The organism is Cryobacterium sp. TMT2-15-1 (assembly GCF_004402345.1).
Taxonomy (GTDB): Bacteria; Actinomycetota; Actinomycetes; order Actinomycetales; family Microbacteriaceae; genus Cryobacterium; species Cryobacterium sandaracinum.
The window spans coordinates 1-55181 of record NZ_SOGD01000059.1 but is presented as its reverse complement, the minus strand read 5'-3'; the positions used below and the strand labels follow the sequence as shown (position 1 = coordinate 55181).

At 64.1% G+C, this 55181-nt stretch carries 59 protein-coding genes (1 of these 59 running past the window's edge); 33 read left to right on the top strand and 26 right to left on the bottom strand.

What is annotated here, in order from left to right; translation table 11 throughout:
- Positions 1 to 216, top strand: the 3' portion of a protein-coding gene (locus E3O62_RS15615; protein WP_134399127.1) for a globin. It extends 243 nt beyond the left edge of the window; the window shows 216 of its 459 coding nt (coding positions 244-459); its start codon lies beyond the left edge, outside the window; it ends in the stop codon at positions 214 to 216.
- A gap of 26 nt (positions 217 to 242) precedes the next feature.
- Here E3O62_RS15615 and E3O62_RS15610 read toward each other — a convergent pair whose 3' ends face one another.
- From E3O62_RS15610 to gabT, 3 genes are all read right to left on the bottom strand, one after another.
- Positions 243 to 1613 carry an NAD(P)/FAD-dependent oxidoreductase gene (locus E3O62_RS15610; RefSeq protein WP_134399125.1) on the bottom strand — a complete coding sequence of 457 codons (1371 nt, stop codon included), beginning with the start codon at positions 1611 to 1613 and terminating at the stop codon, positions 243 to 245.
- A 47-nt stretch (positions 1614 to 1660) separates the two neighbouring features.
- Positions 1661 to 3124 carry an NAD-dependent succinate-semialdehyde dehydrogenase gene (locus tag E3O62_RS15605; protein WP_134393938.1) on the bottom strand — a complete coding sequence of 488 codons (1464 nt, stop codon included), beginning with the start codon at positions 3122 to 3124 and terminating at the stop codon, positions 1661 to 1663.
- A gap of 164 nt (positions 3125 to 3288) precedes the next feature.
- A complete protein-coding gene (gabT, locus tag E3O62_RS15600; protein ID WP_134399123.1) occupies positions 3289 to 4650 on the bottom strand; it encodes a 4-aminobutyrate--2-oxoglutarate transaminase in 1362 nt (453 codons plus the stop codon).
- A 144-nt stretch (positions 4651 to 4794) separates the two neighbouring features.
- On the opposite strand from gabT, the gene E3O62_RS15595 reads away from it, so the two are divergent.
- Both E3O62_RS15595 and E3O62_RS15590 read left to right on the top strand, forming a co-directional pair.
- A complete protein-coding gene (locus tag E3O62_RS15595; protein ID WP_134399121.1) occupies positions 4795 to 6360 on the top strand; it encodes a PucR family transcriptional regulator in 1566 nt (521 codons plus the stop codon).
- Between the two features lie 70 nt (positions 6361 to 6430).
- Positions 6431 to 7510, top strand: coding sequence for a nitronate monooxygenase family protein (locus E3O62_RS15590; RefSeq protein ID WP_134399120.1), 1080 nt, complete (start codon positions 6431 to 6433; stop codon positions 7508 to 7510).
- 85 nt (positions 7511 to 7595) lie between these two features.
- Here E3O62_RS15590 and E3O62_RS15585 read toward each other — a convergent pair whose 3' ends face one another.
- Positions 7596 to 8273 (bottom strand): hypothetical protein, encoded by a 678-nt coding sequence (locus E3O62_RS15585; protein ID WP_134399119.1) that lies wholly within the window; start codon positions 8271 to 8273, stop codon positions 7596 to 7598.
- Positions 8274 to 8351: 78 nt separating this feature from the next.
- Between E3O62_RS15585 and E3O62_RS15580 the strand changes: the two genes are divergently transcribed.
- A complete protein-coding gene (locus E3O62_RS15580) occupies positions 8352 to 9227 on the top strand; it encodes an acyl-CoA thioesterase II (protein ID WP_241973545.1) in 876 nt (291 codons plus the stop codon).
- Between the two features lie 104 nt (positions 9228 to 9331).
- Positions 9332 to 9745, top strand: coding sequence for a ubiquinol-cytochrome c reductase iron-sulfur subunit (locus E3O62_RS15575; protein WP_134393943.1), 414 nt, complete (start codon positions 9332 to 9334; stop codon positions 9743 to 9745).
- Between the two features lie 22 nt (positions 9746 to 9767).
- Here E3O62_RS15575 and E3O62_RS15570 read toward each other — a convergent pair whose 3' ends face one another.
- The 5 genes from E3O62_RS15570 to msrA all read right to left on the bottom strand — a co-directional run bounded on the left by E3O62_RS15570 (position 9768) and on the right by msrA (position 14001).
- Positions 9768 to 10262, bottom strand: a complete 495-nt coding sequence (locus E3O62_RS15570) for a thioesterase family protein (protein WP_104103299.1) — start codon at positions 10260 to 10262, stop codon at positions 9768 to 9770.
- 8 nt (positions 10263 to 10270) lie between these two features.
- Entirely contained in the window at positions 10271 to 11953 is a 1683-nt protein-coding gene (gene ettA / locus E3O62_RS15565; RefSeq protein ID WP_134393944.1) for an energy-dependent translational throttle protein EttA, read from the bottom strand.
- Between the two features lie 5 nt (positions 11954 to 11958).
- On the bottom strand, positions 11959 to 12492 hold the full coding sequence (locus E3O62_RS15560) for a hypothetical protein (RefSeq protein ID WP_241973544.1): 534 nt from the start codon (positions 12490 to 12492) through the stop codon (positions 11959 to 11961).
- A gap of 110 nt (positions 12493 to 12602) precedes the next feature.
- Positions 12603 to 13085 (bottom strand): single-stranded DNA-binding protein, encoded by a 483-nt coding sequence (locus E3O62_RS15555; RefSeq protein WP_134399118.1) that lies wholly within the window; start codon positions 13083 to 13085, stop codon positions 12603 to 12605.
- 394 nt (positions 13086 to 13479) lie between these two features.
- Positions 13480 to 14001, bottom strand: coding sequence for a peptide-methionine (S)-S-oxide reductase MsrA (gene msrA, locus E3O62_RS15550; RefSeq protein WP_134399117.1), 522 nt, complete (start codon positions 13999 to 14001; stop codon positions 13480 to 13482).
- A 17-nt stretch (positions 14002 to 14018) separates the two neighbouring features.
- Here msrA and mgrA point away from each other — a divergent pair, with 17 nt between their 5' ends.
- The 4 genes from mgrA (at position 14019) to E3O62_RS15530 (ending at position 17076) form a co-directional block, all read left to right on the top strand.
- Positions 14019 to 15026 carry an L-glyceraldehyde 3-phosphate reductase gene (mgrA, locus tag E3O62_RS15545; protein WP_134399116.1) on the top strand — a complete coding sequence of 336 codons (1008 nt, stop codon included), beginning with the start codon at positions 14019 to 14021 and terminating at the stop codon, positions 15024 to 15026.
- A 5-nt stretch (positions 15027 to 15031) separates the two neighbouring features.
- Positions 15032 to 15988, top strand: coding sequence for a DMT family transporter (locus E3O62_RS15540; protein WP_166786518.1), 957 nt, complete (start codon positions 15032 to 15034; stop codon positions 15986 to 15988).
- A 76-nt stretch (positions 15989 to 16064) separates the two neighbouring features.
- On the top strand, positions 16065 to 16304 hold the full coding sequence (locus E3O62_RS15535; RefSeq protein ID WP_134393949.1) for a hypothetical protein: 240 nt from the start codon (positions 16065 to 16067) through the stop codon (positions 16302 to 16304).
- A gap of 73 nt (positions 16305 to 16377) precedes the next feature.
- Positions 16378 to 17076 (top strand): hypothetical protein, encoded by a 699-nt coding sequence (locus tag E3O62_RS15530; protein ID WP_134399114.1) that lies wholly within the window; start codon positions 16378 to 16380, stop codon positions 17074 to 17076.
- Positions 17077 to 17140: 64 nt separating this feature from the next.
- Here the strand turns inward: E3O62_RS15530 and nadE are convergent, their stop codons facing one another.
- Positions 17141 to 17962 carry an ammonia-dependent NAD(+) synthetase gene (nadE, locus tag E3O62_RS15525; protein WP_134399113.1) on the bottom strand — a complete coding sequence of 274 codons (822 nt, stop codon included), beginning with the start codon at positions 17960 to 17962 and terminating at the stop codon, positions 17141 to 17143.
- Between the two features lie 596 nt (positions 17963 to 18558).
- Between nadE and E3O62_RS15520 the strand changes: the two genes are divergently transcribed.
- Together E3O62_RS15520 and E3O62_RS15515 are read left to right on the top strand one after the other, a co-directional pair.
- Positions 18559 to 18906 carry a hypothetical protein gene (locus E3O62_RS15520; RefSeq protein WP_134399112.1) on the top strand — a complete coding sequence of 116 codons (348 nt, stop codon included), beginning with the start codon at positions 18559 to 18561 and terminating at the stop codon, positions 18904 to 18906.
- A gap of 17 nt (positions 18907 to 18923) precedes the next feature.
- Positions 18924 to 19232: a helix-turn-helix domain-containing protein gene (locus tag E3O62_RS15515; protein ID WP_134399111.1), complete on the top strand. Its 309-nt coding sequence runs from the start codon at positions 18924 to 18926 to the stop codon at positions 19230 to 19232.
- A gap of 431 nt (positions 19233 to 19663) precedes the next feature.
- On the opposite strand, the gene E3O62_RS15510 is transcribed toward E3O62_RS15515, so the two are convergent.
- A complete protein-coding gene (locus E3O62_RS15510; RefSeq protein ID WP_134399110.1) occupies positions 19664 to 21604 on the bottom strand; it encodes a HEAT repeat domain-containing protein in 1941 nt (646 codons plus the stop codon).
- Positions 21605 to 21698: 94 nt separating this feature from the next.
- Between E3O62_RS15510 and E3O62_RS17270 the strand changes: the two genes are divergently transcribed.
- The 3 genes from E3O62_RS17270 to E3O62_RS15495 all read left to right on the top strand — a co-directional run bounded on the left by E3O62_RS17270 (position 21699) and on the right by E3O62_RS15495 (position 23995).
- Positions 21699 to 21932: a TetR family transcriptional regulator C-terminal domain-containing protein gene (locus E3O62_RS17270; protein ID WP_241973543.1), complete on the top strand. Its 234-nt coding sequence runs from the start codon at positions 21699 to 21701 to the stop codon at positions 21930 to 21932.
- A gap of 235 nt (positions 21933 to 22167) precedes the next feature.
- On the top strand, positions 22168 to 23541 hold the full coding sequence (locus E3O62_RS15500) for a glutamine synthetase (protein WP_134399108.1): 1374 nt from the start codon (positions 22168 to 22170) through the stop codon (positions 23539 to 23541).
- 121 nt (positions 23542 to 23662) lie between these two features.
- A complete protein-coding gene (locus tag E3O62_RS15495) occupies positions 23663 to 23995 on the top strand; it encodes a cupin domain-containing protein (protein ID WP_134399107.1) in 333 nt (110 codons plus the stop codon).
- 62 nt (positions 23996 to 24057) lie between these two features.
- On the opposite strand, the gene fdxA is transcribed toward E3O62_RS15495, so the two are convergent.
- The 3 genes from fdxA to E3O62_RS15480 all read right to left on the bottom strand — a co-directional run bounded on the left by fdxA (position 24058) and on the right by E3O62_RS15480 (position 27402).
- Positions 24058 to 24381: a ferredoxin gene (fdxA, locus tag E3O62_RS15490; RefSeq protein ID WP_134399106.1), complete on the bottom strand. Its 324-nt coding sequence runs from the start codon at positions 24379 to 24381 to the stop codon at positions 24058 to 24060.
- A 111-nt stretch (positions 24382 to 24492) separates the two neighbouring features.
- On the bottom strand, positions 24493 to 26472 hold the full coding sequence (locus E3O62_RS15485; RefSeq protein ID WP_134399105.1) for an aconitate hydratase: 1980 nt from the start codon (positions 26470 to 26472) through the stop codon (positions 24493 to 24495).
- 501 nt (positions 26473 to 26973) lie between these two features.
- Positions 26974 to 27402, bottom strand: a complete 429-nt coding sequence (locus tag E3O62_RS15480; protein WP_134399104.1) for a GNAT family N-acetyltransferase — start codon at positions 27400 to 27402, stop codon at positions 26974 to 26976.
- Positions 27403 to 27541: 139 nt separating this feature from the next.
- On the opposite strand from E3O62_RS15480, the gene E3O62_RS15475 reads away from it, so the two are divergent.
- Together E3O62_RS15475 and katG are read left to right on the top strand one after the other, a co-directional pair.
- Positions 27542 to 28183 (top strand): hypothetical protein, encoded by a 642-nt coding sequence (locus E3O62_RS15475; RefSeq protein ID WP_166786517.1) that lies wholly within the window; start codon positions 27542 to 27544, stop codon positions 28181 to 28183.
- A 461-nt stretch (positions 28184 to 28644) separates the two neighbouring features.
- Positions 28645 to 30918, top strand: coding sequence for a catalase/peroxidase HPI (katG, locus tag E3O62_RS15470; protein WP_198413813.1), 2274 nt, complete (start codon positions 28645 to 28647; stop codon positions 30916 to 30918).
- A 526-nt stretch (positions 30919 to 31444) separates the two neighbouring features.
- On the opposite strand, the gene E3O62_RS15465 is transcribed toward katG, so the two are convergent.
- Complete coding sequence (locus tag E3O62_RS15465) at positions 31445 to 31759, bottom strand: helix-turn-helix transcriptional regulator (RefSeq protein WP_134399101.1); 315 nt, start codon at positions 31757 to 31759, stop codon at positions 31445 to 31447.
- Positions 31760 to 31855: 96 nt separating this feature from the next.
- On the opposite strand from E3O62_RS15465, the gene E3O62_RS15460 reads away from it, so the two are divergent.
- The gene (locus tag E3O62_RS15460) at positions 31856 to 32908 is read left to right on the top strand and encodes an SDR family oxidoreductase (protein ID WP_134399100.1); all 1053 of its coding nucleotides are present in this window, start codon (positions 31856 to 31858) and stop codon (positions 32906 to 32908) included.
- Between the two features lie 242 nt (positions 32909 to 33150).
- Here the strand turns inward: E3O62_RS15460 and E3O62_RS15455 are convergent, their stop codons facing one another.
- The gene (locus E3O62_RS15455; RefSeq protein ID WP_134399099.1) at positions 33151 to 33603 is read right to left on the bottom strand and encodes a YafY family protein; all 453 of its coding nucleotides are present in this window, start codon (positions 33601 to 33603) and stop codon (positions 33151 to 33153) included.
- Here E3O62_RS15455 and E3O62_RS15450 point away from each other — a divergent pair.
- A complete protein-coding gene (locus E3O62_RS15450) occupies positions 33578 to 34249 on the top strand; it encodes an alpha/beta fold hydrolase (RefSeq protein WP_166786516.1) in 672 nt (223 codons plus the stop codon). The genes E3O62_RS15455 and E3O62_RS15450 overlap by 26 nt on opposite strands.
- Before the next feature lie 558 nt (positions 34250 to 34807).
- On the opposite strand, the gene E3O62_RS17370 is transcribed toward E3O62_RS15450, so the two are convergent.
- On the bottom strand, positions 34808 to 34939 hold the full coding sequence (locus E3O62_RS17370; RefSeq protein WP_255573898.1) for a hypothetical protein: 132 nt from the start codon (positions 34937 to 34939) through the stop codon (positions 34808 to 34810).
- A gap of 181 nt (positions 34940 to 35120) precedes the next feature.
- Between E3O62_RS17370 and E3O62_RS15445 the strand changes: the two genes are divergently transcribed.
- Positions 35121 to 36029, top strand: coding sequence for a hypothetical protein (locus E3O62_RS15445; RefSeq protein ID WP_166786515.1), 909 nt, complete (start codon positions 35121 to 35123; stop codon positions 36027 to 36029).
- A 270-nt stretch (positions 36030 to 36299) separates the two neighbouring features.
- On the opposite strand, the gene E3O62_RS15440 is transcribed toward E3O62_RS15445, so the two are convergent.
- Positions 36300 to 36770, bottom strand: coding sequence for a hypothetical protein (locus tag E3O62_RS15440; RefSeq protein WP_134399096.1), 471 nt, complete (start codon positions 36768 to 36770; stop codon positions 36300 to 36302).
- Positions 36771 to 36845: 75 nt separating this feature from the next.
- Complete coding sequence (locus E3O62_RS15435; protein ID WP_134365052.1) at positions 36846 to 37223, bottom strand: hypothetical protein; 378 nt, start codon at positions 37221 to 37223, stop codon at positions 36846 to 36848.
- A 284-nt stretch (positions 37224 to 37507) separates the two neighbouring features.
- On the opposite strand from E3O62_RS15435, the gene E3O62_RS15430 reads away from it, so the two are divergent.
- The gene (locus tag E3O62_RS15430) at positions 37508 to 38041 is read left to right on the top strand and encodes a hypothetical protein (protein ID WP_134399095.1); all 534 of its coding nucleotides are present in this window, start codon (positions 37508 to 37510) and stop codon (positions 38039 to 38041) included.
- A 110-nt stretch (positions 38042 to 38151) separates the two neighbouring features.
- Here the strand turns inward: E3O62_RS15430 and E3O62_RS16710 are convergent, their stop codons facing one another.
- Complete coding sequence (locus tag E3O62_RS16710; RefSeq protein WP_166786512.1) at positions 38152 to 38703, bottom strand: hypothetical protein; 552 nt, start codon at positions 38701 to 38703, stop codon at positions 38152 to 38154.
- On the opposite strand from E3O62_RS16710, the gene E3O62_RS17620 reads away from it, so the two are divergent.
- Positions 38620 to 39048 (top strand): GNAT family N-acetyltransferase, encoded by a 429-nt coding sequence (locus tag E3O62_RS17620; protein ID WP_134399093.1) that lies wholly within the window; start codon positions 38620 to 38622, stop codon positions 39046 to 39048. The genes E3O62_RS16710 and E3O62_RS17620 overlap by 84 nt on opposite strands.
- On the opposite strand, the gene E3O62_RS15415 is transcribed toward E3O62_RS17620, so the two are convergent.
- Both E3O62_RS15415 and E3O62_RS15410 read right to left on the bottom strand, forming a co-directional pair.
- Positions 39008 to 39469 carry an RNA polymerase sigma factor gene (locus E3O62_RS15415; RefSeq protein WP_241973542.1) on the bottom strand — a complete coding sequence of 154 codons (462 nt, stop codon included), beginning with the start codon at positions 39467 to 39469 and terminating at the stop codon, positions 39008 to 39010. The two genes, E3O62_RS17620 and E3O62_RS15415, sit on opposite strands and share 41 nt — an antisense overlap.
- A 77-nt stretch (positions 39470 to 39546) precedes the next feature.
- Positions 39547 to 40245 carry a hypothetical protein gene (locus E3O62_RS15410; protein WP_134399091.1) on the bottom strand — a complete coding sequence of 233 codons (699 nt, stop codon included), beginning with the start codon at positions 40243 to 40245 and terminating at the stop codon, positions 39547 to 39549.
- 552 nt (positions 40246 to 40797) lie between these two features.
- Here E3O62_RS15410 and E3O62_RS15405 point away from each other — a divergent pair.
- Positions 40798 to 42207, top strand: a complete 1410-nt coding sequence (locus E3O62_RS15405) for a CoA transferase (RefSeq protein WP_134399090.1) — start codon at positions 40798 to 40800, stop codon at positions 42205 to 42207.
- Positions 42208 to 42330: 123 nt separating this feature from the next.
- Entirely contained in the window at positions 42331 to 42897 is a 567-nt protein-coding gene (locus tag E3O62_RS15400; RefSeq protein ID WP_134399089.1) for a GrpB family protein, read from the top strand.
- 131 nt (positions 42898 to 43028) lie between these two features.
- Here the strand turns inward: E3O62_RS15400 and E3O62_RS15395 are convergent, their stop codons facing one another.
- Positions 43029 to 43442, bottom strand: a complete 414-nt coding sequence (locus tag E3O62_RS15395; protein ID WP_134399088.1) for a GNAT family acetyltransferase — start codon at positions 43440 to 43442, stop codon at positions 43029 to 43031.
- 167 nt (positions 43443 to 43609) lie between these two features.
- On the opposite strand from E3O62_RS15395, the gene E3O62_RS15390 reads away from it, so the two are divergent.
- From E3O62_RS15390 to E3O62_RS15360, 7 genes are all read left to right on the top strand, one after another.
- On the top strand, positions 43610 to 44647 hold the full coding sequence (locus E3O62_RS15390) for a hypothetical protein (protein ID WP_134399087.1): 1038 nt from the start codon (positions 43610 to 43612) through the stop codon (positions 44645 to 44647).
- The gene (locus E3O62_RS15385) at positions 44644 to 45006 is read left to right on the top strand and encodes a GntR family transcriptional regulator (protein ID WP_134399086.1); all 363 of its coding nucleotides are present in this window, start codon (positions 44644 to 44646) and stop codon (positions 45004 to 45006) included. Before E3O62_RS15390 ends, E3O62_RS15385 begins: the two co-directional genes overlap by 4 nt.
- A 33-nt stretch (positions 45007 to 45039) precedes the next feature.
- Positions 45040 to 45897 (top strand): alpha/beta fold hydrolase, encoded by an 858-nt coding sequence (locus tag E3O62_RS15380; RefSeq protein ID WP_134399085.1) that lies wholly within the window; start codon positions 45040 to 45042, stop codon positions 45895 to 45897.
- Between the two features lie 98 nt (positions 45898 to 45995).
- A complete protein-coding gene (locus tag E3O62_RS15375) occupies positions 45996 to 46529 on the top strand; it encodes a zeta toxin family protein (protein ID WP_166786514.1) in 534 nt (177 codons plus the stop codon).
- 53 nt (positions 46530 to 46582) lie between these two features.
- Entirely contained in the window at positions 46583 to 47482 is a 900-nt protein-coding gene (locus E3O62_RS15370; RefSeq protein ID WP_134399083.1) for a phosphotransferase, read from the top strand.
- An 851-nt stretch (positions 47483 to 48333) separates the two neighbouring features.
- Positions 48334 to 48528 (top strand): helix-turn-helix transcriptional regulator, encoded by a 195-nt coding sequence (locus tag E3O62_RS15365; RefSeq protein ID WP_134399082.1) that lies wholly within the window; start codon positions 48334 to 48336, stop codon positions 48526 to 48528.
- Positions 48515 to 48925, top strand: coding sequence for a hypothetical protein (locus E3O62_RS15360; protein ID WP_134399081.1), 411 nt, complete (start codon positions 48515 to 48517; stop codon positions 48923 to 48925). Before E3O62_RS15365 ends, E3O62_RS15360 begins: the two co-directional genes overlap by 14 nt.
- Before the next feature lie 62 nt (positions 48926 to 48987).
- Here the strand turns inward: E3O62_RS15360 and E3O62_RS15355 are convergent, their stop codons facing one another.
- From E3O62_RS15355 to E3O62_RS15345, 3 genes are read right to left on the bottom strand one after another with little or no spacing between them, the layout of a single operon-like run.
- On the bottom strand, positions 48988 to 51162 hold the full coding sequence (locus E3O62_RS15355; protein WP_134399080.1) for an FtsX-like permease family protein: 2175 nt from the start codon (positions 51160 to 51162) through the stop codon (positions 48988 to 48990).
- Entirely contained in the window at positions 51159 to 51872 is a 714-nt protein-coding gene (locus E3O62_RS15350) for an ABC transporter ATP-binding protein (protein WP_134399079.1), read from the bottom strand. The genes E3O62_RS15355 and E3O62_RS15350 overlap by 4 nt, the downstream gene beginning before the upstream one ends.
- On the bottom strand, positions 51869 to 52396 hold the full coding sequence (locus tag E3O62_RS15345; protein ID WP_134399078.1) for a PadR family transcriptional regulator: 528 nt from the start codon (positions 52394 to 52396) through the stop codon (positions 51869 to 51871). The genes E3O62_RS15350 and E3O62_RS15345 overlap by 4 nt, the downstream gene beginning before the upstream one ends.
- A 307-nt stretch (positions 52397 to 52703) precedes the next feature.
- Between E3O62_RS15345 and E3O62_RS15340 the strand changes: the two genes are divergently transcribed.
- From E3O62_RS15340 to E3O62_RS15330, 3 genes are all read left to right on the top strand, one after another.
- Entirely contained in the window at positions 52704 to 53297 is a 594-nt protein-coding gene (locus tag E3O62_RS15340) for an RNA polymerase sigma factor (protein ID WP_134399077.1), read from the top strand.
- The gene (locus E3O62_RS15335; RefSeq protein ID WP_134399076.1) at positions 53263 to 54219 is read left to right on the top strand and encodes a hypothetical protein; all 957 of its coding nucleotides are present in this window, start codon (positions 53263 to 53265) and stop codon (positions 54217 to 54219) included. The genes E3O62_RS15340 and E3O62_RS15335 overlap by 35 nt, the downstream gene beginning before the upstream one ends.
- Positions 54220 to 54806: 587 nt before the next feature.
- Positions 54807 to 55085, top strand: a complete 279-nt coding sequence (locus E3O62_RS15330; protein ID WP_134399075.1) for a hypothetical protein — start codon at positions 54807 to 54809, stop codon at positions 55083 to 55085.
- The last annotated feature ends 96 nt before the right edge of the window (positions 55086 to 55181 follow it).

Sequence of the window (55181 nt, the reverse complement as noted above, 5' to 3'; positions counted from 1 at the left end):
TGGGGTGGCCCGACCACCTACAGCGAGCAGCGCGGCCACCCGCGGCTGCGCCAACGGCACCAGCCCTTCAAGGTGAACCCGGATTCCCGCGACCGCTGGCTGAACCACATGCGCGCCGCCGTCGACAAGGCCGCTTTACCACCGCTGCAGCGCGACCAGCTCTGGGACTACCTCGAGCGCGCGGCCTTCGCGATGCTCAACACCTTCGACGAGTAGCAGCGCACCCGCTCTCGGCGCCTGCTTTACGAGTCGAGCTCGGCGACGATCTCTGCGGCCGCTGCGCGTCCCATCCGAATTGCGCCGTCGACGTGCTGGTAGCCCTTTCCGGCGAGGTCGCTGCAGGAGAACAGGATCGGGCCGACCGGTGTGCGCAGGTCCGCGCCGAAGCGAGCCAGCCCGCCCAGGTCGAAGCTCGCCGCGTAGGCGCCGCGGGTCCACTCTTCCGTGCCCCAGTCGCTCTCGTAGTAGACGACGGGGGTCAGTGCCTTCTCGCCGAAGTAGTGCGAGAGCGAGGTGAGGATGCGCTGCTTGCGCTCCTCCGCCGAGACGGTGAACACGCCGTCGGCGGCCTCGTCGGAGACGAAGCCGACCAGGGTGCCGCGCGGGTCGTTGAAATTGGTATTGTCGTAGGCCTCGTGGGAGAGCTCGTAGGGGCTGAAGGCCGTGCCGGAGAGGCCGTCCTCCCGCCAGAACGGGGTCTCGTAGACCGCGTGCACCTTGATCACGAAGCCCATCGAGAGGTGCTGGTGCATCATCTGCTGGCGGCGCGGCAGCGGCGGATCGAAGGAGATCCGGGTGTAGAGCACGGGAGGAACGGCAACGACCACGCGACGCGCACGCACCTCGAGGTCGTCGGTGAGCACACTCACGCCGGCGTCGCCCCAGCGCACTGTGCGGGCGGCCTGCCCGAGGAAGACGTCGTCACCGAGGTTCTCGGCCAGCAGGATCGGCACCCGCTGCAGCCCGCCCACGACCCGTTCGTCGAGGATGAAGTCGGCGTCGACGAGGTTGCTGAAACTGCCGGCGCTGGCCGCCATCAGGAGGGCCTGCAGCGTGGAAAAAGCGTGCGCCGGCTTGGTCAGCATGGCCCCGGCGATGAAAAGGCTGATGTTGTCGCGGGCCTCCTGGTCGTCGGTCTCCTGCTCCAGCCAGCGCCGGAAGGAGATCTGGTCGAGCTCCACCGCACGCGGGTGTGCCCAGGGACGGTCGGGGTCCATCTGGTCCACGAACTCGTCGAGAGTGGCGATCAGGGCCACCATCTCGCGCTCGGTGTCGGCCGAGACCGGGAAGATCTCGCCCTCGAACCGGGTTCGCTCCCCCGCGGCGTTGATGTAGACGCTTTCGCCCTCGCGGTACCGCGCGAAGGTCTCGAGGCCCAGCTCGGCGATGGTCTCCTTGAGTGCGTCCTGATCGGGCGAAACCCACTGGCCGCCGATCTCGAGCATGGCACCGTCGATGTCGTCGGTGTGGAGGCGGCCGCCGACGCGGTCGCGCGCTTCGAGCACGGCCACGGTCAGGCCGGCCTTCCGCAGCTCGGTCGCCGCGGTCAGGCCGGATGCCCCGGCGCCGATGATGACGATGTCACGTTCGATGATGCTCACGGAGTGCTCCATTGCGTTCTGGTGGTGGGGAAGCAGGTGAAAAATAGGTACGTCGCCGGTCAGGAGACCGGGATGAGGGTGTACTTGGTGGACAGGTACTCCTGGATGCCCTCGAGCCCGCCTTCACGGCCCAGACCGGATTGCTTGACACCGCCGAACGGTGCCGCCGCGTTGGAGACCAGGCCCGTGTTCAGACCCATCATTCCGGTTTCAAGCTTGGCGATCATCCGCTGCCCGCGGGCGAGGTCCTGGGTGTAGACGTAGCTGATCAAGCCGTACTCGGTGGAGTTGGCCAGGCGCACGCCCTCCGCCTCGTCGGCGAAGGTGACGATGCCGACGACCGGGCCGAAGATCTCCTCGGTCAGGAGCGCGCTGGCCGGGGCCACGTCCGTCAGCACGGTGGGCTCGTAGAAGGAGCCGGCGCCTTCGGGGCGCTTGCCGCCGGCGAGCAGGGTGGCTCCGTGGGCCAGCGCGTCCTGCACGAGGGCGTCGGTGCCGGCGACGGCAGCCTCGCTGACGAGCGGGCCGATGGTGACGCCGGCTTCGGTGCCGCGGCCGATCTTCAGCGCGCCGACTCGCTCGGTCAGGCGGCGGGCGAACTCGGCGGCGACGGACTCGTGCACGATGAAACGGTTGGCCGCGGTGCAGGCCTGCCCGATGTTGCGGAACTTGGCGAGCATCGCGCCCTCGACGGCCTTGTCCAGGTCGGCGTCTTCGAAGACGACGAACGGGGCGTTGCCGCCGAGCTCCATCGAGGTGCGCAGCACACCCTGGGCCGCCTGCTGAATGAGCTTGCGGCCCACGGGGGTCGACCCGGTGAAGCTGAGTTTCCTCAGCCGGGGGTCGGCGATGATCGGCCCGGCAACGGCGGACGAGGTCGACGTGGTGATCACATTGACGACGCCGGCCGGTACTCCGGCGTCTTCGAGCAGCTGTACGAAGAAGAGGGTAGTCAGTGGGGTCAGCTCGGCGGGCTTCACGACGACCGTGCAGCCGGCGGCGAGTGCGGGGGCGATCTTGCGTGTGGCCATGGCCAGCGGGAAGTTCCACGGAGTGATCAGCAGGCACGGTCCGACCGGATATTGCGAGACAACCATCGTGCCGGTTCCCTCCGGGTTCAGCCCGAAGCGACCGCTGATGCGCACGGCCTCCTCGCTGAACCAGCGCAGGAACTCACCGCCGTAGGTGACCTCTCCGTTGGCCTCGGCGAGAGGTTTGCCCATCTCCAAGGTCATCAGCAGCGCAAAGTCATCGCGGCGCTCCTGCAGCAGGTCGAAGGCACGGCGCAGGATCTCGGCCCGCGCACGCGGCGCGGTGGCCGCCCACGACTCGGCCGCCTCGACGGCCGCATCGAGGGCACGGATGCCGTCGGCGGCATCCGCGTTCGCGATCCGTTTGAGCACAGCACCGGTCGCCGGGTCGGTGACCTCGATGGCCTTACCGCCGCCCTGCTGCCAGGTGCCGTTGATGTAGAGGCCGTCCGGGACGCGGGCGAGCAGTTCGGTTTCACGAGTGGACACGATGAGTCTCTTTCCGATGCGATACGGGAGATGCGAATGAGATTTTTATCAGGGGTGAAGGCCGTGCAGAAAGGGCGTTTCCGCCACCCTCCCCGCAGCGTTCCCCCAGTATGACTGATCGCCCTGTGCCCCCGTCGGGTTCGGGCAGGAGACCGCGGAGCCAGGGCTCAGGCGGCGGCGAGCACACTCGCCAGCACCTGCAGGCCCTCGACGAGGAGGTCGTCGGAGATGCTCAGAGGCGGCAGGAAGCGGATCACGTTGCCGTAGGTGCCGCAGGTGAGCAGCACGACGCCCCTGACGTGGGCGGCGGCCACGACGCGGCCGGTGAGGGCGGCATCCGGGACTCCGGTCACCGGGTCGACCAGTTCGATGGCGATCATGGCGCCTCGCCCGCGCACATCGCCCACACGCTTGTCGACGGCACGGATGGCGTTCAGCCGTCCGGTCAGGATGGCGCCGATTTCACGGGCGCGCTGGGCCAGGTTCTCGGTCTCATAGCTGCGCATGGTGGCCAGGGCCGCGGCGCAGGCGAGCGGGTTGCCGCCGTAGGTGCCGCCGATGCCGCCGACCTGCGGCGCGTCCATGATCTCGGCGCGGCCGGTGACGGCGGAGAGCGGCAGGCCGCCGGCGATGCCCTTGGCCATCACCATCAGGTCGGGCACGATGCCCTCGTGGTTGCTGGCGAAGAGGTCGCCGGTGCGGGCGAAGCCGGTCTGCACCTCGTCGGCAATGAAGACGACCTCGTTGGTGCGGCACCAGTCCACCAGGGTGGGAAGGAAGCCCGGTGCGGGCACGATGAAGCCGCCCTCACCCTGGATCGGCTCGATGATCAGGGCGGCCAGGTTGTCGGCGCCGACCTGCTTTTCTATCTGGGAAATGGCGCGCCGGGCGGCCCCGACCCCGTCGAGTCCGGCGTCACGGTAGGGGTACGACGTGGGTGCCCGGTAGATCTCCGCGGCGAAGGGGCCGAAGCCGTTCTTGTACGGCTGGTTCTTCGCGGTGAGGCCCATGGTCAGGGTGGTGCGGCCGTGGTACGCGTGGTCGAAGGCGACGACGGCCTGCTTGCCGGTGTAGTGCCGGGCGATCTTGACGGCGTTCTCCACGGCTTCGGCGCCGGAGTTGAACAGGGCACTGCGCTTGGCGTGGTCGCCCGGGGTGAGCCGGTTGAGCGTCTCAGCCACCTCGATGTACGAGTCGTAGGGCGTCACGGTGAAGCACGTGTGCGTGAACTGGGCCAGTTGGGCTGCCACGGCTGCCACGACCTCGGGGGCGCTGTTGCCGATGCCGGTCACGGCGATGCCGCTGCCGAGGTCGATCAGGAAGTTGCCGTCGACGTCGACAAGCACACCGCCGCCGGCCGCGACGATATAGGCAGGCAGGGTCACGCCCACCCCGGCGGAGACGGATTCGACCTTGCGACGTCCGAGCTCTTGAGACTTCGGCCCGGGGATGGCGGTGACCAGGCGGCGTTCCTGGGGAAGGGACGGTCCACCGACCGGGATCACAGAAAGGGCGTCTACGAGGGTCATTGCTGCTCCAGTTCGCTGGCTGTTGCATCGGCGCGGGGCCGGCGACGATACCGATTCCAGAAGGCTACGCAGGGCGGCCACCCGCGACATCCGGCACCGTGTACAACGCCCGGGTGAACTTTCGCCACGTTGTACACTCGTCGCATGGCTCCGAACCTGGCCCCGCCGCTCCTGCCCACCGTGCGCCGCCTGCTGGCCCAGCCCGGCCTCCAGCTGCGCCTGCTCACGGCCGAGCCGCAGCTGCCGGCACACGCGCTCGACCAGCCCGTGGAGTGGGTTCACGGCTCCGACCTGGCCGACCCGACGCCGTTTCTCTCCGCCAGCCAGGTGCTCCTCACCACCGGCACCCAGTTCGCCGACCCGATGACGGATGCCTACTACCGCGACTACGTGCGCCGGCTCACGGCCCGCGGCATCGCCTGTCTCGGCTTCGGCACGGAGGTCGTGCGCGCCGGCACGCCGGAGGCCCTCGTTGCGGCCTGCCTTGCCGAGGGGCTGCCCCTGATCGAGGTGCCCTATGACACTCCGTTCATCGCGGTGGCGCGTGCGGCCGGCGACCTGGTCGCCGAGTTGCGCTACGCCCGCAACACCTGGGCGCTGGACGCCCAGCGGGCCATCTCGCACGCGGCCCTCCGACCCGACGGCCTGAGCAACATTCTCAGCGAGCTGTCCCGGCAGCTGGGCCACTGGGTCGCGCTCTTCGACGCGAGCGGCGCGCTCGACCGGGTCTTCCCCCGCGACGCGTTCTCCGGTTCCACCTCCTCCCCCGCGCTGCCGCAGGTGCAGGCGGAGGCCGGCCGGCTGCTCCGCCGCGGGCAGCGGGCCGGCACCACCCTCGACGAGGGCGGCGAGACCCTGACCCTGCAGACCCTGGGGCGGCAGGGCCAGCTGCGCGGGGTGCTGGCCCTCGGCGGCGTCACCCTGCTCGACCAGGCCAGCCAGCAGGTGGTGACCAGCGTCATCGCCCTCGCCGGGCTCGCACTCGAACAGAACAGCGCTCAGGGTCGCGCCCGCGGCCACCTGCGGTCCGGGCTGCTGCAGGCGCTGCTCGGCGGCGACCTGCCGCTGGTGCAGAGCATCTCCCGGGAGCTTTGGGGTGCCCTCCCGGCCGAGCCGGTACGGGTCGCCGTCGTCTCCCCACCGCCCGAACGCTGGGACGCTCTGGCCGAGCTGCTCGAACTGCGGGTCGAGGAGCGCCCCGGGCACCTGTTCTTCGCCCGCGAGGGCGGCCAGGTGCTGCTCGTCGTCGATCTCGCCGCCGATCCGGTGCTCGCCGAGCTGGTGGGCCTCGGCCTGCACGTGGGCGTCTCCGACCGGAGCGCCTACCGCGCCCTGCCGCACGCGGCGGCCCAGGCCCGACAGGCGCTCGAGCGCGCCCACGAAGGCGCAGCTGGCATCGTCGAATTCGAGGTGATCTCACGGCAGGGCGTGCTCGCGTTCCTGGCCCGAACGGATGCCTCGGAGGTCGGCCGCGCCACCCTCCGGCCGCTCTCCGACCACGATGCTGCCCACGGCACGGCGCTGCTCCCCACCCTGCGGGTGTGGCTCGAGCACAACGGCCAGTTCGGCCCGGCCGCGTCGGAGCTCGGCGTGCACCGACACACCGTGCGCGGCCGGATCAGCCACGCCGAGCAGTTGCTCGGGCGGGACCTCGGCGCGTTCCACGCCCGCGCCGACCTCTGGGCGGCGCTGCTGGCGTCGGCGGGATAGGCCCGAAACACCGCACGCACGAGGCGCCTCGCACACTGTGACGTACGCACCCACACACCGGAAAGAGACAATGTTCAGCCTGAAGGACCTTCGCATTCCGATCATCGCGGCACCCATGGCTGGTGGCGCGTCCACCCCGGCCCTGGTGCGCAGCCTCAGCGCGGGCGGCGGCCTCGGGTTCCTGGCCGCTGGGTACAAGACCCCGGATGCGCTGGCCCGGCAGATCGCCGACGTGCATCAGGGCTCGCGAACGCCGTACGGCGTGAACGTGTTCGTTCCCGGGCCGCCACTGACCGACCGGGCCGGAGTCGATGCCTACCGCCGGAGCCTGACAGCGACCGCGCTGGAACACGGCGTGGAATTGCCCCCGACACTAACCGCGGACGATGACTGGTTCTCCGCCAAGGTGGCCCTTCTCATCGGGCACCGAGTCCCCGTGGTGTCGTTCACCTTCGGGTTGCCGCCGGCCGAGGCCGTGGACGGTTTGCACGCCGTCGACGCGTGCGTGATCGCCACGGTCACCTCGGTTCGGGAGGCGGTACTCGCGGAGGAACGCGGAGTCGATCTGCTCTGCGTTCAGGGCCCGGAAGCAGGCGGACACCGGGCGACCTTCACGACGGCCGAAGAACCGGAGACCACCCCCCTGATCGAACTGGTCCGCGCCATTTCGGACCTGGCGGTTCTGCCGCTCATCGCGGCCGGGGGCATCCACTCCGGTGCTGGGATCGCGACGCTCCTGGCAGCCGGCGCGGACGCCGTGCAACTCGGTACGGCGTTCCTCCGCACCGCGGAGTCCGGCGCCCATCAGGCGCACAAGGACGCGCTCGTCGACCCGAACTTTGATCGCACCGTGGTCACGCGCGCGTTCTCCGGGCGTCCGGCACGGGGTCTGCGCAACGCGTTCATCATCGAGCACGACGCCACCGCGCCCCGGGCTTATCCGCAGGTGAACCATCTCACCAGTGGCCTCAGGGCGGATGCGGGTCGACGCGGCGACGCCGACGGGCTCGCCCTCTGGGCGGGCACCGGTTTCCGCTTTGCCCGCGAGGAACCGGCGGCCGACGTGCTCACCCGGCTGTGGCAGGACGCCCGCGTGTCGCCGAGTCAACGACCGGTGTCGAACCAGTTCGACGGAGATTTTGATGTTTGAGCCGATTCTCGGCCAGTTTAAGGCCGATCCGGGCAAAATCTCCGTCGAATTCGTTCGGGGCAGGGTGCGAACACCCAGCGAATAGTCAGCGGCTCAGCGACCAGGGCTTGCGACGCACGAGGATGTGGCCGCGGCTCGTGCTCAGCCGGGTCCACAGGCCCGTCTCAAACAGGCGCACGGGCTCGTTTTTCGGCAGGAAGCCGAGGCTGACGGCCGCGAAGGCGGCGCCGGCCGGCACGATTTCCAGGCCGGGGATCGGGCGGCTCCAGACTTCGGAGCGCACCCGCTGCACGATCTGCCCGCCGGTTCCCGCCGGGATGACGGCGGCGACTTCCTCAATGCCGGCCTGCGCCGCACCGTCGAGCAGGGCGGCATCCGTTTCACCGAGCAGGGTCCAGCCGCCTTGGGGCGGCGAGATACCGGCCCAGGTCACGGTGGTCACTTCCAGCGGCACGGTTACGGTCACTGTCGCCTCGTCCTCCCGCACGGCCGCGGTGAGGCGGGCGAGGCGGTCCAGCAGGGAGCGCACGGGAACGACCGCGTCGAGCTCGACCGGGGCGGTGAGCGCGAAGGTGCGCAGGCCCAGCACGGTCGGGCTGGAGTCGAGGAGACCGCGCGGATAGAGGATCGCGGTGTAGACGGCGAGCACCCCCGCGGCCTGAATGAGGCGCACGGAACCGTCCTCCACCCGGCTGGCGCGGGACAGGTAGACCTGGAGGTCGCGAAGGGACAGGGACTCTGGGAGAGAAAATGACTTACTCATCTGCTCCTAAACTACCAAGGTACGTCGCGCGTCACACCGGCGCGCGCGTCTGCACCGCCACGCGCCTGAGGAGGCCACATGGACTTACCGATGGAGGGCCTTCTAGCCGCCCTGGACCTCACCGACACGGGCGCCCGCACCAGCGAGGACATCTTCACCGGGCCGTCGCAGTGGATGCCGCTCGGCCGCGTTTTCGGCGGGCAGGTGCTCGCCCAGTCATTGGTCGCCGCGATGCGCACGGTTCCCGACGACCGCCATGTGCACTCGATGCATGGCTATTTCCTACGCCCCGGCGACGTGGGCCAACCGATCACCTTCTCCGTCGATCGCATCCACGACGGCCGCTCCTTCTCCACCCGCCGCACGCAGGCCTATCAGGACGGGCACCCGATCCTGTCGATGATCGCCTCGTTCCAAGACGATGATGAAGGCCTCGAGCACCAGATCGAGATGCCGACCGATATGCCCGACCCGGAGTCCTTGCCGACGGCGGCGGATGCCCTGGCCCAGGTCGACCACTCCATCGCCCGCTACTGGGCGAACGAGCGTCCGTTCGACATGCGGCACCTGCCGTCACCGATCTACCTCAAGGTGGACGGCGAGCACACCTCTCGCCAGGCCGTGTGGATGAAGACCATGGGCCCGTTGCCCGACGACCCTGACCTGCACCGCGCCGCGCTGGCATACGCCAGCGACTACTCGATCATGGAGCCTGTCATGCGCCGCCACGGCGTGGCCTGGGCCACCCCCGGGCTCAAGGTTGCGAGCCTGGACCACGCCATGTGGTTCCATCGCTTCGGCAGGGTCGACGAGTGGATGCTCTACGTACAGGATTCCCCGACCGCCCAGGGTGGACGCGGGCTCTCCACCGGCAGCATCTACAGCCGGGCGGGCCTGCTTCTCGCCACGGTCGCCCAAGAGGGCATGCTGCGCGTACCCACGAACGCGGAGTAGCCTCCTTCACATGGTCTGAGCGTCTACTGAGCAACTCCGAACGTGTTCGAACGTGTCTGAACGTGTATGAACATCCCTGAACGCCCGCCCGATCGAGGAGAACCATGACGAACGCCACCGACATCTCCCGCCGCACCGCGCTTCTGCTCGGCACCGCCGGCACCGCCGTCGCGCTGGTCGGCTGCAGCACCGACGGCGCCGAGGACTCCGGCACCGGCAACATTGGCCCGGTGGAGGTAGCCAAGCTCGCCGACATCCCCGTGGGCGGTTCGATCGAGGCCTCCCTCGATGGCAAGCCCATCCTGATCAGCCAGCCCACGGCCGGCACCGTGGTGGCGTTCAGCGCGATCTGCACCCACCAGGGCTGCGTGGTCAAATCGGCGAAGGACGAGTTCGGTTGCCCATGCCACGGCTCGAAGTTCGACCGTGCCACCGGCGAGGCCCTTGCCGGACCGGCGACCGAACCGCTGGCGCCGGTGAAGGTCACCGTCACCGGCGACGCCGTCACCGCAGGCTGAGGCGGACTGCGTCCGGGCCGGCCTACTCCGCCGGCAGGGACGCGCGCCGGGTGAATCGGATGGGTTCGTCGACGTATGGAGCCCACGCGGCGCGCTCAACCTCGTTGATCTTGCGTGGCCGCTCGGTCGCGGCGTCCACCAGCACGATTGTGGTGCTCGCCTGCGCGAAGAGAACCGCCGGCTCCAGGCCGATCGGAGTCCAGACCTCGTAGCAGACCTCGAGGCTGGCGCCGCCGAGCTTGCCGAGCCAGAGACGGATGTCCAGAGGCTGCCTCAGATACGGAATCGGCGCCAGATACTCGGCCTCCATTCGCGCGATCAGGGTCAGCGTCGCCGCGCCCGGGCGCCCGTCCAGCACGGCGGTGCCGGCGAACGCCCCGGGGCCGTCGCCGTCTTCATCCGGCCAGAACGCCTGGATGCGCGCGTCCTCGAGCACACGCAATAACTCGGCGTTGTTGACGTGGCCGTAGGCGTCCAGGTCCGACCAGCGCAACTTCACCGGAACGCGCAGCTTCATCGCGGGCCCTAGTCGCGGGTCAGCTTGCGGTACGCGGACCGGTGCGGTTTCGCGGCATCCGGGCCAAGGCGTTCGATCTTGTTCTGCTCGTACGACTCGAAGTTGCCCTCGAACCAGTACCAGTTCGCCGGGTCTTCGTCGGTGCCCTCATAGGAGAGGATGTGCGTGGCGATTCGGTCGAGGAACCACCGGTCGTGGGTGATGACCACGGCGCAGCCGGGGAATTCAAGGAGCGCGTTCTCGAGCGAGCCGAGGGTTTCGACGTCCAGGTCGTTGGTGGGCTCGTCGAGCAGAAGCAGGTTGCCGCCCTGCTTGAGGGTGAGCGCCAGGTTGAGGCGGTTGCGCTCACCACCGGAGAGCACGCCGGCCTTCTTCTGCTGGTCGGGACCCTTGAACCCGAATGTGGACACGTAGGCCCGCGACGGGATCTCGGTCTTGCCGACCTGGATGTAGTCCTGGCCGTCGGAGACGACCTCCCAGAGCGACTTGTTCGGGTCGATGCCCGCGCGGCTCTGGTCGACGTAGGAAATGTCGACCGTCTCGCCGATCTTCAGCTCACCCTGGTCCAGCGGCTCGAGTCCGACAATCGTCTTGAACAGCGTGGTCTTGCCCACGCCGTTGGGACCGATGATACCGACGATGCCGTTGCGCGGGAGGGTGAAGGAGAGATCGTCGATGAGGACCCGGTCGCCGAAGCCCTTCTTGACCTTCTTGGCGTCGATGACCTGGGCGCCGAGGCGCGGGCCGACGGGAATCTGGATCTCTTCGAAGTCGAGCTTGCGGGTGCTCTCGGCCGCTGCCGCCATCTCTTCGTAGCGGGCGAGACGCGCCTTCGACTTAGCCTGACGGCCCTTCGCATTCGAGCGCACCCATTCGAGCTCGTCCGCGAGGCGCTTGGCCATCTTCGCGTCCTTCTTGCCCGCGATGAGCAGTCGTTCCTGCTTCTTCTCGAGGTAGGTCGAGTAGTTGCCCTCGTAGGGGTACAGGTGGCCGCGGTCGACTTCGGCGATCCACTCGGCCACGTGGTCGAGGAAATACCGGTCGTGGGTGACGGCGAGAACGGCGCCGGGGTACTGGGCCAGGTGCTGCTCGAGCCACAGCACGCTTTCGGCGTCGAGGTGGTTGGTGGGCTCGTCGAGGAGGAGCAGGTCGGGCTTCTGCAGCAGCAGCTTGGTCAGCGCCACGCGGCGCTTCTCACCGCCGGAGAGCTCGGCGACGGAGTAATCGCCCGGCGGGGTGCGGAGGGCGTCCATAGCCTGCTCCAGCTGGGAATCGAGGTCCCAGGCGTCGGCGGCGTCGATGGCCTCCTGCAGCGTGCCCATTTCGGCCAGCAGTGCGTCGAAGTCCGCGTCGGGTTCGCCGAGTGCGAGGCTGATCTCGTTGAACCGGTCGACCTTGGCCTTGATCGGGCCGACGCCCTCCTGGACATTCTCGAGGACCGTCTTGGTCTCGTCGAGTTCGGGCTCCTGCATCAGGATGCCGACCGAGTAGCCGGGCGAGAGCTTCGCCTCGCCGTTGCTGGGGGTGTCCAGCCCGGCCATGATCTTCAAGATCGTGGATTTTCCGGCGCCGTTCGGCCCCACGATACCGATTTTGGCGCCGGGGAAGAACGACATGGTGACGTCGTCGAGGATCAGTTTGTCGCCGACCGCCTTGCGAGCGCGGACCATCGTGTAGATAAATTCAGCCATAGTACTTACCAGTCTATTTGCCGAGTGGCCCCGACCAGACACGTTCCGGATGCGAGGATCGCCGTGACCGCGCTGTGGTACCCGCCCGTGGCCGGTCCGTTCTGCCCGATCAGGCATTCGCCGTTGAACCGAACGGAGAACTGGATCGAGTCCGCTGCGAGGTCGATGTTCGTCTCGTCGAAGGTGACCTCCATTTGTGCCCGGTCGAAGCCGGAGGCCCCCAGCGCGTCCACGAACGCCCGCCCGCCGGCATTCTCGTCGGCGGTGACGACCGCCGTGGCGACGCTGTCGAAGTAGGCCAGGTTCGCCGCGGCATCCTTCTCCGGCTGTAGCTGCGGCGCGAGTATGGGCGCCGCGCTCGCAGTCGGACGAGCCGAGGCCGACGCCGTGGCCGAGCTTGAGGGAGTCGCCGCCGGTGCCGCCGAGCAGGCTGCGAGGCTCACCGTGACGGCCAGCCCGAGCAGCGACGCGCTTCCGGTGCGTGGCGAACGGATGCCGGTTGGACGTCTCCGGGTTTCCCGATCTGATCGTGCCGGCACGTGGTCCTTCCGCGACCGCGGTGCGGTCAGACCTCTGAGTCTGCCAGATGCCCCGTGTCCCCGAACGTTATTCCGGTGACTGTGCTGATGATCGTGCCGAGTTGCCGCCGTCAGGAGTCGACCCCGACTAGCGCCGCGGACTCAGCCTCATCGCGCATCGGGGGTGCATCGCGAGTATCGGCAGGTAGGAAGCCGCCCGTGGGCTCGGTCGGGTGTGGCGCCGACGCTGCGCCGGGCGACGGCGAGCGCGTGTAGACGGTGCTGCACCAGGCCAGGTCGTGCCCGACGGTCTCTGCCTCGACCTCGACCGAGGTACCGTTGCGGTCGGCATTTTCCCACGGCCGGATGCGCAACCGCCCCGCCACGACCACGTGCTCACCCTTGCGCACCGAGCGCTCCACGTTATGGGCGAGCTGCCGGAAGGAGGACACCGTGTACCAGTTGGTCTCGGCGTCAACCCAGGTCTGTTTCACACGGTCGAAGCGACGCTGGCTCGACGCCAACCGAAACGACGTGATGGCCAGCCCCGAACTGGTCACGAGGTGACGGGGCGTGGTGGCCACGATTCCGGTCACGGTGATGCTGTCGCTCATTACGGTCTCCCTCATCCGGTGAGCCCCGGACGACTGCCCGGAACACGCGACCTGAAGCGACGGCTCGTGCCTGGCTCCGCCGCCCCAGATCGCGTACTCCGAGTGTGCGGCGGCACAACGACGCTCGGCCGCGGCATCCGGAACCTGTGCCGAATGACCGCCCCCCACATCTGGGGAGGGCTGGCGCGCTTCTGACGGAGAGGGTCCGGGTGCGCGCCGCGGTCGGTGTCACCCCACAGCTTCTAATGCCGCTTCGGGCACAATCTCCGTCGAATTCGTTCGGGCCCGGGTTTCCCCACGGCGGTCTCGGCAGCGCTGGCACGGCAGCTGGACAACCCGTTCATGTCGCCGCGCCGAGCGACACTCGGTGCCGACGAGTACACGACCCGCGCCGTTACAGAAGGTATTCGGCGTAGGACTTGCGGATCTTGTTCACCTTGGGCAGCGCGACGGCCATGCAGTAGCCCTGACCCGGGTTTTTGGCGAAGAAGTCCTGGTGGTGATCCTCGGCCACGAAATACTCGCCCAGCGGCTCGATCGTGGTGACGATGCCGCCGCCCCACCATTCGGAGGCGCGAGTGCGAGCGGTTTCGAAGAGCCGCTTCTGCTCGTCGTCGGTATAGAACATCGCCGACCGGTACTGGGTGCCCACGTCGGCGCCCTGGCGGTTCAGCTGGGTCGGGTCATGCAGCGTGAAGAACACGTCGAGGATGACGCTGGCCGGGATGACCTCCGGGTCGAACGTCACGGCGATGGCCTCGGCATGGCCGGTACGGCCCGTGCACACCGATTCATACGTGGGCCGTGGAGCCCCTCCCCCGGTGTACCCGGAAATCACCTCGCTCACGCCACGCAACACCCGATACACGGCATCGAGACACCAGAAACATCCACCTGCGACCACAAAAGTTTGCACACCCCTAGAGTAACGGCATGACCTTCGTTCCAGCTCCGAACCGCTATGCCGACATGACTTACCGACGCGTCGGACGGAGCGGCCTCAAACTGCCGGCGCTGTCTCTTGGCCTCTGGCACAACTTCGGCCACGAGCGCCCGATCGAGACCCAACGCGCCATCCTGCGCCGTGCCTTCGACCTGGGGGTCACCCACTTCGACCTGGCCAACAACTACGGTCCTCCTCCCGGAGCCGCCGAGACCAACTTCGGCCGCATCTTCGCCGAAGATTTCCGCGCTTACCGCGACGAGATGATCATTTCCAGCAAGGCCGGCTACGACATGTGGCCGGGCCCCTACGGCGATTTCGGTTCCCGTAAGTACCTGCTCTCCTCCCTCGACGCGAGCCTGGGCCGGCTCGGCGTCGACTACGTCGACATCTTCTACTCCCACAGGCCTGACCCGGAGACTCCCATCGAGGAGACCATGGGCGCGCTGGCGTCGGCCGTGCAGCAGGGCAAGGCCCTCTATGTCGGCATCTCCAGCTACAGCCCCGAGCAGACGCGGGCGGCGGCGGCGGCGCTGGCCGAGCACAAGATCCCCCTCCTGATCCACCAGCCGCGCTACTCGATGTTCGACCGCCACGTCGAAGACGGGCTCTTCCCCGTGCTCGACGAGCTCGGCATGGGCAGCATCGTCTTCTCGCCGCTCGCACAGGGACTTCTCACCGACCGCTATCTGGACGGCACCGTTCCGGCAGGCTCGCGGGTCGCGACGAGCGATTTCCTATCGGAGCACGTTCTCACCGACACCTACCAGGGCCGAGCCCGCGCCCTCAACGAGTGTGCCGCCGAGCGCGGCCAAACGCTGGCCCAGCTGGCGGTCACCTGGATCCTGCGCCAGCCGTCGGTGACCAGTGTGCTGGTCGGCGCGAGCAGCGTGAACCAGCTCGAGCAGACCGTGGCGGCACTGGATGCCCCGCCCCTCACCCAGGTCGAAATCGACGAGATCGAACCGTACGCCGTGCACGGCACCGGTCTGGGCTGAGCGAAGTGGGCTACCTCTACGCTCTCCTCGCGTCGCTGCTCTTCGGCCTCAACGGCAGCACCACCAAGGTGATCGTGGAGGCGGGCCTGTCCCCGGCCCAGCTGACCTTCTTCCGGGTCACGGTCGTGGCCCTCCTGGCCGGCGGTCTGTTGCTCGTGACCAACCGGCGGGCGTTCCGCATCAGCCTGCGCCAGCTCGCGGTGATGGCCGTGCTGGGGGTGGCTGGGGTCGCCCTGATCCAGTGGTTCTACGCAGTGGCGATCAGTTTGCTGCCGGTGGGCATCGCGCTCATGCTCGAGTACACCGGGGTGCTGATCGTCGCCTTGGTCGCCCGGTTCGTCTTCAAGGAGCGGGTCAAATCCCGCATCTGGCTGGCCATCGGCTGCGTTCTGATCGGCATGGCTGTCGTCGCCCAGATCTGGGCCAGCACCCTTTCCGGCCTGGGTGTGCTGGCGGGAATCCTCGCCGCAATCTGCCTGGCCGTGTACTTCCTGGTCGGGGAGCGGCAGGTCGCCGCGACCTCGCCACTGGCCGTGTCGTTCTGGTCCATGCTTTTCGCCAGCGCGTTCTGGCTCGTGTTCAGCGCCTGGTGGCGAATCGAGCCGCAGACCCTGGTTCAGGATGTCGCGTTGACGGGCAACCTCGGGGCGGTGTCTCTCCCGCTGTGGCTGTTGACGCTGTGGAACGGCGTGTTCGGCTCCTTCGCCCCGTATCTGTTCTCGTACATGGCGCTCGGCCGATTGACTGCCACGGCGGCCGGCATCGTGTCTGCCTCGGAGGTGATCTTCGCCTTCGCGTTCGCGTTCCTCTGGCTCGGCGAGTCCCTCGACGGGCTGCAGATGGCAGGGGTGGTCCTTGTGCTCGCGGGCATCGTCGTCGCCCAGACCGCGCGTCCGAACCGGGTTGTGGACCTCGACCTGGCCAGCCAGGACATGGTTCTGCTGAACGGACCTCTGCGGTAGCGCCGAATCCGCTGTCGGTGGCTCTCCGTAGCCTGAGGGGACCCTCACCCGCATACGGTCGATCTCGGAGAATTCCATGTCCACACCAGCGTCCCCAGCACCCCGACTGCCGGTCATCCGCGGTCTGCAGTTCGTTCCCGTGAAAGACGGCCTCTGGCGGGTCTCGAACCGGTCCGGCATGGTGCTCGGACACATCGAGCGCCGCACCGAGGCCGACGGCGACCACTTCGCCGCGCGGCGCCTGCTCGCCGCCACCCGCACAATGAACGTCGGTTCGTTCTGGCGCATCGACGACGCAGCCGACTGCTTCCGCTGACGGCGCGCACCTCTCCGCAGGGCACGCCGCGCCGCTCCCGGAGATCGGGCCGAGACGCCGGTAAAGTGCGCTCATGCAGTGGTGGAATAGTTTTGTATCCTGGCTCACGGCAGCCAGCAATCAGTCCATGGTTTTCAGCGCCGTGGTGCTCATCGTCTCGATCGTCGTCGCCAGCCTTCTGGCGGCGGTGATCTCCCGCGGGGCGATCAAACGTCTCCTGGCTCAGAACGACCGGGCTCTCAAGGCGGCCGTGATCGGCACCCTCGTGGATGCCGCGACCGAGGCATCCGTCTGGAACTCGCTCACGCCACAGGAGCAGGTCATGGCCGACCGCGCGGTGGGCCAGGCAGACGTGCAGCTGCGCCTCCTGCCGATCAAGGGTTCGGGCGTCGCCGCGAACTGGGCCGCGCATCAGCTCGCTGAGCTCAAGCGCACCTCGGCCACGTTCGGGTACCAGCTCGAGCCCGCGCTGCTCGAATTCCGCGACCGCCTGGTCGAATGGCAGGACAAGCCGGGCCGCACCCGCAAGATCTTCCAGAGCGACCTCGACCGGTGGAAGGTCTCTCAGAACAGCACCGAGAAGAACCTCCTCGCCGAGCAGGATGCCTGGACCGCCCAGCAGCACCACGACCAATTCACCGCCGCGCCGGCCGCGCCCGTGCCTGCCCCGCTCCAGTACGACTCTGGAACGGCCTCGGCGTCGACGGAGACCCAGCGCCTCCTCGACGACGTGCAGGCACTGGAAGTGCGCCCCACCCCGCTCCAGAGCTAGACGTCCGTGAGCCGCCGCCGCGCTCCCGAGCGAGGCGGCGGCGGCGGCTCACATCTCTCACGAGTCAGCGCCACCACTCGTCGAACATCGATGCCGGGACCTGGCGCTTGTGCTCGGTGCCGAGGTAGCGGTTCTCGATCGTCTCGGCGACGAGATCGTCGACGGGAAGCCCCTCCAGGAAGTCATCGATCTGCTCGTACCGCAACCCCAGGTTGGCCTCGTCGGTCTGGCCGGGGTTGTCGTCGAGAAGGTCGGCAGTCGGCGCCTTGAGGAATAACCGGTCCGGCGCCCCCAGCTCGACCAGAAGCGCTCGCCCCTGACGCTTGGTCAATCCGGTCAGCGGCAGGATGTCCGTGCCGCCGTCGCCGTACTTGGTGAAGAAACCCGTGAGCGCCTCGGCGGCGTGGTCGGTGCCCACGACCAGCAGGCCGGCCGAGCCGGCGAGGGCATACTGGGCGACCATGCGCATCCGGGCCTTGACGTTTCCCTTGTCGAAGTCAGGCAGCGGGCGGCCCGTGGCATCGGCGAATTCCGCTTCGATGCCGTCGACTGCGCGCAGGATGTCGAAGGTGACGGTCGATGCCGGACGAATGAATTCCAGGGCGAGCTGCGCGTCCTCCTCGTCCCGCTGCACCCGGTACGGCAGGCGCACGGCCTGGAAGATGGCCGAATGTCCCGCCTCGGCGAGCTGCTCCACGGCCAGCTGGCACAGACGGCCGGCCAGGCTGGAATCCTGACCCCCGCTGATGCCGAGCACGAGGCCCTGTGCCCCCGTTCGGACCAGGTAGTCCGCGAGGAACTGCACTCTGCGGCGAACCTCGGAGGATGCATCGATATGGGGGGACACGTTCAGCTCCGCGATGATTCGCGCCTGTAGTTCTCGCATTTCCCGAATCTACCAAACCGAGGGTAGAGCAACAGGATTCACGGGTGTTGCATGGTGCCCCCGGTAGGAATCGAACCTACGACAAGCGGATTGCGGTGGGCCCTTTTGGGCCGAGGGACTCTCGTTTCGAAACCTAGACCTATCTCGTCTGATCTCGATCTGATCAGGAGTTCCCTGCGATATTTGCCACAATTCTATCGCAACCCCTCGGCCCGCCTCGGCCGGTCTCGACGCAATAAACGTTGAATAAACGTGCGCGAATCAAGTCCCAGTCTTCTGCCCTAACCACACCCGTTTGACATACGATACCCAGCGCGAGCCGGACTCCTGGTCTCGGGCTGCACACCTGATGTGGTGACCGGATTTAACTAGCCCAGAGCTTCCGTACCGCGCTCACGACGGCGCTTGACCGATCTGGGCAGGCGTCCAAGAAGATCGCGAATCCGCCCATCATGCTGGCCACGCACGCGAAGGAAGCTACGACGGTGACCAGTTGGGACATCGAGTAAGAAGGCGATTCTTTCGGTCGCTTCTACTCTTCACTCGGCGAGTAAAGGCAGGCAGTCCTGACTGCTGCAATCGAACATGTCCTCGCCGTGCACGGCATCGATATCTGCAGCGGAGAATGGGGCAAGCCCCTCTCTGGCGGACTCTACGAGCTCCGGGTTCGCAAGTCACTGCAGGCGATCTTTTCTGAGGCGAATGTCGACCTGCCGTCCGATCTTGCCATCGTTGACCGGAAGGTGCTCATCCGCGTGTTCTGCGCCTTTCACGGAGAAAAGATCGTTCTGCTCTACAGCGGCTACGACAAGAAGAAGGACCCGTCCGACAGGCGCCAACAGCTCGAAATCGCCAGGGCGCGCAAGATTCACGAACAGTGGAAGCGCACCCACCGTGATCGCCACAAGAAGACTTCACCATTTATGTGTTGGAGCACATACTGAAGTTCGGAGGCGGCATCATGTCAAGGAACTTCAAGGACCTCGCAGACCGTGCGAAGGCGGGATGGTCCGAGGATACGCGCGCCGTGTACGAGGCGGCCGGCACGACATTTGACGCGGAGATCGCTAGTAGCGTTGAACTGGGCGCAATGCTTGCCGCAGCACGCAAGGCCCGCGAGCTCACCCAACCTGCCCTGTCCAGCGCTACCGGGATTCAGCAGGCAGAAATCAGCCGGATAGAACGAGGTCTCGGCAACCCGACAGCAGCCACGCTCAGTCGTCTCGCTGCCGCCCTCGGCCAGAAGATTACTCTGACGCGAGTTCCATAACTCCCGCACAACCCTGGGTTCGGCCGCCGGCGTGCTCATATCGCTGCGACTCTCGGGACATCGAGACGAGGCTTGTGAGGCGGCAATAGCCACCAGCTTGGAGCAGCCCGCGGGAGTTTGTGCGTAGATGCAGACCCTTGGCTTCCGCAGAAACTCTGGGGCTAGCGCTGGGGACTCGAACCAAGAACAACTGAAAGTCGTCTCGGTCGGTCCACTGACCCTCTACTGGGGCTGAATCCCGCGGATTTCCGCGGTTCTCATGGTTTTACTCTACGCGCTGGCACGGAGGAGTACGGGCTGATTCTGGTCACGCCGAGGGGTTTTCGGTGCGTTTCTGGTCACATCTTTCGAGCTGGCCGCTATCAAAGATGGCATTACCTTTCAGCCGCTCACGTGCCTACGGCGCCAGGCGACTCCAAAGGAAGATCGCCTTAGTGGCCTTCCTCCGCCGCCCAGTGACGGCGAATCACACTGACGTGTTTTCTAACGACAGCCGATTGATGTTCTTCGAGGAGATCCATCAGATATTCCGTTCCCCTTGACCTTTGTTGCCGGCCGACAGATCTTGTTACCCGAGCCGCGAGGCGGACGCCTGGCTCATCAAGAAGCGCCTTCAGGAGCTCTCGCGACTCGGTGCCGCCGATCCCGAGCGATACCCAATCCGCCAGAGCTTGGACCGCAGCGGCTCTGATTTCTACGTCCGCGTTAGTTGCCAGGACGGCGAGTAACGGCAATGCGGATTCGTTCTGACGGTTCGCAACAATCTGTACTGCGCCAACCACCTGTTCCGAAGTTCCGCGGAGTAGATCCAGCAAGTAGCCAGCCGGCATCTCGTCTGAAAACAATGAGGCGACAAGTAGGGATGCATCTCCCCGTACGTCTGCGCTTCCAAAGAGCGAGCCCGGAGATCGCTCATCCGGCGCCGTGGTAGAAAGGCGCTGAAGAGGCTCGCGCAGTCCCTCCTTGAGATCAACAGGTATGCGTTGAGCGTGCGTCACCAACAATTGCAGCCCAGGAGCGAGCTGGCTAGGGCTGGAGTCCTTTTCGGACAACTGCTCGATGCAAGGATCCCACTGCGCCCGCGTCGGATGCCAAATATTCAGTAGCACCAATCGCTCGAGTGCGCTGGGAGCTCCATAGGCGTAGGCCCCAACACGGGCAGACTCAATTTCCGTTCGAACCGCCGCGGCAGTATGAGTGATCATTCCAGCCGCGGCATCGCCGGACAAATCCCGCACATCTCCAAAGCTTGAGAGAGCACGGACATTGCCGTCCTTGATCCTCGCCACGAGCTCGGAACGAAAGGCCGTGTCACGACTTGCGAGAAGTGTCTCGAGCTCATCTCTGAGTTCGCAGTTATCGCCTTCGGGTCGCGATCTAAGGACCTCGATTTGATCATCGTCCCAATCAAGATCATCAATGTTGCGGAGGAGTAGCGCGTAGTTGTGGGCAAGTGACTGATCCTCAATGATGGGCAACGAACCCACGTACTCACGCACGGCGGCTTGAATCTCTGGAGTACAGGCCAGATAGACCCTCGCTAGCGCGGTCACGAGTCGCTCCGCATACAAGAACCTGAGGCCAAGAGATCTTGCCCGCTCCAGAGGGTCTTCTAACTCGCTCATTATCCAGACCACAGTTTTCCCGGCTACGTCAGACGTCAGAAGCGCCGCCGAAAGCCCGAGAATCTCAAGATCGCACTTCATGGAATCTCGCGTCGAGGCCGTTAGATCAAGCCGACTGATGAGATCCTCGAGTGCAGCCGTAGGGCCGCGATCCAGTATGCGATTCACAACGAGTTTCAGTTCTGTGTCTAGACCCCCGATTCGGAGCAGGTTCAGCGCAGAGGTCACCTGACCAGACTCAAGTTCCAGCATCAAAATGTGCTGTGCTAGGAGGGACGATTCGTACCGCCAATTTGGTGTGTCCGCTGCGTGTCCCGATATAAGGGTCGCTGACCGGAGCTTCGTCCACGTCTCATCGGAACCGCCCCAAGTCACTGACTGGTCGTTCGCCCATGACTTGAAGGCTGTCTCGAGATGCTTTGCAAGCCCTGAGGTCATCGTTTGCGACCGCCACCATGATGCGGCGGTGTCTCGCGCCCTGATCGTGGAGGCTATGTCTTCGGCTTGCCACCCGCTGAGGGAAAAGACCATGTCAGAAGCGATCCCTGACAACAAGCGAGCAGTCGGATCAGAAGCGGCAATCTGTCCGATGGGCGCAACGTCAAGTGCGAGTTCAAGAGCTCGCTTCAACTCGCCAACCTGTGCGAGATTCCGCGCCAGGTGCATTGTTAGCCACGCATGATCAACTGGGTTGTAGTCATCGTGGTCGTTGAGGGCTTTCTCTACGATCCGAACGGCCTCGCGCACTTCCCCGTCTTCAAATAGGGCCGCGGCGAGAGCGGCTACGTGCGCCGCACGAAGGTCAGGAATCTCCGCCGAGGCCACAGACTATGAGTATCCGGTGCACGACTACTTCGTCCAACGGTACGCGGCGACGGCCGCCGACACCGAGCGCGTGCTCTCCGAGGCACAGCGCAACGGCCTCGTGCGCACCGACCTCGACGTGCGGCATGCCTCGCGTCTCATCACTGCCGTGATGGATGGGCTCCAGCAGCAGTGGCTGCTCGACGGGAGCGTCGACATGCCCGCCGCATTCGATGAGTTCCTGCGCGGCTACCTGTTGCCGCCGTCCTGACCGCCTTTGACCCCGGCGAACGATGAGCGGTTCCGCCGGGTTTGTAGGTTGCTGGGCGGGCAGTCAGAGCGTCGTGCGCGCTCCCGGCCCCGCGAACTCCGGCGGCAGATCATCGCCGCGTTTATCCTTCCCTCTGTGCGCCAGGTCCCGACCAGCACTCACTCACCCGTTGGGACCCGTGGCCGGATGTCAATGCGAGTTTCCTAACAACGCTCAGTCCTGCCAGCATGTCGGTATGGTGACAGAGTTTATTCTCCCCGAGTTCAGCGCCTGCCGGATTGGCGAGGTGGCCGAACGGCTCTCCGAAGCCGGCGTCGGCATCATCGTAGGAACGCTGGCGAACCCAGCCGGCATCTACCTGGCCAAAACCATCCCGGTTGATCGACTGGCGACGTTCGCTTCATCCGGTCTCGGCGCCCCGCCGGTGTGGAACATCTTCTGCATCGACGGTGGCATTGCATTGACACCCGACCTCGGCGTCGTCGGCGATATGAGACTGAGACTCGATCTCGACGCTCTCCGAATCCTCGATGGAGGTCTCGCTTGGGCTCCAACGGAGATCTTCGACCAGAACGGCGCACCACTCGCCATCGATCCGCGGGGGCGGCTTCGCCGCATCCAACACGACATCGAGGAAGCCGGGCTTGAGGCGCTCGTGGGGCACGAGATCGAGTTCACCATCACCGCCGCGGACGGAACCCCGCTCCCACGCGCGGGCTGGACACCGTACGGTCTCGGTCCGGTACTCGACCACGAGGCCTTCATCACCGAATTGCTATCCGCCACCGCCGCCGCCGGAATCCCGCTCGAGCAACTACACGCCAAGTTCTTTGCCTCCACGGTCGAGTTCTCGCTGCCACCGGCCACACCACTTCAGGCGGCCGACGGGGTAGTTCTCGCCCGCCTGATCACCGGGAGGCTGGCGCGCAAAAACAACCTGCGGGTATCTTTCTCGCCCTTCCCTATCAGCGGGGGCGGCGGGAATGCGGCGCACGTCCATTACTCGTTCAGCCGCAATGGTGAACCTCTCTTCTCCGGCGGCGACGGACCCCATGGCATGACCACCGATGGAGCGTCTTCCATCGCCGGGGTGATCGCCGCACTCCCCGGTATCCAGGGCGTTCTCGGCGGATCGATCCTCTCGGGGGCGCGGTTGCGCCCCCGACTCTTTTCGGGCGCATATGCCTGCTGGGGTCGGGAGAATCGCGGGGCGGCGGTTCGTTTCCTCGAAGCCACCCGCGGCAATCCGCAAGGCGCCAACGTCGAAATCAAGATTGTCGATCCGTCGTCGAACCCTTACCTGACGACCGCGGTCATCCTCGGCGCCGCGCTCGAGGGCATCCGGTCATCGACGGCGCTTCCAGCGGAGGTCACCGCGAATCCGGCCGACCAGACCGAAGAGCAGCAACTCGCCTCGGCGACGGTGCTGCTTCCCTCCGCTCTGGGAGCAACGCTCGATGCTCTCGCCGCTTCCGAACTCGCTGCCCACATTCTCGGCCCTCAGATCATCCAGGCCGTGCTTGCAGTTCGACGCTGGGAACTCGATCACTACGGGTCGGCCGACGCCGACCAACTGCCAGAGAAGTTCCGGTTCGCCTGGTCGATCTAATCACAGAAGGGGCGGAGGGTTCGGTTTCTGTAGCCGTGCTCACGACATGGGAATGTCTGGAGGCGACAGTATGCTGGGGATCACATCAGCAAGCGCAGTGCCGCGCGAAGAGAGGTGCCTCATGATGAAGTCGTCGTTGACTGCTCTTGTGCGTCACGAGTTGGATCATGCCCGGCAGGTCAGCAGCGGCCGAAGTGCGAAGACCGTGTATGGAGGCAGCGAACGCACGCTCCGCCAGACTGTGATCGCCTTGCGTGCGGGCGCCAAGTTGGATGAGCATGAGAATCCCGGTGACGCGACCTTTTTCGTGCTGCACGGACGCGTCGTCCTCATCTCGGGTGTGAACTCCTGGAGTGGCTCACCGGGCGATCTGCTGATCGTGCCGGAGGGTCGACACGCACTCGAAGCAGTAGAAGACGCGGCGGTACTGTTCACGGTGGCAAAGACTCGGTGATGAGTTCCCCAAATCGATGACCCATAGGAGTTCGGGGGGCGCACGATCGAGAAAGGGGTTCCTCAGGCGGCAGCCTGCGGCGGTAGTACAGCAATCAAGGGGTGATCCTTGGCAAATGTGCCCACCTTGGCGGCCCCGCCCGGGGAGCCGATGTCGTCGAAGAATTCGACGTTAGCCTTATAGTAATCGGCCCAGTGCTCCGGCACGTCATCCTCGTAGTAGATCGCCTCGACTGGACATACCGGTTCACAGGCACCGCAGTCGATGCACTCATCGGGGTGGATGTAGAGCATCCGTTCGTCCTCATAAATACAGTCGACCGGGCATTCTTCGATGCAGGCCCGATCTTTCACATCGACGCAGGGAAGAGCAATAACGTACGTCACAGTGGCAGGGCTCCCTTCACGAAGAGATGACTTTGAGCCTAGGACAACCGGGTCATCAAATCCAGATCACGCTGTCGGGCCCGCTGGGGACGGGCCTGCAAACGGCACGGTTCAGTCTCGATCGCGGGTCGTGTTCGCGCTCCTCTCGTTCAGCCAGGCAATGAGTCCGCCCGCGAGCAGCATGTTGATCTGCCGCTGTGAGAAGTTCTGCCGGGCGGGGTAGTCCTCCTTGCGAGTCTCATTGTGCACGGTGATCTCGGTGCCGGCAGCCAGGGAATCGCGAATGCCGGTGAGCACGAGCACGTCGTCGCGCTGCACTCGATCATGATCGGACGGATTCACGAATTCGAGCGCGAGCACACCGAAGTTGGCAAGATTCTGCCAGTGGATCCGGGCGAACGACACGGCGAGCACCGCGCGCAAGCCCAGGAAACGCGGAGTGATGGCGGCGTGTTCGCGTGAGGAGCCCTGCCCGTAATTAGCGCCGGCGACGATGATGTGTCCGGTCGCCTCGCGCGTAACCTCCGCGCGAGTCGTGTAGGACTCATCGACTTGGTCGAAGGTGAATCGGGCGAGCTTGGGAATGTTGCTGCGGTAAGGCAGCACCCGCGCGCCGGCCGGCAGGATCTCATCCGTTGAAATGTCATCGCCCACCTTGAGAATGACCGGTGCCGCGATGCTATCGGCCAGCGGAGTGAACATGGGTAGCGACGAGATGTTGTCGCCCTTGACCAGGGCAACCTTCAGCGCCTCTTCGATGGGTAATGGCGCCTCGAGCATGGCCAGGTTGACGCTCGACGTCGCTGGTAATTCCAGCCTGGGATAGGTCAGGGCGAACAGTTCTTCCAAGTCGCGTGGGTCGGTGATCTTTCCGGTGAGAAGGGCCGCAGCGGCCGTTTCCGGTGAACACAGGTAGACGGAATCTTCCTTGGTGCCTGAGCGACCGGGAAAGTTCCGCGGCATCGTGCGCAGGCTGATGCTGCCGTTCGCGGGGGCCTGACCCATTCCAATGCAGCCCATACACCCCGACTGGTGTAGCCGCGCACCGGCACTGATCAAGTCCAGGGTGGATCCCATGCGGGTCAAATCCTGCAAAATCTGCCGGGAGCTCGGATTGACGTCGAAGGAGACTCCCGTGTGGGATTGGCGTCCCTTGACGATAGCGCCGACGATCGCGAAGTCGCGCAGCCCTGGGTTGGCCGAGGAGCCGATGACGACCTGCGCAACCGGGCGACCGGCGACTTCGCTCACCGGTACGACTTTGCCTGGGGAGCTGGGTAGCGCGATCAGCGGCACGATCGTCGACAGATCAATCTCTTCGTTCACGTCGTAGGTTGCATCCGCATCGGCGAGCAGCGGGACGAAGTCACCCTCACGTTGTTCGGCCTTCAGGAACGTTCTCACCTGTTCATCGGCCGGGAATACCGTGGTCGTAGCCCCCAGTTCGGCGCCCATGTTGGCGATCACGTGCCGGTCCATCGCGGTGAGGTTCATCAGGCCCGTGCCGTAGTACTCGACAATGCGATTCACCCCGCCCTTGACGCCGTGACGGCGCAGCATCTCGAGAATGACGTCTTTGGCGCTCGTCCACGGCGGAAGCTGGCCAGTGAGGTGCACGCCCCAGATTTCAGGCATACGAATGTAAAGCGGCTCTCCGGCGATCGCGAGAGCCACTTCGATGCCGCCCACCCCGATAGCCAGCATGCCGAGCGAACCCGCAGCGGGGGTGTGGCTGTCCGAGCCGACCATTGTCTTGCCGGGAATGCCGAAGCGCTGCATATGCGTGGGGTGCGAGACGCCGTTTCCGGCCTTGGAGAACCACAGACCGAAGCGCTGGCAGGCTGACCTGAGAAAGTCGTGGTCCTCGGCGTTCTTGCTGTCGGATTGGAGCAGGTTGTGGTCGACGTATTGCACGGACACTTCGGTGCGGGCCCGATCCAGGCCGAGCGCTTCCAGTTCCAGCATGACGAGAGTTCCCGTTGCATCCTGAGTAAGGGTCTGATCGATGCGCAGACCGATCTCGGACCCCGGCGTCATCTCCCCGCTGAGCAGGTGAGAAGCAATTAGTTTCTGCGCAACGTTGTATCCCACCGCGAACCTCCTCGTTCGAATGCCGCCGAGAGAATATCGATGTGCAGCCCTGCGCAGAATTCCGCGGCAGATTAAAATCTAGGTCACCGCTCCACGAAACGCCACCCTGCCTGTCCGGACGACCGGCGCCCGGGCATAACGCTGGCCCCCAGAATCGCAAATATTCAAGCATCGGTGCCGCGTCGGCATGGATGATGAACGGTTCCTGTCGCGCGGGACACACCGACCTCGAAGTGCCCGCGATCACCCGCCGGTATTAGGGCCGCAGCTTTAGTGGCTGGACCAACGGCTACGACAAGGGGTTGGCGCTCGTCGCGTTCGGCGCAGCCTTGCCTTGGGCCCCCGCGTTGCAGGCACTTTCAGGACGACCACTACAGCCCCGTCCAGATTGCCCAAACAATCCGCTATCGGCACCGTGAAAAGTCCCGCAGAAGGTTCCCCCGTGACACCCAACAGGAAAGGACGGAATAGGTGAGTTCCCGACCCGAAGTCTGACGGTGACTAAGCGCTTGGGTTGCCGATTCTTTCCATCCACGTCTCGGGGATACCCAAAGCGGTGAACCCTGACTTGGAATACAAGCCATGCGCATCGTTGGTCGAGAGAGCGATGCGCCGCAGACCAAGCGGCTCGAACTCTTCCAAAACTCCCTCGATGAGGACAGCGCCAATGCCGCGGCCTCGAACCTGGGGGTCGACGAACACATCGCAAAGCCATGCAAAAGTCACTCCATCCGTGACGACCCGCGCGTAGGCGACTTGCTCGTTCGATTCGGTGTCGTAGACGCCGAAGTTCCGTGAGCCGTCTATGGCTGCATCCTGCCGGGCTAGTGATCTCCCTGGCGCCCAATAAGACTGTTCGCTGATCCAGCGGTGCACTTGGTCACGGTCTATATCGGCAACGTCGGCTGAGAACCGATAGTTCGAATCCATCCCTCCATCTAATCGGTCTTGGGCGGACTGCGCCCGACCAATCGACGTGTTTTGTAAGGAGTATGCTCGCGCGTCGTTCCCTCCATCGAGCATTGCGCGGTGGGAGACCGTCGGCAGTTGATGCTCGATGGAGGGTGCGATGCGTTCATCTGTTCCGATCCCAGGGAACCCCTGGCCGCACGACATGTTGATCACCGTCGAGGACAATCCGCACGCTCTTATCGACCTGCTCTGGATCCGGGAGGCCTGGAATCTGCAGCCAGCTGCGAACGATCTCCCCCCTCTGCTCTCGGACGAATCCGTCAGGACGCATGCTCAAACGGAATTGTCAGACAGAACCCAGACCTGGCAGAACGCATGGTCCTCCATCTGGGACGCGTGCGTGCACCATGCCGGAATACTTCACGATGAAAACATCTTCGACCAGCTCCGGGGAACCGGCGACGGGTCGCTTGAGCGCGCCGAACTCCTGAAGTCGCTCATAGGGCCATCATGGCGCGACGATTTCGGGGACGAAGCCTTCACGGACCAATACGAAGTTTGGAATCAGAACAGGGCCGAGACTCAGTTCGGTCATTTCCACATCCCCCTGGACGAAGAACCGGAGCGCGTGTCGCTCACTGCCCTCATCCCCGCATGGCGCGCCGGGCTGAGCAAGATCGTCAGCATCCCGTGCCAGGGCTCATACACGCGAGTAGTTGGACGCCACGCACTGCTCGTGACAGATGAACCCCGCGGTGACCCTCGACGCTACAGCGACGCCCTCAAACAGTTCCGGTGAAGGTTCCCCACTAGGAGCCTCTGGCGGGGGTGCTCCCAGGTCACCGCGAGCGGAACACGATTCGCGGAAATCAAGCTCTCGACAGCCCCCATCCTCCGGCGTCGGTTTCACCGGGCTTCGCATCGCCCGCACCGCAGCAATCGGCGCAGGGCTTTATTTGGTTTGGCCGTCGTGCGCTCGGCCACCGCACCACCGCCGTCTAGAAGTCAGTCACTTTCTTGGCATGCCACGCGCACCTTGCGGGAATACGATCTTTCTATCGGGCTTCCCGTCACGTCGGCAGCCCGCGACGCACCGCCTCACAGCAGCGTCGAAGCATCGCTGCACCACAGATTGACGCTGCTGCGATGCGGCGGTTGATCGTTAAATTGTGACCTCGACGATACCGTTTCTCATCCAGCTAAAGTACACAGGGAGCATCAATGGGCACTGACGACCAGACCAACACATGCAGTTTCCACATGAGCGGTGCGCTGCCAGCAGGTGGCGACCACCTCGGCGGCACCTTCGGTCAGTCGCCGACCCTGGACAGTTGGTACCCGCAGCGTCTCCGGGTTGAGCTTCTCCACCGGAATGGCGTAGACGCCGACCCGCTCGGCGCGGACTTCGACTACGCGGCGGCTTTCGCCACGATCGACCTCACGACGCTCAAGTCGGACATCAAGCGACTGCTCACCACATCGGTCGACTGGTGGCCGGCGGACTACGGCAACTACGGTCCACAGATGATCCGAATGGCGTGGCATGCCGCCGGCACGTACCGAATTGCCGACGGCCGTGGCGGAGCGGGCACCGCGATGCAGCGGTTCGCACCAATCGGAAGCTGGTGGGACAACGGCAACACCGACAAATCACGACGACTCCTACAGCCGATCAAGCACCAGTACGGCAACGCTCTGTCGTGGGCCGACCTGATGGTCTTGACCGGCAACTGCTCCCTCGAGTTGATGGGCCTGCCGACGTACGGCTTCGGTGGTGGACGACTCGATGCGTGGGAACCGGACGACGGCACCTGGTGGGGCCCGGAGGTCTGGAACCCGCACGCGGTCGCGAGCCCCGACGAGATGGTCAGCCGCGACGAACGCTGGCATGGTCAGAACGGCGACGCGGACTACGACCTGCAGAGCCCCCTGGCCGCGTCGCACCAGGCGCTCATTTACGTCAACCCTGAGGGGCCCTATTCGAACGGCGACCCGCTGGGCTCAGCACGCGACATTCGCATCACGTTCACGCGGATGGCGATGAACGACGAGGAAACGGTGGCATTGATCGCCGGTGGCCACGCGTTCGGTAAGAGCCACGGCCAGGTACCCGCATCCGACATCGGACCATCACCCGAGAAAGCCCCGATCGAGTCGATGGGGCTCGGTTGGCACAACCCGGTGGGTACCGGCAGTGCCGAGCACACTTCGACCAACGGCATCGAGGGCAGCTGGACTCCGAACCCGACACAGTGGGACAACACCTACCTCGAGAACCTGTTCGCGTACGACTACGAGCAGACGAAAAGCCCTGCCGGCGCGCTGCAGTGGACACCGACTGACCCGGAGGCGCCGAAGACTCCGGACGCCCACGTACCTGGTCAGATGAACCCGCTCATGATGATGACCTCGGACATCGCACTCAAGGTCGACCCGGAGTATCGGGCCATATGCGAGCGTTTCCTGGCCGACTTCGATCTATTCACCCTCGCGTTCTCGAAGGCCTGGTACAAGCTCACGCACCGCGACATGGGGCCGAAGCACCGGTACCTCGGCCCGGAGGTCACCATCGCCGACGACCTGCTCTGGCAGGACCCGCTCCCGGACGCAGCAGGATCCTCACTCGACGAGGCCGACGTGGCAGCGCTCAAGGAAGCCGTCCTCGCGACCGGGCTGTCCGTGCCCGACCTCGTCTACACGGCGTTCTCCGCCGCCTCGACCTACCGCGACAGCGACAAGCGCGGAGGGGCGAACGGTGCCCGCCTGGCCTTGTCGCCGCAGAAAGACTGGGCGGTCAACCGACGCACCGTCCCAGTCATCGACGCGCTGCGGAACGTGCAGGCGGCTTTCACGGCGACGTCGAGCGGACGGAAGGTATCTCTCGCCGACCTCATCGTCCTCGCCGGCAGCGCCGCCGTGGAGCAGGCGGCACGGGCGGCAGGATCTGACGCCAGCGTGCCGTTTACGCCAGGCCGTGTCGACACGACGCAGGAGTTGACCGACATCGAGATGTTCGAGTGGCTGCGACCCATTGCGGACGGGTTCCGCAACTTCGTGTCCGAGCGCTTCGAAGAGTTTGCTCCGGGCGTCGCGCCCGAGGCGGCATTCCTCGACAAGGCGAACCTGTTCACTCTCACCGCACCGGAGTGGACCGTCCTGCACGCCGGGCTCCGCGTGCTCGGCAGCAACTGGGACGGGTCCGACGTAGGTGTGCTCACGGATCACGTCGGAGCCCTGACGACCGACTTCCTCGTGAATCTGACCGACACCGACCTCATCTGGACGAAGGACGACGAGACCGCGATGACCTTCACTGGTCGGGTTCAGGCGACCGGCGAGGCTCGCTGGAGGGCCTCCCGGAATGACCTGGTATTCGGCTCGAACGCGCAACTGCGGTCGATCGCCGACGCCTACGCGGGCAGCGACGAGCAAGAGCGGTTCGTCCGCGAATTCATCCGCGTCTGGTCGAAGGTCATGATGCTCGACCGCTACGACGTCAAGGGCCACAAGCGTTACGGGGCGATGGCCGCCTGACCCCGGAGGTCGCGTCCCGGCGAGCTGACGGCGTGGAGGCACGGCGCGGTAACGCGCTGAGCCTCCAAGCCGTCGAGGCCTTGACCGAACGACGCTTGAGGCCGCGAGCCGAACGTTGCACGGATTGATCAGGCTGGGGACGGCCAAGGAACCTCCGCGGGCAGCACGTGGTCGACCACACTCGCACCTCGACGGCCTGCGAGGGTGGACGGGCCGCTATGCCCTGGAAGCCGTTGCCCCCACTCGTAGAGACGCCGGCCGGATTTGCTTTGGCCTCGGGTCGCGAGAGGGTACCGCTGATGTTCTCTGTGGCGGCTCGTAAGGCCTGAGCCTTCCGGGGTCATGTCCCGCTGAGGAATGCGCGTGACCGGTAGAGGTTCCCAAACGCCACTCCCCCGAAACGTCGGAGTCTCGGCGAATTGGCGCCAAATCTGCGTCCGTAGACGTCCGCCATGGTGGCGTACATCAGAGCGCCATAGTGGTTCCGGTTCGCCCGGGGCTTGCGGTGAACGGGGCCGCAATGTGGCTAGATATCGCCGCCGATGGCCTCGCCGAGTTTGGCAATGGTCTGCTCGTTACGACGGTAGTGCGAGAACTGGCCGATGCGAGTACAGATCACAAGATCTGCGCGTTGCAGCGTCGCCATGAACTGTGAGGCGGTGGACTGCGACACGTTTGCACGCGCTTGAATGTGCTTCAGGCACACTCCGACCTCGTCCGCTGGCCGATCCTGCGGCGGAAATGAGTTGCCGTCCTTGAGCCAGCCCAAGATTGCCAAGCGAGTTGGGTGGCCGAGCGCTTTGAAGGCGCTCACCAGTTGATCGTCGCTGAGGTCTCCCATGACTCCAGCATAGCGGCAAATCGTGATATCGCGATGTAGCGATATTGTGCTAGAACTGGAATCGATAAATCACGATTTAACGATGGAGGGGGAACCATGGCGCTGAGAACTGCATTGGTCGTCGGAGCACGGGGTGTGATCGGCGGGAACTTGATCGAGCACCTTGATCGCGTGGGAGGCTGGACGATCATCGGGCTTTCTCGGCGGGGAGGGGTGAGTCAGGGATCGATTCGGCATATCGCCGTTGACCTTTTGGACAAGGACGACACCGCTGTGAAGCTCGCCAGCCTGACTGAGGTCACCCACGTCTTCTATGCCGCCTATCAGGATCGCGCCAGCTGGGCGGAACTGGTGCCGCCGAACTTGGCGATGCTCACAAATGTTGTCGATGCGATCGAACCCGTGGCGCCGAAGCTAGAGCACATCAGTTTGATGCAGGGGTACAAGGTCTATGGCGCTCACCTGGGGCCCTTCTCAACGCCGGCCCGTGAGGACGATCCACCGCACATGCCGCCGGAGTTCAATGTGGACCAGCAGCAGTTCCTTGAGCGCCGTCAGGCCGACGCCGCTTGGTCATGGTCGGCATTGCGCCCCTCGGTTGTGGCCGGCATTGGGCTCGGTAACCCCATGAACCTCGCCATGGTGATTGCGGTGTACGCCTCCATCAGCAAAGAGCTCGGCGTCCCGTTTCGGTTCCCTGGCAAGCCCGGGGCCTACACAAGCCTGATCGAGATGACGGACTCGGGTCTGCTGGCGGAAGCCACCGTCTGGGCGGCAACGAACCCTGGCAGCAGGAACCAAGCTTTCAACATCACTAACGGGGACATGTTCCGCTGGTCGTCGATGTGGCCGAAAATTGCAGCGTTCTTCGACCTCGAGGTAGCGCCACCGCTGCAGATGAGCCTGAGCGACGTGATGGCAGACAAGTCCGACCTCTGGGACGCAATGGTTGCGAAGCACGATCTGGCAAGGACTCCCTACTCTGATGTGTCCTCCTGGCAGTTTGGCGACTTCGTCTTTGCGTGGGATTACGACGTCATCGCCGACACCTCAAAATCGAGACGTACTGGCTTCCACACATATGTTGATAGCGAAGCAATGTTCCTGAGAATTTTCCAGAGCCTCCGAGACCAGCGACTGATTCCCTAAGGAGAAGGCGGGAACGCCGCAGCCAACGCGCCTGCCCGGACGATGTCCCGAACTGACGCGGCCGGTGGTCGGGCTGCGGCTGCGGCTGCGGCTGCGGCAATCATTCCCGCAAGGGGTTCCCAAACGCCACTCGCCCGAAACTTCGGACCTTCGGTGAGTTTGCGCCGAATCTGCGTCCGTGCCCGTCCGGCTTGCGGGCGGGGATTCGACAACCCTTTCGGAGCCATATGTCGGGCATTGTCTTATGGCCGAAGGGCGTTGATGAGCTTGATCATGCTCGTGCGTGCCGATTCAGTAGCTGTCGGGCCGAGGGCAACGAGTGCCACGATGAGGGCGGCAATTTCTCCAGGGTCCAGGACGACTGGTGCGGTTGACGAGCGCGCCTCAAAGGCGTAGCCGCCGTGTGGCCCGCGCTGCACTCGGATCGGGATGCCCGACTGTCGCATTCGCGTGATGTCTCGCTCGATCGTTCGTGAGGTAACCCCAAGCGCCGATGCCAGGGCGACTCCGGAGCGGGGTGAGCCCCGATACCGCCGCAGTTCCTCTATGAGCGCATGTTGGCGCTCGATGCGTCGCAAGGTGAGGTGCGGGTCGGTTGATTTGGAGAACGCCACAATTTTAACAGTACCCGTCCGCTGCGTGTCGGCTTCTCTCCGTACGGTCGTACATATGACCTCGACAACACTTCTCCTCATTTCCGGCGCCGGTCTCCCCGCGTGGATCTGGGATGATGCCACCACAGGACTCGATGCACCGGTTGCGCGGCGGCCCGAAGGCTCGAACGCGAGCCTGCTCCAATACGCCCAAGCCGCGCTCGACAGCGCCAGCCCGGGCGCGATCTCGATCGTCGCGCACTCGGCAGGCGGCCTCGTGGCAGCTGCCATGACTGCGCTCGCACCCGCGAGAGTGCGCGGCATCCTCGCAGTCACTGCCGTCATTCCTGAGCCGCGCGGCTCTTTCATCGGTGCCATGCCACTGCCCAACCGCCTGATGCTCAGCGCTGTCATGCGTGTGGCGGGCACCCGTCCACCAGCATCCGCTCTTCGTGCCGGAATAGCCTCAGGTCTTGATGCCAATCTAAGTAAACGGCTCGTCAACGACTTCACACCCGAATCCCAGGCCTACTATCGAGACCGCACACCGATGTTCGACATGCCGCACCATCGCGGGTACGTCACAACAACCAACGACCGAGAAATCTCGCCGGCGCTTCAGGAAGGTTTTGCCACCCGGCTCGCACCCGACTTCAAGAAACGGATCGACGGCGGACACCTCCCAATGCTCGAACACCCGGAAGAGCTGCGGAAATACATCGTGGAATTCCACGCGTCAGTGCAGTAAATGTGTCCAGGTCGTGCCCGCCCGGAGTTACATCGGCGAATGCCCGCAGCAGTCCCGTAGGGGGTTCCCAACTGCCACTCCCCCGAGACTTCGGGACCTCGGCAAATTGGCGCTGAATCTGCGTCTGTGGACGTCCGGCTTGCGGGACAGCGGATGAGTCCACGCGTGACGGCAGAATGTCACGCTCTTTTAGCTGCTGGTGACACCGGGTAGACGTACAGACGATCTTGTACTTGTGCCTACTGGTCACACGTTGACCACCCTCGTAGAGTGGTAAGCACGCGCCGAAAAGTAGCTGCGCGATCGTGCAGGCTTTCGACGCCGAGACGCACACGACCCAGAGATTGAGGTACCGCATGACACAGTCACGTGGCCATGCTGGGCTATGGCAAGTCCTTGGGGCAATCCTGTCGTTCCTCGCCAAGGGCATCGGTGCCGGGCTGTCCTCGATCGCCACCATGACTTTCGGAGGCCGAGCTGCCCCAGGCGACCTGCCAACATCGCCGCCGCCGAAAGAGTATCGACCGTAAACGACCAGCAGCGCCTCAGCGGATTCGGCTACTGACCCAGACCGAGGAACTTCGGCAGCGGGCTGGCGTCCTGGACCTTGGTCATCTCGGCCCAGCACGCTGGGCACACGGGGCCGTCACTGTCGAGGGCCAGGTCCTTCATCTCCCCGGTCTGCGGCATTCGTGGGGCCGGTACCGCAGAATCCGTCTTGCGCGCATCGTGCGCCGCTGAGCGCGTGGCACGCCTGCCGCGAAGCAGCGCAGCTCCCCCGCGACGCCGGCTGGCGGCGCACCGGCGGGCGCGGCGGCGCGGGGCGCGGGCACTGTGCCATGCTGGCCGAATAAATGATTGGGGGCTCTCATTGGTGCGTGGCCACGGCGACGAAGACATTTTCGCTCGAGCGCAGCGTGATCCGGCCTTCCTGGCGGCGGTGCGGGTCGCCTATTCAGGCGACCAGCACGTGCTCAACGCTCTCTGGTGGGCGGCACACCCCGCGGACGCAGCACCGGATGGCACACCGTCCCCGGCCAACCAGCTGCGCGACCTTCAGAAGCGCGTTTTCTCTGCGAACGGCGACTCCGTTGGCGATCCACAGGCCACCCTCGCCCTGCGGGAGCTGCAGGCCACAGTTGCCGCCGACCGTGCCGCGATTGCCATCGCGGTCAGGTCGGCAGAATCCGGGGCCGTCACCCAGCCGGCCCGCTCCCCCGGCCCACCGGCGGCACCGAGTGTGGCTGGTCCCCGGACAGTGCACGAGGTGAGTTCCAAGGGTTCGTTCCAACAGCTTGTTGAGGAGCCACTCGACGAGACCGCGCTGCCCGGCGGGAGACGCAGCCGCAACGCCCTCCTGATTCTCGGCATCCTTATCGCACTTGGTGTCGGTTTCGTCGTCGGCACTCAAACGGATGCCTCGCTCGTCACCGCGTCGCCTCCCGCCGCCACTGTGACCGTGGAGGAAACGTGCGCGCAGGTGAGTGACGTTTTCACATTTATGCACAATGTGCACGGTTCGCTCCTCGCAGAGCCCTCATTGCAGCAGGAGTTCGAAGGGGCCGCCCGGCTCGTCGCGCGACTGACGGCCCAAGTGGACACCGTGCCCGGCTCCGCGGTGGCCGACCAGGTGGAGGCCTTGAAGGACCTGTTGCCGTCGGCGGCCAACGAGCCAATCGATCCGCTGTCGCCAGAGTGGGGTCAAGCCCTGACCGGTGTCAGCGCGGCCTGCGGTGCTGCCGGGTTCGACATCAGCGTGGACGCCTGGACGAGCGGCTAGACAAACTACCCGGCAAGACCCCTGAGGATACGCGACCACGGTGACGCCACTCCCCCGGGACCTCGGAACCTCGGCGAATTGGCGCCGAATCTGCTGCCGTGGACGCCCGACTTATGGGCGATCTGGCACCCCCCTGATGAATCGCAACGATGCAGAAGTGTCCGGTCCTCGTCGACCCAGTCCAGCCCGCATCCGGAGCCACACCTGCTTGCCGCCCGTTACTGCTGCTGCCGGAGAGCAACCTGCTACACCCGCGCAATCGCTTGTGATTTAGGGCCGGATATCCAGAGTGATCGGTTCAGCTTCCATGGGTCCGCCACAGAGCTCCGAGCCGCCGACGCGTTTCCATTCAAAGATCACATCGCGCTCCGCGAGCACCTCACCGTTTGATGCGATGGCACGAACCGTTGCCCGGTCAGGAACGTCGAGCATAAATGACGTAGTCCAGGTATCGCCGTCGACCTGGGTCACGTTGGCATCCGTCACGTCTGCGGTGGGAACCGGTGTGGGTTCATTCGGGTTCTCGAGCCCCTTCAAGCGCTCTACCGTCCCGTCTTGACAAGGGCTGCCGTCGCAGAGCAGCTCAATGGTCGTAACGTCGCCAGTGTCGCCCGTCAGCTCAACTGACACTTTGCTTGCCCAAGCAACCGCAAGACAATCATCGCCGCCATCGATAGAACAACCAGCCATCGATGTGCCCAGCGCGAGGATCGCTAACAGGCGGACGCGGGTGCGTATCATTTCGCGAGTGTATCGAGCGCTGCGGGAATCCAGTTCACCTCGTTACTGAATCGTCACGGCCGATTGTCTTACCGCTTAGTGGCATTTCACTTTGGTGATTTTCACGTCAGTCGCGGCATCCTCGTGGATTGGCAAGGTGGCAATGGCTTTGTCGCCTTTGGCGAGAGAGCCAGTGAACCCGTTACTGAATCCGACTACGACACCAGACTCGTCCATGGTGTCTGCCCTGACGTACACGCCGCTGGAGCAAGAATCGTATGCGTAGATCTCAATCTGGCTGCATCTGCCTTGTCCGCACTGTTCCTCGTCGACGAAGCGCGTCGCAACGCCGTCGCCGCGATCTTTGAAGCCCTCGGGGAGTTCTGGCGGGCTGAGAGTAGGAGTGCCCGTGCTGTCGGGCCCCGGTTCAGCAAAACCCGAACAGCCGGTCAAGAGCAACAGTGACGCGGCCACCGCGAAAAGGCCTATTGAGCAGCGATTCATCTGGTTCCCCCCAGGTCGATTGGTGTCGACACTACTAGCGCCTCACACCGGCCCACATCCCCAGGATCACGACTTGGTGACGATGGGCTCGACAGTACAGACCACGTGGGAGGCTCGGCGTACCAGACCTCGAATCCCAGTAGTCATGAGGGGGATGCCGGCGGTTTCGCTCTTCCCGACGCATCCGCAGTTCCCGGACGACTCGTTCACGCAGGGTCGCCGTCCGGATGAAAACGCTAAAAAGCTGTTGTCCAATGACATTCAACGAAGAGGATGAAATGGGTGCCGCAACGTCGACACGAAAACGGTTGATGGGTCTCGGCGCTGCGTTTCTTTTGACCCTGGCATTGCCCGGCTGCTCCGTTGTCTATGCGTGCCCGGCAATCGCGTGGAACAACACCGTAGAGGTCAAGCTCGAAGGCCGAACAGAAGACGTCAGCGTCGTGGAGTTGTGTGCAGACGGCGTGTGTTCGGTACCCGCACCGGTCCTGCAGCAGTCAGACGACCCCGTCGGCCTTGAAACCCTCGATCCCCAGCAACTCGAGACTTTTACGCCAGAGCCTTCAGTAACTCGAATCCCCTATTTCGCTACCAAGATCGATGACAGCACCTGGAATATCTCGATGGAAATGGCAGCGCCGGACAAAGCGGTCCTGCGTGCCCTCTCGGAAAGCGGAGAGGTCCTCGCTGAGCGGGACGTTTCACTCAATTGGGTTCGCGTGGGCGGCACACAACGATGCGGCGGACCTGCCGAGGCCGGCCCAATCGGCCTCACCATTCCAGCCTGAAGGCGCAAACGTCACCCAAGTCAGGAGGGCGCCCGCAGAGGGTTCCTCGAGTCGTTCCGAGTCAATGTTCAGGTTTAACGAGGCAACGCGTAGACATGTTGGGGCAGGAATTAAAGCTCCAAGAAAGGTCTGGTTACCCCAACCGCATCAAACACGTACGGAACCGGAAGCAGCATCAGCATGACTGCAAGGCCGGTGATGTTCAGCCATGTCCACCTCAGGATGATCGAGGCGATCATAGGTATGACCATGAACGGACCGATGATGATCGGGGTCATAAAGAATCCGAGCGACGCCCAACCCGGGTCCGCCGGGTTCGACTTCAGCAGCTTAGGGATCTGGACCGAATAGTTGTAGATCAGGTAGGCGGTTGCAGCTACGGCGACGCCTAGACAGATGTAGCTCCAAACGAATCGCCACCGGGCCACTGGCCGCTTGACACTGGAAGCTGTGTTCATGAGGAACCGTCTCTTGAGGCGCGGAGTCAGACTATACAGGTGAACGGGAAGGAAGGTGAGGACAGGCGTTAGGGCTTCAAGAATCGTTCTCGTTGGCAGCCACCACTTCCACTCGAACGGTTGCACACTCGGACGGGGTATTCCTTCGCTATCGCTGACGAGAATGACGTTGCCGTGGGACAAATCGGCCTCTGTGTTGAACATGAGTGTCACGGATGCGTGAGCGTCGGCTACTGGATTCGACCCTCCGCTCGAAACCGCGGATACGCCGCCGACGCGATCGACGCCGTTGTCGACTGGGCTCGGACTCTCGGGCAACTGCACCGGCTCGAGCTATACGTGGAGCCCTGGAACGAAGGCTCGTGGCGTGCCGCTGAGCGCGCTGGTTTTCAACGCGAGGGCCGGCACGAAAGGAGGTCCGCCCGTCAAGGGTTCCAAAATGCCACTCAGCTGCTCAATGCCGGCTCGAAGCCATGGCGGCGAATTCTGTGCCCCATGAAGGTCCGCCTTACGGACACGCCCGAGGCTCTGTGGAGGATGTCGCCTTGACGCGGCGCTCGTCCTGCGTGATCGTGTCGTTGAGGCTGGAGCGGAGTTGTTCGCGGGCGCGCTGGTAGCGGCCTCTAGCCGTAGAAGCAGGGATGCCGAGAACTTCACTCGCCTCCGCAAGCGTGAGGTGCTCCCAGTGAACGAGCTGGACAATTTCAGCCAAATCGGCATCGAGGCGTTCAACGGCATCTCTTACCTCATCGCCCGCATCGGCGGACGGGTATTCCGCGGGCCGCAACTCCCCACGAAGGCGGTCCGCCAAAGCCCATCGTCTCCGTTCTCCCCTGGCATGGTTTTGCAGGACACCGCGAGCGATCCCGAACAACCACATTCGTGCGCGCTCGGGTTGCTGGGGAAATTCACGCGCACGTCTCCACGCAACGACCATTGTTTCCCCTAGTAGGTCGGCGGCGTCATCCACTCCGACCCTCCGGACGAGATATCTAAGCAGTGCCGGCGCGTTTGAGGTGAGTTCCGCCGCAATTGAGTCGGGGCGGGTCACTGGGAGGGCTCGCACTGCATCTGGAGATTAGTGGACCAGTCGCTGGAAGCTCCGATCTTGACCGCCTCTTGTTGAAGCAGACGGAGCAGCGCAGTGTCGACCGCGTTTGCGTAGAGATCATCGGAGGTTGGCCCTGGCACGGTTTTTGGGACGACCTCGATCCCACCTGCCTCGCGCAGCACGATCATGATGGCGTCAGGCCCCGTCGGGTCCGGCTGGATCGCACCCGACTTTTTCAAGGCGATGGACAGTCCGTCGGCGGGGTCGAGGGCGGCCACCTCCGCCCGCACGTCTATGAGCGAGTCGAAATCGGCCGAATCTGCCCAGTCCTTCAGCGCCGCTCCCCCTGCGGAGGGAGTCCTGAGGCCGTCCCCGGCTGTGGCGTTGTCGTTTACGAGAATTCGTTCTTCACACTGCCGACCGCTTGGCAGCGTGAAGGAATAGGTGATGTCAGGATCGCTCGCCCAACCACTCCAGGAGAACAGGCCGGCCGCCGCGGCCGCTGTTACGCCGCCCGCGAGCACTACCGTCAGCCCCGCACTTATGGCGTAGTGGGAGCGCCGTCGTGGCCTTCGAACCTGCGCCCGCGCATCCTGCGCCATCGCCTGATAGACCGTCGTCACGGATTCCGACACATCCTCTGGCGCGTACGGTGCGGAACGATCCAGCAGCTCGTCGAGCGGATCTCTTGTCATGGCTCCTCCTCAGAAGGGTCTCACTAATGACCTGTCCGGCTATCGTCGTTTCGTCCGCCAGTCCGACAAGTTTCCCTGATGGGCTCGACTTACGGGCATGAGCGCACGCTTCTAAGCGTCTTAGTATGGCTTCGGGGATCATGGAAACGCGCAACAGTCGTGGCACCAGATATCTTCCGGCTGCAGTCAAATCGAGTGAAATGGCTCATAACCTAAGTGTGTCGAAACACATGGGATACGAGACGGTGGGCCGCTCTAGAGTCTCGCGGCAGTAGCTCGATGCGCCATTTAGCGATCACAGAATGCCGCCAGAGCGCGCCAAAACTCACAAACCGATCGCCGACGCCCATTCTGTGACGTGAGGGTTCGTTGAAGGAGCCATCACCGTGAGGGCCTGCCTATCGCCGGCTTTCCTCTCTTTGATTCCGTCCCCTGATTGCTCGGACTCACATCATCAATTGGAATCCATGCGGTGGGGATAAAGTGGGGCCCACCGATGATCGTTTGGCTTCACGCCCACGTGAACGGTCGAGGGTTTGTGGGAGGCAACCGATGGGCACCTTCCTCCGCACGTTTCTCTCCGATTCCGCGGAGCTCCCGGAGTTAAGCGATCGCGTTCGTTCAGCCGGACCCGTGCCGCTTTCTTCGCCGCTGCCAGTCGCGGGTCTTGCCGCAGACAGCGTCGCGGCGACCAAGCTCATGGCCTCGCTGCTGCAACTTGTCCGCACGGGCGTGCGCGACCCGAATGCGAGCGAAGTTCCGCAGGTGAGCATTGCCCCGCAACTTGTTTCCGGCGCCTACCGGAGTGACCAACTCTTCAGGTGGAACGGGAACCCCGCACCTGCGTGGGCGTCCCTGTCCGGTTTCTTCGCCTCGAGCGACGGCTGGGTTCGCACTCACGCCAACTACCCCCACCACGAAACGGCCTTGCGCTCACTTCTGAGATTAGATGGCTCCGCCACCGCCGACGCTGTCGCTCACGCGATTTCGCGCCGCAGCGCCCTCGATCTGGAGGATGAAGCCGCAGACTCTGGCGCCGTCATCAACGCGGTTCGCAGCCCGCACAATTGGAGAGGACATCCTCAAGCCGCAGCCCTGAAATCGGAATCCTTCATCAGCCTGGAGCGCCAGGGCGGAGAGTCAGGCCTCCATGGTCTGGGGTCGGCCGACAGCTGCACGCCGCTGCAGGGCGTCCGGGTTCTCGACTTGACCCGGGTCATCGCCGGGCCGGTGGCCACGCGCAGTCTCGCGTTCTTCGGGGCAGATGTCCTGCGCCTCGATAGCCCTGGCATGCCGGAACTCCCCTGGCAGCACCTCGATACTGGGCAAGGGAAGCGTTCAGCGCTCCTTGATCTCGGCTACAAACCGGATCGAGACCGCCTCACACAGCTGTTGACCGACGCCGACGTTGTTGTCACGGGATACAGGCCGAACAGCCTCGACCGGTTCGGCCTGTCCGCGGTTGAACTCCACGACCGCCATCCGGGACTCGTTATCGGCCGGGTGAGCGCGTGGGGGCTGAGTGGACCTTGGGCCGAGCGTCGTGGATTCGACAGTATCGTCCAGGCAGCCAGCGGCATCGCCCGGATCCACGCTGATGGTGCCGGCAGACCGGGTGCTTTGCCCGCCCAGGCTCTGGATCACTCCGCCGGGTACCTGCTTGCCGCCGGCATCATGTCAGCACTTCGACGTCGGCACCTCGACGGGCACGGGTGGACCGTCGACATTTCACTGGCCCGGGTAGCTCAAGAGCTACTCGCCCAACCTCACACCCCGCCAACCGAAGCCAGCCCACACGAGATCCAAACCGTGAACACAGAAACGCCAGGAGGAACCGTCACCTGCGCCGCGCCCGCGATCAGCATCAGCGACGGCACAGATAGTTACAGGTGGATCGGTCGCCCGTGGGGAGCAGACCAGCCGGAATGGGCCGAGCCACGATCCGCCGACGTCCATCGATAAGTCCCACACGAAGGGTGCGCCACCGGAAGCTGCAGCACTACGAGAACCGCCCGCAGGGGGTTCCCCTGCTGGCGGGCTTCAGTTAAGCCTCGACGGCCGAGTCTGTCGTGCCAGACTCGCTGGATGGACCAGACAAGAGACACGGAACTCGACACCATCCTGATCGGTGGTCGTGAGCAACGGGCGATCGTCATCGTCGATCACGACGACACATGGCCCTCAAAAGCAGCTTCCATGGCTCAAAAGATCCAGGACTCCCTGGGCCCAGCTGCGCTGTCGGTCGAACACATCGGTTCGACCTCAGTCCCTGGACTGGCTGCGAAACCGGTGATCGACATGCTGCTTGTCGTGGCCAACATTGACGACGAGGAGTCCTACCTTGTGCCCATGGAATCCATCGGGTTGCAGCTCCGTGTCCGAGAACACGGCCACCGGATGCTCCGCACGGCGGAGTTGGACTTCCACGTGCACGTTCTTCCGCCAGAGACCGCTGAGCAAATCGACTACCTCGACCTCCGCGACTGGCTCCGGGTCAGCGCTGCAGACCGTGCACTTTACGAATCCACGAAGCGGTCGCTCGCTGCGAACATCTGGAGCGACATGAACCACTACGCCGACGCCAAGAGTGCAGTCATCCAGCAGATACTGACCCGTGCACGCAACTGGCGAGCAGGACAGCCCACCAGCTGAACCGTCCCCCGGGGACCACGTCCCGGCGAAGGTTCGCCATGCCGGCACTCTCATTGGGCACACGGCAGCGGACCCACTTGGTTTCTCAGCCAATGGAACGCCCAAGTTCTCAGATCAAAAAGCGAAGCGGTTCAAGTTAATCGCTTTGCACGCACTTGGACATCGGAGTCTGCGTATCCGAGATGCTCATAGAACCCGAGTACTGCTTCGTTGGTCGAACGGACCATCAGCTGAACTTTCACGGCGCCGTGGTCGCGCAGCCAGTTTTCCGCTGCCGTCATCAGCTGTCTTCCCAACCCTGTCCCACGCTGAGTCTCATCGACGGCTAGGTAGTACACCCACTCGCGGTGTCCGTCGTGCCCGACCATCACGGTTCCAACCAACCGGCCGTCAACGTCGAAAGCGCCAAGCACTTTCGAGGTCACGCCGTCGAGGGCACGCTGCAGGTCGAGCTCGGGTGGATTCCATGGGCGCGTCAGCCCTGCTTTGATCCAGAGCGACGTCGCTGCTCCAAAATTCGCCGAAGTTAGGTCGCATATCTGCATACCTCCAGTTTGGCGTCACCTACGCAATCCAGCGCCCGCATAAGGTTCCCGATCGAACACGAATGGTCCCGCGCCAACTTGCACTGTTTCGATAGCACAATCTTGTGCTACCTTTACAGCACAATGCTCGCGATGATCGCGAGGGATTCGATCTTCTGGGGGCCTAAATGAACTTCCTCTTTCTCTTCGTGCACGCCGTTCAAGACCTGCTACCTCTGGAAGTGGCCATCACCTTCGGCCTGGTCCTCTTCGCTCTGTCGTGGGTTCGTCCCCGGCGGATGGTTTCACTCCCCCAGACCGGGCGGCGCACGGCAACTCTCACCTGGGCAGGAGTCGCGGGTTCATTACTCGTGGTTGCCGTCGCGACGGCGGTCAGCGCGATCGCAGTGTCGACCTATGACGCATCCGGGTATGACGGTTGGTGGCGCAGGCCGGCCCCGCTATTTGCGGCGACACTGGTGGTGGCTGCGGCGGCCGTAGCCCTTCGACGGATCCCACTTCCCGCGCCGGGAGAGCGTTCAATTGTTCCGCGGCGCCCGTGGCATGCGTTCGCGTCTCGCACCTTGCTCTGGATCTCCGGAATCACCGCGACGTTGCTCGCGCTGACTGCCGTATGGCAGATCGCGATCGCCAGGACCGCGCCCGAAGACGGACCGTTCTTTGGGAACGTTCCCGACTACACTGACCTGCCGATCTACATGAGCTTCAACAGCGGGTACGGCTACCTGTCCGGGGCAGGATGGCCGAACCATCTCGCCACTCTCGTGGCGCTGGCACTGGCCTGCACCGTCTTTTTCGCCGTGCTGCACACGGACGCCAACCGGCCCGTGTTCGCCCGATCGACCGCCTCCAGCGTGCGCTCGGAACGAGAGCCAACCGCTCGACTGTTCACGTTCATCCTGCTCGGTGGACTCATCACAACGCTCGGAGCCGTGTGGATGCACACCGGTTCCTCCGGGCAAGCTCTGGTCGGCTTGGACGAGCAGTGGGTATCCGACAATCAGTCCTATCCGCGCATTCTCGTAGCCGGCGGCTACGACGCGATCGCCCGTCCCATGAACCTCCTGGGCTATGCACTCCAGGCTGGCGGAGTCGCGTTCCTCCTCCGACTTGCGGTCGACACCGCCCGAGCCGCACTCGCGACACGACGCTCACGCCTCGCAACACCGGAGTATGAAGTCTCGACCACCGGACCACGGCGATGACCGGGACCACGCCGAGCTCTGCGGATGAAATCGATGCGCTCTTCCGCGGAGCGATCCGCTCCGGACAACTCGGGGACGGCGAACGCCTGCCAACCGTCCGACAAACCGCCAGAGATTTCGGCGTCGCACAGGCCACAGCCGCAAAGGCCTACAAATCTTTGGAACGCGACGGACTCATCGTCACCCGCACCGCCGCCGGCACCCGCGTGGCCCCTGGCGCATCCCGGGCTCCACAGGCGGTCATCGAGCACGCCCGCGCCCTCGCCGAAGCAAGCGAAGGCGCACTCGTCACCCTCGAAGACACCATCGCAATCCTCCGCGCAGTCTGGCGAACAGAGGCGACGCACCCGCCCGCATGACGTTCCCTTTCGTGTGCCGTGTACCGTCAAGTGATGCCAAGCTACGAAAGCTACGACGGTTCAGCACTTCACTACGATGACGTGCGCCACACGGGCAGCGACGGCGACAAATGCCCGGTTATTGTCCTTGCCGGAGGAGCGGCCCGCCACCCCAGCTACCTTGGTGATCTGGCCGGGCTCAGCGATCGGCACCGCCTCATCGTGCCCCACCTGCGAGGTGTCGGACGCACGGCCGCGCCCAACCAGGAAAAGCTGGGGTCGTTCTGGACTCAAGCCGACGACATCGAACACCTGCGCGTTCATCTCGGCCTTGATCGCGTCGTGCTGGTGGCTCACTCGGCGGGGACGCGATTGGCCATTGCCTACGCGGCGCAGTTCGCGCTCCGCGTTGCCCGGTTGGTACTGATCACTCCTCCGGCGGCTTATCTCGTCGATGAGCCATCCGATGCCCATACGCTCAGCGAGAAGCGGCGCGGAGATTCGGTTTTCGAAGCCGCTTTCGCAGCTTTGAAAGCGGGGCCCCAGACGGTTGACGATGACGGGTTCAACGCCTGGCAACAGGAGTCAGCGCCGGCAGGATACTCAACCTGGGGTGCAACCGAGCGATCCCATGCGACCACTGGGCGTTGGAGCTTACCCGCCACGAAGGCGTATTTCAGTGTCGCCCCACCGCGCGACCTCGCGGCGCGGCTGGGGCAGGTGAAGGCCCCCGTGTTGGTGATTGCCGGAGCCGAGGACTGCCTCACCGGATTAGCGCCGATGGCCGCGCTGACACGCCTCTTCCCCGCAGGTGAATGCGTGGTCATCGAAGGCAGTGGGCACTACCCATGGGTCGAACAGCCGGCTGCCTTCCGGAGAACGATCGACACGTTCCTCGAGCAGTCGCCCTAAGCGGCGACGACGAGAGGCTGATCGCCCAGAAAAGGGCCCATTCGTGGGTTTGCTCTTTAGCGGGGCGGGCGGGCTTAGATCACCGTTAGCGTTGCGTGGTGGCTACCTCATCGTTACGCCCTGTCCTGGTTGTTCTCCGCGGCAACTCCGGGTCTGGAAAGTCGACGGTCGCTAAGGGCGTACAAGAACGATTCGCCGCCGGCGACTGCGCACTACTTGAACAAGACTATTTTCGTCGAACGGTGTTGCGAGAAGGCGATGTTGCCGGTGCGCTCAACATCAATCTGATGGAACAAGCAGCAACGACATGCCTGAAACGAGGGCTCGTCGTCATCATCGAAGGCATCCTGAATGCCACACGCTACGAATCCATGCTCAAACAACTCAGTCACGAGACAACGGGGGCCAGCCTCTTCTACGCCTGCGATCTCACCCTCGCGGAGACGTCGAGCCGACACGTCACGCGTGCGAAGTCAGTCTCCTTTGGCAGTGCCGAGATGAAGGACTGGTACCACGGCTGGCAGCCTCTGACTTTCGTCTCAGAAGCGCGAATCGATTCGTCATGGGCTGAGAACGCGACCATAGACCGGATAGCAGCCGATATCGCAGCGGCACGAGCAACCGGCCACTAGCGTCCTCGAACGTTCCGTTGAGGGTTCCTCTCAGCGACGTCGCGTGCGTGAGGATGGACTATGTGATGCATGAGGGTCAAGTGGAGCTTGCTGCGGGCGAAGTGGCCGCGGCGATCGCGGCGCAGTTTAGCGATTTCGCTGGGTTGCCCGTGGAGCATGTCGAGTCAGCCGGCACCGTTGTCGCGCCGTTTCGTGTCGGTGAGCACGTCGTCGCCCGACTGCCGCTCGTGCCGACCGATTCGGATGTCGCACGAGAGAGTGTTCGCAGTGAACAGGAGCACGCGATCATTCTCACCGACATTCTCGACATCGCGGTGCCACAGCCGATTGGTGTGGGTGAACCGTTTGAAGGGTACGCGGGTGTCTGGTCCCTATGGACATGGTTGCCTGGAAGATCACTCGACCGATTAACAGTGTCTCGGGATGTTCGTCTCGCGACTGACCTCGCAACCGTGATCGGATCGATTCAGTCGTTGCCGTCGGTCGGTCTGCCATGGAATGGCGTTGGTCGAGGAGGAAGCCCGCTCGCCGACACGACCTGGGTGCGGGAGTCGATTGACCGATCAGCCCATCTCATCGATCGGGTTAGGGCGACGGCCGTGTGGGAGCGGGCGCTTTCAGCCCGACCACATATCGACCCTCCGCTGCGCATCCATGGCGACCCCATGCCTGGTAATTTCCTCATGAACGACGGAGTGCTCACGGGCATGGTGGATGTTGGAACGCCGGCAGTTGGCGATCCGGCTGCTGATCTCCAACCTGCGTGGGTTCTCTTCGAGGAACCGGCACGCAGTACATTCATCACCGCAATGGGGCTCGACGTTGCGGCCCAGGAGCGCGGACGCGGTTGGGCTTTCGAGATGGCGATTGGCGGCCTGCATTACTACGAACACACCAATCCGGTGTTCTTTAGCCAAGCGTTACAAACCTTGGAACGGCTACTGACTGAATAAGCACCGCCGCACGGAACTCGGCCCGCAGTAGGTTCCCCCGCGGGTCAGATCGGACGTTGGACTCACAGGGAGGAGTGCAGTTCTGCGGCTCGCCGGAAGGTCCAACGCCACGCTGGTGGCTGCGATCGACCGTAGGCTCCGACAAAGCACGGACCGATATCGGCAACCGCAGCGAATCCTTCTGGAACGCGGAGTACGAGCAGAGCAAAGACTCGATCGTCAACATCCAGCCGATCCAGAGACCATACGTCCCGGTTGAGAACTTGATCGCCGAGTTCGTCTGCGCGGCCCATGGCCTCCTCGACGGCAGCGATCGACTCGGGCCCAGGTTCTTCCGGCGGGATCGCCGACAGAAACAAGTCCATCACCGCCGTTCGGGCAGCACCTTGAATACGGCCATCCAGAGAGACACCGGCCCCGTGCCCCATCGGCCGCATCCCCTCACGGTGCATAGTGCGAATGAAGTATTCGAGGTTGGGGCTCGGTCGAACCGCCTCGGTGGTTTCGAGCCATTCCCCGGTAGGACCACCCCAGGCAACGACCTCGAGGTCGTCATCACCCGTCCCACAGGGCACAAGAGCCGTAGGGCTTCTCTCAGGTGTCATCACCTTCACAGGCTCGTCCCGCGACAGCGAACTTGTCAACAGCCTCGGGCCTTCCGGAAAAACAGGACGGCGTTGTGGGCAGGCCAGCCCGCACAGGGTTCCCGAACGCCACTCCCCCGAGACTTCGGAAGTCCTGCGACTTGGCGCCGAATCTGCGTCCATGAACGTCCGTCTTGCGGGCGGTTTGCCGCCGTTAGGTGACAAGCTAACTTGTCATTGTCCGGGTGTGACAAGTACGCTTGACATATGAGAAGTGCGCTCAAAGAACTGCGAATCGAATCGGGGCTTTCGCAGGCTGCACTGGCAAGCATCCTGAAGGTTTCGCGTCAAACCATCAACGCGATCGAGACCAGTCGGTATGACCCATCTCTGACTCTTGCTGTGCGCATTGCCCGCTATTTCAATCGGCCCGTAGAGGAGATTTTCTATGTCGAAGACTGACCGAGCGCTAGCTCTCAATATCGGCGTCGTGGTTGCCGCAATAGTTGCCGCCGGCGCACTCATTTGGGTGACGGGAAACCTGGTCTTTCTGATCGTCATCCTGGCGGTGGCAGGAAGTGCGACCTGGAACATCGTTCGCATTTTTCGCCGGCCGGACGACGCGTCGGACGTGGACCGGCTCAACTCGATGAAGTACCTCGATGAGCGAGATCGATCGCTTGCCCTGCAGGCATTCGGGATCGTTGGGATCGTCGCATTAGTGCTGACGGTCGTCACGGTTCTCGTCACGCTCTTCACGGATGCCCTCGGTGCGGAGTACATCGCGCTCGTGCAATTCGTTGTCTTGTTCGGGTCTTGGGCCGCAGCGAACAGCTATGTCACGCGAAAGCAGCAGTAGGCATCATCTTAAGGTCCGGCGGTCCCCGATGAAGGCGTTTGCCTGTCCGCTTCTCTGGTCGGCTATTCGTATCGTGTGGTCGTGATGCCTGTATTTTTCTCAGCGCTCTTGAACGTTGTCAGCACGGAGAGTGCGGCGAGGATCACGCTGAGTGTGATGACGATGTAGTAGGAGGGTCCGGGCCAATCGATGGCACGTTTCCCGTTGGAGAGTCCGGCCACGAGCGCCCAGGCGACAGTGACACCGAGGGCGATACACGCGCCGAAAACGGCCCCCAAGGGAAGTGCAGTCTCGCTGGCAATGATGCGGCGAAGGGTTCGAACGGGCATGCCCATGAGTCGGAGCAGGCCGATCACACGACGTCGGTCGAGGATGCCTCCGATGGTCGCTACGGCGAGTGAGATCACCGAGATGAGGGCGGTGATCAAGATTCCGAGGTTGGCCAGACCGGCAAAACTACTCCCGAGAGTGGCCATGTAATTGCTTTGCAGTTCCGCCCGCGTACTGGGCACAGTGTAGAACTCGATGCCGCTGAGAATGGCAACTGTGCGAGCCTGCTCAAGGCCGGCCGGGGTGCCGTCAGTGGCGATGAGCAAGATCGGGTTCACCAGATCGCCTCGCTTGATGCCTGGTGCTGCTGTGACACCGATGGGCTCGTTGGCCTCGAAGCCAGGATTCACGGCCACGAACTCGGTTGTGATGGTCGCACGTTGCGAGGCGGGGATGAGACCCAACTGCTGTGCGTCGGTCCGGCTGAAAAACGGCCCATCCATCTCGAGCATCCTGAAGTAGGCGAGCCCGACGTGTGCCACACCGGGCGCGTGGCTGAGGGCCGCGAGCTGCTGCTCTGTTGGCTCGGCGGTGGGCCGGTTGATCAACGTGGACATCGAGAGGTGCTCGGCATCGTCGGCCACCGCGGTGGCTTCTTGGACTGTCGTCACCGCTGTGGCGAACACTGAGACGAGGAAAAGGGCGATGACCAGTCCGCTGACGGATCGGAAGGTCGTCCGCGGAAGACGACGGATGCGATTGAAGGCAACCACCCCGGCTGCGCTGCGCGTGTACCGTGCTGCCATCCGGCTCGTCAAGAAGGTGAGGTACGGTCCCGCGATCACGAGCCCAGTAGTTGTCAGCACGAAACCGACCAAGATGATGAGCTGGGCGCCGGGAATGATTAGGCCGTTGCTCGGCGCGATCGCGGTCGAAACCAGCGCTGCAACTCCGGTAACCAATGGGACGAGCGAGAGGGCTCGTGGTGGACGCTCGTGCTGTTGTCTTGAGTTGCCGAGCGGTCCGAAACCCGCACGGCGTGCGCGCCACCAGGCGACGGCAGTCGTCACGGCGACTGTGGCGACCACAACGACAGTGGCGCTGATTGGGTCGACGAGGATGTCGGCGACAAAGAACGTGGATCCATCGACTGGTACCCGCGCAGCCAGTGGTGCCAGTAGGAGCGCTAACGTCGCCCCGGCCAGGGCGCCGATGGCACCTGTCACAGCGGTCTCGGTCGCTGCGATGCGCGCCACCACTGTTGGTGTCGCGCCGATGAGTCGAAGAGTGGCAAACCGTTCCCTCCGTTCGGTCGCCCCGAGCCCGGTCACGATACTAACCAGGAGAAGCACCGGGATGAGGATGGCGATCCCACCGATGATCGCGAGGGTCAGGTAAGCCCAATTTCCCCCGAACGCACGTCCAGTAAATTCGCTGACGACAACGGCGCCAGGCTCGGCGGCGAGGCTCTCGGGTGTTTGCCCGACGATAACGACGAGCGAATCCGGACTTGCGAGAGCGGCGTCCGGCACCTCTCCGCTAGAGGTGCCATACCGGTCACCGAGCTGATCAGCGGGCACCGCATTGATGAGTTCCGCGAGGGCGGGAGAAGCAAAGTAGGTTCCAGGTTCGGGAAAATGCTCGGTTCCCGGGATCCGGACTGTGGACCCGGGCAGGGCGGCGACCGTGACGCGGGTGATGGCGTTCCCCTGGTAGTAGTCCCCTGAAACGAAGGCGAGTGCGTGACCTGTGGTGAGCGGGTCGGTCGTGGTGCTCACCTGCACTGCAGATCGGCCGCCGAGTTGTGTCCAGGCGGAGCGGAGTTCTCGCTGTTGCATTCCGTTGTACGCACCCCAAATGAGGAGCAACAACGCCACCCCGACGGCGATGCCGGCGGAGACCCCCACCAGACGTTTCTTCGATTCCCGGTTATTCATGGTGAGGAGTTTCGTGAGTTCGAAGTTCATCGCCGGGCTGCTTCCGCGATCCGGCCGGCAGCAATTCTGCCATCTCGGACGATGATCTCCCGATCCGCATACGAGGCTGTCCGAGGGTCATGGGTGATGATCACCACGGTGGTTCCCGTCGCCCGAGCCAACTCGGTCAAGGTCACCATCACGGTCTCGGCAGACAAAGAATCCAGCGATCCTGTCGGCTCGTCAGCGAAGACGATTTTGGGAGCGGTCACCAAGGCGCGCGCAATCGCAACTCTCTGCGCCTGACCGCCCGAAAGCTCGCCCGGGAGCTTGCCAGCGTGTCCTTCCAACCCCAGGCGCTCAAGCCAGGACTGTGCCTGACGCAGGGCCTGGCGCCTTTTCATGCCCGTGAGCAGCAGGGGAATGGTGACGTTATCGATCGCAGTCAGGTCCGGCAACAGTTGACCGAACTGAAACACAAACCCGAACTCACCAAGCCGCACCGCGGAACGCGCAGCCTCGTCTAGTCCCGTGAGGTCGGTCTCGTTGTAGGTGACGGTCCCGGAATCGGGCTTGAGGACACCGGCGAGAACATGCAGCAACGTGGATTTCCCCGATCCCGACGGCCCCATGACCGCGACGATCTCGCCGGCATGAATATCGATATCCACGCCGCGAAGCGCTTCAGTCGGCCCGAACGTCACCCGAAGGCTACGACCAGACAGCACCGGCGACACCAATTCGGGCAGTTGACCGCTCATGCGCCAGTCACCTGCTTCCGCAATTCCGTCAACCGAGCGCTCGTCAAATCGATCCAGCGCAGGTCCGCTTCGATGTGAAACATTGCATGATCGCAGACCAGGACCTTCATTAGATCAGCCCCGCGTTTTGCCGCCGTCAATTCGCGGAGCCGTCTCATGTGCTCAGCTCGCTGCACGTCCAGCAGGAGATCCGCGTCATCGCCCAAGAGCAACGCAATCACGGTCTTCGCGAACAAATTGCTCTGCAGCAACGGCTCGGGAGCGTCGGGTGTGAACATCCACGCGGCCACCCGGGCGCGTCCGACCTTCGTGATCTCATACCGTTTACGGTCAGGGCCGCTTCCAGCTTGTTCACCCAGCAGGTCAATCAGGCCGTCGCGCAAGAGACGCGCGAGAGTCGCGTATACCTGCCCGAACGCCAAGGGCTTCTCCGAACCGAAGTAGCGGTCATAGCCATGCTTCAGGTCATAGCCATAGCTCGGGCCGGTTCCGAGGAGCCCCAGTAGCGTCTGCGTATTGTCCATACTCGCAACTATACAGGACAGGTATACTTCCGGTGTATAGCGGGGACCACTCCCCGCCCGAGCAGCTCTAGCGTTCCGCGGAGTTGGTACCAGCCCCATACCGCAAGTCTCAACACGGTTCTTGCGCCCCGTGTGGGCGCCGAGCGTCGGCGTCGAGCCCCTGCGCCGAGGGGTGCAGTGCTTCCACTGGGACAGCATCCAGTTCATCGAGGCATGGACGAGTCCGCCAGAGAACGCCTCCGCGTGTAATTGATCTCACCCAGCAAGATTGGTGTGAACCCAATTGATGGAATCGAGCAATACGGATATGAGCTCTGATAGCGACGTAATAGAACGGTCGGCGCGTGACCCGGCCGTGTTCGCGACGTTGTACGACCGTCACGCGACATCCGTTTACCGGTATGCCGCACAACGACTGGGCGACCACGCTGCGGACGATGTGATGTCGGAGACGTTCCTGGTGGCATTCGAGCGGCGGGCAGCCTACGACTTGACGGTGGTCGATGCGCGCCCGTGGTTGCTGGGAATTGCCACTCGACTGATGCGCAAACATGTCCGCTTGGAGGCGACGGCGTGGAAGGGGATGACTGCGGACCTCGCGGCGCAGATTGTCCCCGACCTCATCGACCTGGCCGGCTCACGTATCGACGCTCACCGCCTCACCCAGCGGTTGGCGAAAGCGCTGTGGCGACTGCCTGAGATCGATCGCGACACCCTGCTGCTCTACGCGTGGGGCAACCTCGATTACGCCTCGATCGCCGCAGCGATGCAAGTACCGGTCGGAACAGTGCGCTCACGACTAAATCGGGCACGGCGCCAACTGCGCCGCGCCGCAGGCATCGACACCCTTGAACAGGAGACGGACTATGGACGAACTGACACTGCTCCGCAACACGCGTGACGACTCGCACGAACCGAGCCCGACAGCGTTCGCTGCGGGGCGGGCAGCGCTTCTCGGCCGCATCGCGGACGGCGACGCAACTCACGCGGCAGCGCAGCATCAAAAGAAGCGGCCCTGGCTGCCAAGGCTGACCTGGGCCGCTGCCGGAGTGGCCGCCACAATGACAGCCGTCCTTGTGGCGGGCAACGTCACTCTGAACGCGCAGACGGCCTACGCGAGTGACATCCTGCAGTCCGCGGCCACCCAGACCATCCAATATGCAGACCTCGTGGCTGGTTCCGGTCAGTTCCTGCGCTCGAACACGCACGCTCGCTGGGGAGTCTGCGATGACAGCGGATGCGAGCCGAACGATCAGATCCTGGACGTCTATATGCCCGCCGATCCCGAGGCGGAATGGACGCTCTACCGCGATTGGGGCAGCATGCCGGGCATATCCACCGGAGAGTCGATCGAGACAATCCGAGCAGTCGACGGGCAATTCTATGGCCCGGATTCTTCGTGGGTGAACGTCGACTACGCGGACATCCCCCTCGACGGCATCGCAGCGTATGAGTGGATCAACGCCCAGTACAGCGGTGGATCGGCATCCCGGAACGAGGACAACTTCGTGCGCATCACGGACATCCTCCGGTCCGGTCTCGTTCCGGCGCCACAGCGCGCAGCTCTCCTCGATGCTCTCTCTCGTATTCCCGGAGTTACGGCCACCGACAACGTCGCGAATCTCGACGGCGTGACAGGAATCGCGATCGGCCGGAACGAGATGCTCAGAGCAGGGCAACGCCAAGAAATCATCATCGATCCCGACACCGGACTCGTCATTGGTGAACGAGCCATGAGCGGCGCCACTCTCTTCGGGTGGGGACTCAATGAGGAGATGTCGCTGACTGCGATCGAGACCACCGTGGTGGACACGGCGCCATGAGCACTCCGAGTCACGAGGTAAACCCAGCCGCAGTCGATCTCCCGCCGACGTACTCTATCCCGGTCCCACTTCCGTCGGCCCCGGAGACGACAACCACCCGGCGGCGTTGACCGCCGCCGGGCCAGGGCAATTGGAAGGCGTTAAGGCGCACAGCTTCCGGTCTGCGGGTGCCCCAGGTCGTTGTCACAGACAAGGAGGAGGTCCTACTCGCCGTTTTTGCAGACGCTGCGAACAGGCGGATCTCCGTTTCGCTTCTTTACTCAGCGATGGGCGCATGCGCTGACAGGCGGACTCGCCTAAAGTCCAGGACTGCAGTCACCGTCCCGCAGAGGGTTCCCTCGCGGGCCCCGGGCGCGATCATTAGCCGCTCCCCCACTTCGGCAAAACGAATGCGGGGAACCGTCCTTCGGCGGCACCCGGATCTGAGAGCCAGGCCATGCCCCGTTTCGCTGAAACCGCGTGCGAGCAGACGTGCAGGAGACGTTCTACTAGAGACTCTCGTGCCGTTCGCCCGATACGATGCAGGCAGCTGTGCAGGGCAGCCTGCAACGAGTTTCATGGTCTGCTTCGGCTCATTGGGGGATGGCGTGAAGATTCTTGGTGCGATCTTGGTTGGCGTCACTGTTCTTGCTGTGTCTGCGTTCTTCATCGTCAGGTCCTTTGAGGACCGGGTCACCGACGAGTTCGTTTCCCAGGTGTCACTGTTGGCAATCCCTGAGGGCTGGAAGCCGCTGGACGACATTGTCCGCCGTGAACAGTTCCTGTGCATGAGTACTAACCCTTGTCCCAGCATCGCCCGTCGTTGGCAGGCAGACACAGGGGTTACGGTCAAGGACCTGGAACAGATCGCTTCTCCGGCGGGTTGACGGCGCTCAGCGAAATTCCCCAGTCCTGCTCATCGAAGCTCCCCAGGTCGCGGGGTTAGGTTATCGGAAGTTTGTGCCCGTTGTCACGCGGCGGAG

Excerpts from the sequence above, each read along its gene's own strand:
- E3O62_RS15405 (WP_134399090.1), top strand. The coding sequence starts at position 40,798 with ATGGGCACCTTCCTCCGCACGTTTCTCTCCGATTCCGCGGAGCTCCCG.
- E3O62_RS15465 (WP_134399101.1), bottom strand. The coding sequence starts at position 31,759 with ATGGGAGACCTCAGCGACGATCAACTGGTGAGCGCCTTCAAAGCGCTC.
- mgrA (WP_134399116.1), top strand. The coding sequence starts at position 14,019 with ATGACCTTCGTTCCAGCTCCGAACCGCTATGCCGACATGACTTACCGA.
- E3O62_RS15480 (WP_134399104.1), bottom strand. The coding sequence starts at position 27,402 with ATGGATTCGAACTATCGGTTCTCAGCCGACGTTGCCGATATAGACCGT.
- katG (WP_198413813.1), top strand. The coding sequence starts at position 28,645 with ATGAGCGGTGCGCTGCCAGCAGGTGGCGACCACCTCGGCGGCACCTTC.
- E3O62_RS15530 (WP_134399114.1), top strand. The coding sequence starts at position 16,378 with ATGCAGTGGTGGAATAGTTTTGTATCCTGGCTCACGGCAGCCAGCAAT.
- E3O62_RS15590 (WP_134399120.1), top strand. The coding sequence starts at position 6,431 with ATGTTCAGCCTGAAGGACCTTCGCATTCCGATCATCGCGGCACCCATG.
- E3O62_RS15390 (WP_134399087.1), top strand. The coding sequence starts at position 43,610 with ATGAACTTCCTCTTTCTCTTCGTGCACGCCGTTCAAGACCTGCTACCT.
- E3O62_RS15340 (WP_134399077.1), top strand. The coding sequence starts at position 52,704 with ATGAGCTCTGATAGCGACGTAATAGAACGGTCGGCGCGTGACCCGGCC.
- E3O62_RS15610 (WP_134399125.1), bottom strand. The coding sequence starts at position 1,613 with ATGGAGCACTCCGTGAGCATCATCGAACGTGACATCGTCATCATCGGC.
- E3O62_RS15455 (WP_134399099.1), bottom strand. The coding sequence starts at position 33,603 with ATGAGGAGAAGTGTTGTCGAGGTCATATGTACGACCGTACGGAGAGAA.
- gabT (WP_134399123.1), bottom strand. The coding sequence starts at position 4,650 with ATGACCCTCGTAGACGCCCTTTCTGTGATCCCGGTCGGTGGACCGTCC.
- E3O62_RS15355 (WP_134399080.1), bottom strand. The coding sequence starts at position 51,162 with ATGAACTTCGAACTCACGAAACTCCTCACCATGAATAACCGGGAATCG.
- E3O62_RS15555 (WP_134399118.1), bottom strand. The coding sequence starts at position 13,085 with ATGAGCGACAGCATCACCGTGACCGGAATCGTGGCCACCACGCCCCGT.
- E3O62_RS15500 (WP_134399108.1), top strand. The coding sequence starts at position 22,168 with ATGGTGACAGAGTTTATTCTCCCCGAGTTCAGCGCCTGCCGGATTGGC.
- E3O62_RS15515 (WP_134399111.1), top strand. The coding sequence starts at position 18,924 with ATGTCAAGGAACTTCAAGGACCTCGCAGACCGTGCGAAGGCGGGATGG.
- E3O62_RS15570 (WP_104103299.1), bottom strand. The coding sequence starts at position 10,262 with ATGAAGCTGCGCGTTCCGGTGAAGTTGCGCTGGTCGGACCTGGACGCC.
- E3O62_RS15400 (WP_134399089.1), top strand. The coding sequence starts at position 42,331 with ATGGACCAGACAAGAGACACGGAACTCGACACCATCCTGATCGGTGGT.
- E3O62_RS15580 (WP_241973545.1), top strand. The coding sequence starts at position 8,352 with ATGGACTTACCGATGGAGGGCCTTCTAGCCGCCCTGGACCTCACCGAC.
- E3O62_RS15495 (WP_134399107.1), top strand. The coding sequence starts at position 23,663 with ATGATGAAGTCGTCGTTGACTGCTCTTGTGCGTCACGAGTTGGATCAT.
- E3O62_RS15335 (WP_134399076.1), top strand. The coding sequence starts at position 53,263 with ATGGACGAACTGACACTGCTCCGCAACACGCGTGACGACTCGCACGAA.
- E3O62_RS15360 (WP_134399081.1), top strand. The coding sequence starts at position 48,515 with ATGTCGAAGACTGACCGAGCGCTAGCTCTCAATATCGGCGTCGTGGTT.
- E3O62_RS15595 (WP_134399121.1), top strand. The coding sequence starts at position 4,795 with ATGGCTCCGAACCTGGCCCCGCCGCTCCTGCCCACCGTGCGCCGCCTG.
- E3O62_RS15535 (WP_134393949.1), top strand. The coding sequence starts at position 16,065 with ATGTCCACACCAGCGTCCCCAGCACCCCGACTGCCGGTCATCCGCGGT.
- E3O62_RS15410 (WP_134399091.1), bottom strand. The coding sequence starts at position 40,245 with ATGACAAGAGATCCGCTCGACGAGCTGCTGGATCGTTCCGCACCGTAC.
- nadE (WP_134399113.1), bottom strand. The coding sequence starts at position 17,962 with ATGCGAGAACTACAGGCGCGAATCATCGCGGAGCTGAACGTGTCCCCC.
- E3O62_RS15365 (WP_134399082.1), top strand. The coding sequence starts at position 48,334 with ATGAGAAGTGCGCTCAAAGAACTGCGAATCGAATCGGGGCTTTCGCAG.
- E3O62_RS15370 (WP_134399083.1), top strand. The coding sequence starts at position 46,583 with ATGGACTATGTGATGCATGAGGGTCAAGTGGAGCTTGCTGCGGGCGAA.
- E3O62_RS15395 (WP_134399088.1), bottom strand. The coding sequence starts at position 43,442 with ATGCAGATATGCGACCTAACTTCGGCGAATTTTGGAGCAGCGACGTCG.
- E3O62_RS15380 (WP_134399085.1), top strand. The coding sequence starts at position 45,040 with ATGCCAAGCTACGAAAGCTACGACGGTTCAGCACTTCACTACGATGAC.
- E3O62_RS15430 (WP_134399095.1), top strand. The coding sequence starts at position 37,508 with ATGACATTCAACGAAGAGGATGAAATGGGTGCCGCAACGTCGACACGA.
- E3O62_RS15460 (WP_134399100.1), top strand. The coding sequence starts at position 31,856 with ATGGCGCTGAGAACTGCATTGGTCGTCGGAGCACGGGGTGTGATCGGC.
- E3O62_RS15475 (WP_166786517.1), top strand. The coding sequence starts at position 27,542 with ATGCGTTCATCTGTTCCGATCCCAGGGAACCCCTGGCCGCACGACATG.
- E3O62_RS15575 (WP_134393943.1), top strand. The coding sequence starts at position 9,332 with ATGACGAACGCCACCGACATCTCCCGCCGCACCGCGCTTCTGCTCGGC.
- E3O62_RS15585 (WP_134399119.1), bottom strand. The coding sequence starts at position 8,273 with ATGAGTAAGTCATTTTCTCTCCCAGAGTCCCTGTCCCTTCGCGACCTC.
- E3O62_RS15345 (WP_134399078.1), bottom strand. The coding sequence starts at position 52,396 with ATGGACAATACGCAGACGCTACTGGGGCTCCTCGGAACCGGCCCGAGC.
- E3O62_RS16710 (WP_166786512.1), bottom strand. The coding sequence starts at position 38,703 with ATGTTCAACACAGAGGCCGATTTGTCCCACGGCAACGTCATTCTCGTC.
- E3O62_RS15385 (WP_134399086.1), top strand. The coding sequence starts at position 44,644 with ATGACCGGGACCACGCCGAGCTCTGCGGATGAAATCGATGCGCTCTTC.
- E3O62_RS15440 (WP_134399096.1), bottom strand. The coding sequence starts at position 36,770 with ATGATACGCACCCGCGTCCGCCTGTTAGCGATCCTCGCGCTGGGCACA.
- E3O62_RS15450 (WP_166786516.1), top strand. The coding sequence starts at position 33,578 with ATGACCTCGACAACACTTCTCCTCATTTCCGGCGCCGGTCTCCCCGCG.
- E3O62_RS17370 (WP_255573898.1), bottom strand. The coding sequence starts at position 34,939 with ATGCCGCAGACCGGGGAGATGAAGGACCTGGCCCTCGACAGTGACGGC.
- E3O62_RS15350 (WP_134399079.1), bottom strand. The coding sequence starts at position 51,872 with ATGAGCGGTCAACTGCCCGAATTGGTGTCGCCGGTGCTGTCTGGTCGT.
- ettA (WP_134393944.1), bottom strand. The coding sequence starts at position 11,953 with ATGGCTGAATTTATCTACACGATGGTCCGCGCTCGCAAGGCGGTCGGC.